This is a genomic window from Streptomyces hyaluromycini, assembly GCF_002217755.1.
Taxonomy (GTDB): domain Bacteria; phylum Actinomycetota; class Actinomycetes; order Streptomycetales; family Streptomycetaceae; genus Streptomyces; species Streptomyces hyaluromycini.
On the sequence record NZ_BCFL01000018.1, the window covers coordinates 572,332 to 627,722 of the forward strand.

The 55,391-nt window shown below is 71.6% G+C and carries 50 protein-coding genes and 1 pseudogene (2 of these 51 only partly in view); 26 read left to right on the top strand and 25 right to left on the bottom strand.

The annotated features are described in order from the left end of the window. On the bottom strand, positions 1-348 hold the start of the coding sequence (gene glnA2 / locus SSP29_RS15710) for a gamma-glutamylpolyamine synthetase GlnA2 (RefSeq protein ID WP_089101251.1). 1,014 nt of this gene lie to the left of the window's left edge; 348 of the gene's 1,362 nt are visible here — the first part of the coding sequence; the start codon lies at positions 346-348; its stop codon lies beyond the left edge, outside the window. A gap of 375 nt (positions 349-723) precedes the next feature. On the opposite strand from glnA2, the gene SSP29_RS15715 reads away from it, so the two are divergent. Beyond that, positions 724-1,893, top strand: coding sequence for a globin domain-containing protein (locus SSP29_RS15715; protein ID WP_089101252.1), 1,170 nt, complete (start codon positions 724-726; stop codon positions 1,891-1,893). 121 nt (positions 1,894-2,014) lie between these two features. Here SSP29_RS15715 and SSP29_RS15720 read toward each other — a convergent pair whose 3' ends face one another. Further along, the gene (locus tag SSP29_RS15720) at positions 2,015-2,458 is read right to left on the bottom strand and encodes an Rrf2 family transcriptional regulator (RefSeq protein ID WP_089101253.1); all 444 of its coding nucleotides are present in this window, start codon (positions 2,456-2,458) and stop codon (positions 2,015-2,017) included. Between the two features lie 170 nt (positions 2,459-2,628). Here SSP29_RS15720 and SSP29_RS15725 point away from each other — a divergent pair, with 170 nt between their 5' ends. From SSP29_RS15725 to SSP29_RS15735, 3 genes are all read left to right on the top strand, one after another. Continuing rightward, positions 2,629-3,300, top strand: a complete 672-nt coding sequence (locus SSP29_RS15725) for a thioredoxin-like domain-containing protein (protein ID WP_089101254.1) — start codon at positions 2,629-2,631, stop codon at positions 3,298-3,300. Between the two features lies 1 nt (position 3,301). Next, the gene (locus SSP29_RS15730) at positions 3,302-3,937 is read left to right on the top strand and encodes a DUF305 domain-containing protein (RefSeq protein ID WP_089101255.1); all 636 of its coding nucleotides are present in this window, start codon (positions 3,302-3,304) and stop codon (positions 3,935-3,937) included. Between the two features lie 313 nt (positions 3,938-4,250). Next, positions 4,251-6,212, top strand: coding sequence for a S53 family peptidase (locus SSP29_RS15735; RefSeq protein ID WP_089101256.1), 1,962 nt, complete (start codon positions 4,251-4,253; stop codon positions 6,210-6,212). A gap of 131 nt (positions 6,213-6,343) precedes the next feature. On the opposite strand, the gene SSP29_RS52520 is transcribed toward SSP29_RS15735, so the two are convergent. From SSP29_RS52520 to SSP29_RS15755, 4 genes are all read right to left on the bottom strand, one after another. After that, positions 6,344-7,024, bottom strand: coding sequence for a hypothetical protein (locus SSP29_RS52520; RefSeq protein ID WP_145968896.1), 681 nt, complete (start codon positions 7,022-7,024; stop codon positions 6,344-6,346). Positions 7,025-7,291: 267 nt separating this feature from the next. Continuing rightward, positions 7,292-7,951 (bottom strand): response regulator transcription factor, encoded by a 660-nt coding sequence (locus tag SSP29_RS15745; RefSeq protein ID WP_089101258.1) that lies wholly within the window; start codon positions 7,949-7,951, stop codon positions 7,292-7,294. A gap of 73 nt (positions 7,952-8,024) precedes the next feature. After that, entirely contained in the window at positions 8,025-9,206 is a 1,182-nt protein-coding gene (locus tag SSP29_RS15750; protein WP_089101259.1) for a sensor histidine kinase, read from the bottom strand. A 110-nt stretch (positions 9,207-9,316) separates the two neighbouring features. Next, positions 9,317-11,527: an MMPL family transporter gene (locus SSP29_RS15755; RefSeq protein ID WP_089101631.1), complete on the bottom strand. Its 2,211-nt coding sequence runs from the start codon at positions 11,525-11,527 to the stop codon at positions 9,317-9,319. 574 nt (positions 11,528-12,101) lie between these two features. On the opposite strand from SSP29_RS15755, the gene SSP29_RS15760 reads away from it, so the two are divergent. From SSP29_RS15760 to SSP29_RS15775, 4 genes are all read left to right on the top strand, one after another. Beyond that, a complete protein-coding gene (locus tag SSP29_RS15760) occupies positions 12,102-13,448 on the top strand; it encodes a sialidase family protein (RefSeq protein ID WP_089101260.1) in 1,347 nt (448 codons plus the stop codon). Between the two features lie 200 nt (positions 13,449-13,648). Continuing rightward, on the top strand, positions 13,649-14,299 hold the full coding sequence (locus SSP29_RS15765; protein ID WP_089101261.1) for a tetratricopeptide repeat protein: 651 nt from the start codon (positions 13,649-13,651) through the stop codon (positions 14,297-14,299). Between the two features lie 24 nt (positions 14,300-14,323). Beyond that, complete coding sequence (locus tag SSP29_RS15770; protein WP_089101262.1) at positions 14,324-14,824, top strand: GNAT family N-acetyltransferase; 501 nt, start codon at positions 14,324-14,326, stop codon at positions 14,822-14,824. 483 nt (positions 14,825-15,307) lie between these two features. Beyond that, positions 15,308-15,994: an alpha/beta hydrolase gene (locus SSP29_RS15775; RefSeq protein ID WP_089101263.1), complete on the top strand. Its 687-nt coding sequence runs from the start codon at positions 15,308-15,310 to the stop codon at positions 15,992-15,994. Between the two features lie 153 nt (positions 15,995-16,147). On the opposite strand, the gene SSP29_RS15780 is transcribed toward SSP29_RS15775, so the two are convergent. The 4 genes from SSP29_RS15780 to SSP29_RS15795 all read right to left on the bottom strand — a co-directional run bounded on the left by SSP29_RS15780 (position 16,148) and on the right by SSP29_RS15795 (position 21,150). Next, complete coding sequence (locus SSP29_RS15780; protein WP_089101264.1) at positions 16,148-17,368, bottom strand: MFS transporter; 1,221 nt, start codon at positions 17,366-17,368, stop codon at positions 16,148-16,150. 147 nt (positions 17,369-17,515) lie between these two features. After that, positions 17,516-18,568: an endonuclease/exonuclease/phosphatase family protein gene (locus SSP29_RS15785; RefSeq protein WP_089101265.1), complete on the bottom strand. Its 1,053-nt coding sequence runs from the start codon at positions 18,566-18,568 to the stop codon at positions 17,516-17,518. A 237-nt stretch (positions 18,569-18,805) separates the two neighbouring features. Continuing rightward, positions 18,806-19,435: a TetR/AcrR family transcriptional regulator gene (locus SSP29_RS15790; protein WP_089101266.1), complete on the bottom strand. Its 630-nt coding sequence runs from the start codon at positions 19,433-19,435 to the stop codon at positions 18,806-18,808. Between the two features lie 116 nt (positions 19,436-19,551). Beyond that, positions 19,552-21,150, bottom strand: coding sequence for an MFS transporter (locus SSP29_RS15795; RefSeq protein ID WP_150134251.1), 1,599 nt, complete (start codon positions 21,148-21,150; stop codon positions 19,552-19,554). Between the two features lie 210 nt (positions 21,151-21,360). On the opposite strand from SSP29_RS15795, the gene panB reads away from it, so the two are divergent. Further along, the gene (gene panB, locus SSP29_RS15800; RefSeq protein ID WP_089101268.1) at positions 21,361-22,236 is read left to right on the top strand and encodes a 3-methyl-2-oxobutanoate hydroxymethyltransferase; all 876 of its coding nucleotides are present in this window, start codon (positions 21,361-21,363) and stop codon (positions 22,234-22,236) included. Between the two features lie 384 nt (positions 22,237-22,620). Beyond that, positions 22,621-23,523, top strand: a pseudogene (locus SSP29_RS59725) (MFS transporter); the annotation flags it as partial. A gap of 157 nt (positions 23,524-23,680) precedes the next feature. Here SSP29_RS59725 and SSP29_RS59730 read toward each other — a convergent pair. Next, complete coding sequence (locus SSP29_RS59730; RefSeq protein ID WP_089101269.1) at positions 23,681-24,238, bottom strand: GNAT family N-acetyltransferase; 558 nt, start codon at positions 24,236-24,238, stop codon at positions 23,681-23,683. A 453-nt stretch (positions 24,239-24,691) separates the two neighbouring features. Here SSP29_RS59730 and SSP29_RS15815 point away from each other — a divergent pair, with 453 nt between their 5' ends. Both SSP29_RS15815 and SSP29_RS15820 read left to right on the top strand, forming a co-directional pair. After that, positions 24,692-25,699: an ATP-binding cassette domain-containing protein gene (locus SSP29_RS15815; protein WP_150134254.1), complete on the top strand. Its 1,008-nt coding sequence runs from the start codon at positions 24,692-24,694 to the stop codon at positions 25,697-25,699. Then, the gene (locus tag SSP29_RS15820; protein WP_089101271.1) at positions 25,696-26,508 is read left to right on the top strand and encodes an ABC transporter permease; all 813 of its coding nucleotides are present in this window, start codon (positions 25,696-25,698) and stop codon (positions 26,506-26,508) included. The genes SSP29_RS15815 and SSP29_RS15820 overlap by 4 nt, the downstream gene beginning before the upstream one ends. Positions 26,509-26,524: 16 nt before the next feature. Here the strand turns inward: SSP29_RS15820 and SSP29_RS15825 are convergent, their stop codons facing one another. Beyond that, positions 26,525-29,794, bottom strand: a complete 3,270-nt coding sequence (locus tag SSP29_RS15825) for an AfsR/SARP family transcriptional regulator (RefSeq protein ID WP_089101272.1) — start codon at positions 29,792-29,794, stop codon at positions 26,525-26,527. 118 nt (positions 29,795-29,912) lie between these two features. Then, on the bottom strand, positions 29,913-30,398 hold the full coding sequence (locus SSP29_RS15830) for a DUF6578 domain-containing protein (protein WP_089101273.1): 486 nt from the start codon (positions 30,396-30,398) through the stop codon (positions 29,913-29,915). 147 nt (positions 30,399-30,545) lie between these two features. On the opposite strand from SSP29_RS15830, the gene SSP29_RS15835 reads away from it, so the two are divergent. Then, complete coding sequence (locus SSP29_RS15835; RefSeq protein WP_089101274.1) at positions 30,546-31,346, top strand: site-2 protease family protein; 801 nt, start codon at positions 30,546-30,548, stop codon at positions 31,344-31,346. 9 nt (positions 31,347-31,355) lie between these two features. Here SSP29_RS15835 and SSP29_RS15840 read toward each other — a convergent pair whose 3' ends face one another. Together SSP29_RS15840 and map are read right to left on the bottom strand one after the other, a co-directional pair. Continuing rightward, positions 31,356-32,003 (bottom strand): biliverdin-producing heme oxygenase, encoded by a 648-nt coding sequence (locus SSP29_RS15840; protein ID WP_089101275.1) that lies wholly within the window; start codon positions 32,001-32,003, stop codon positions 31,356-31,358. A gap of 166 nt (positions 32,004-32,169) precedes the next feature. Beyond that, complete coding sequence (gene map, locus SSP29_RS15845; protein WP_089101276.1) at positions 32,170-33,027, bottom strand: type I methionyl aminopeptidase; 858 nt, start codon at positions 33,025-33,027, stop codon at positions 32,170-32,172. A gap of 58 nt (positions 33,028-33,085) precedes the next feature. Between map and SSP29_RS15850 the strand changes: the two genes are divergently transcribed. Next, positions 33,086-33,319, top strand: coding sequence for a hypothetical protein (locus tag SSP29_RS15850; RefSeq protein ID WP_089101277.1), 234 nt, complete (start codon positions 33,086-33,088; stop codon positions 33,317-33,319). A gap of 13 nt (positions 33,320-33,332) precedes the next feature. Here the strand turns inward: SSP29_RS15850 and SSP29_RS15855 are convergent, their stop codons facing one another. Further along, positions 33,333-34,622: an MFS transporter gene (locus SSP29_RS15855; RefSeq protein ID WP_245883105.1), complete on the bottom strand. Its 1,290-nt coding sequence runs from the start codon at positions 34,620-34,622 to the stop codon at positions 33,333-33,335. A 259-nt stretch (positions 34,623-34,881) separates the two neighbouring features. Next, entirely contained in the window at positions 34,882-35,481 is a 600-nt protein-coding gene (locus tag SSP29_RS15860; protein ID WP_089101279.1) for a hypothetical protein, read from the bottom strand. Positions 35,482-35,561: 80 nt separating this feature from the next. Here SSP29_RS15860 and SSP29_RS15865 point away from each other — a divergent pair, with 80 nt between their 5' ends. From SSP29_RS15865 to SSP29_RS15875, 3 genes are read left to right on the top strand one after another with little or no spacing between them, the layout of a single operon-like run. Next, positions 35,562-36,641, top strand: coding sequence for a sialidase family protein (locus tag SSP29_RS15865; RefSeq protein WP_089101280.1), 1,080 nt, complete (start codon positions 35,562-35,564; stop codon positions 36,639-36,641). 47 nt (positions 36,642-36,688) lie between these two features. Then, positions 36,689-37,408, top strand: coding sequence for an NADPH-dependent F420 reductase (gene npdG / locus SSP29_RS15870; protein WP_089101281.1), 720 nt, complete (start codon positions 36,689-36,691; stop codon positions 37,406-37,408). 4 nt (positions 37,409-37,412) lie between these two features. Further along, positions 37,413-37,664 carry a hypothetical protein gene (locus SSP29_RS15875; RefSeq protein WP_434094759.1) on the top strand — a complete coding sequence of 84 codons (252 nt, stop codon included), beginning with the start codon at positions 37,413-37,415 and terminating at the stop codon, positions 37,662-37,664. An 11-nt stretch (positions 37,665-37,675) separates the two neighbouring features. On the opposite strand, the gene SSP29_RS15880 is transcribed toward SSP29_RS15875, so the two are convergent. Beyond that, positions 37,676-38,350 carry a PhzF family phenazine biosynthesis protein gene (locus tag SSP29_RS15880; protein WP_089101283.1) on the bottom strand — a complete coding sequence of 225 codons (675 nt, stop codon included), beginning with the start codon at positions 38,348-38,350 and terminating at the stop codon, positions 37,676-37,678. Positions 38,351-38,605: 255 nt separating this feature from the next. Between SSP29_RS15880 and efeO the strand changes: the two genes are divergently transcribed. From efeO to SSP29_RS15900, 4 genes are read left to right on the top strand one after another with little or no spacing between them, the layout of a single operon-like run. Continuing rightward, positions 38,606-39,739: an iron uptake system protein EfeO gene (gene efeO, locus SSP29_RS15885; protein ID WP_089101284.1), complete on the top strand. Its 1,134-nt coding sequence runs from the start codon at positions 38,606-38,608 to the stop codon at positions 39,737-39,739. Between the two features lie 10 nt (positions 39,740-39,749). Next, positions 39,750-41,003, top strand: coding sequence for an iron uptake transporter deferrochelatase/peroxidase subunit (gene efeB / locus SSP29_RS15890; protein ID WP_089101285.1), 1,254 nt, complete (start codon positions 39,750-39,752; stop codon positions 41,001-41,003). Positions 41,004-41,006: 3 nt separating this feature from the next. Further along, entirely contained in the window at positions 41,007-41,915 is a 909-nt protein-coding gene (efeU, locus tag SSP29_RS15895; protein WP_089101286.1) for an iron uptake transporter permease EfeU, read from the top strand. Beyond that, complete coding sequence (locus tag SSP29_RS15900; RefSeq protein WP_089101632.1) at positions 41,854-42,864, top strand: SCO2278 family lipoprotein; 1,011 nt, start codon at positions 41,854-41,856, stop codon at positions 42,862-42,864. The genes efeU and SSP29_RS15900 overlap by 62 nt, the downstream gene beginning before the upstream one ends. A 122-nt stretch (positions 42,865-42,986) precedes the next feature. Here SSP29_RS15900 and SSP29_RS15905 read toward each other — a convergent pair whose 3' ends face one another. From SSP29_RS15905 to SSP29_RS15920, 4 genes are all read right to left on the bottom strand, one after another. Next, positions 42,987-43,730, bottom strand: coding sequence for a bifunctional DNA primase/polymerase (locus SSP29_RS15905; protein ID WP_089101287.1), 744 nt, complete (start codon positions 43,728-43,730; stop codon positions 42,987-42,989). Between the two features lie 173 nt (positions 43,731-43,903). Further along, positions 43,904-44,920 carry a small ribosomal subunit Rsm22 family protein gene (locus SSP29_RS15910; RefSeq protein ID WP_089101288.1) on the bottom strand — a complete coding sequence of 339 codons (1,017 nt, stop codon included), beginning with the start codon at positions 44,918-44,920 and terminating at the stop codon, positions 43,904-43,906. Then, positions 44,917-46,113, bottom strand: coding sequence for a serine hydrolase domain-containing protein (locus tag SSP29_RS15915; RefSeq protein ID WP_089101289.1), 1,197 nt, complete (start codon positions 46,111-46,113; stop codon positions 44,917-44,919). The genes SSP29_RS15910 and SSP29_RS15915 overlap by 4 nt, the downstream gene beginning before the upstream one ends. Continuing rightward, entirely contained in the window at positions 46,050-47,384 is a 1,335-nt protein-coding gene (locus tag SSP29_RS15920; protein ID WP_089101290.1) for a multidrug effflux MFS transporter, read from the bottom strand. The genes SSP29_RS15915 and SSP29_RS15920 overlap by 64 nt, the downstream gene beginning before the upstream one ends. A 219-nt stretch (positions 47,385-47,603) precedes the next feature. Between SSP29_RS15920 and SSP29_RS15925 the strand changes: the two genes are divergently transcribed. Together SSP29_RS15925 and SSP29_RS15930 are read left to right on the top strand one after the other, a co-directional pair. Next, positions 47,604-48,602: a Gfo/Idh/MocA family protein gene (locus SSP29_RS15925; protein ID WP_174855964.1), complete on the top strand. Its 999-nt coding sequence runs from the start codon at positions 47,604-47,606 to the stop codon at positions 48,600-48,602. A 185-nt stretch (positions 48,603-48,787) separates the two neighbouring features. Then, positions 48,788-49,546: an SDR family oxidoreductase gene (locus tag SSP29_RS15930; protein ID WP_089101291.1), complete on the top strand. Its 759-nt coding sequence runs from the start codon at positions 48,788-48,790 to the stop codon at positions 49,544-49,546. Between the two features lie 246 nt (positions 49,547-49,792). Here SSP29_RS15930 and SSP29_RS15935 read toward each other — a convergent pair whose 3' ends face one another. Next, on the bottom strand, positions 49,793-51,025 hold the full coding sequence (locus SSP29_RS15935; RefSeq protein ID WP_089101292.1) for a D-alanyl-D-alanine carboxypeptidase family protein: 1,233 nt from the start codon (positions 51,023-51,025) through the stop codon (positions 49,793-49,795). A 200-nt stretch (positions 51,026-51,225) separates the two neighbouring features. Here SSP29_RS15935 and SSP29_RS15940 point away from each other — a divergent pair, with 200 nt between their 5' ends. Both SSP29_RS15940 and SSP29_RS15945 read left to right on the top strand, forming a co-directional pair. Beyond that, positions 51,226-52,689, top strand: a complete 1,464-nt coding sequence (locus SSP29_RS15940; RefSeq protein ID WP_089101293.1) for an ABC transporter permease — start codon at positions 51,226-51,228, stop codon at positions 52,687-52,689. Between the two features lie 86 nt (positions 52,690-52,775). After that, the gene (locus tag SSP29_RS15945) at positions 52,776-53,576 is read left to right on the top strand and encodes an ABC transporter ATP-binding protein (protein WP_150134261.1); all 801 of its coding nucleotides are present in this window, start codon (positions 52,776-52,778) and stop codon (positions 53,574-53,576) included. A gap of 27 nt (positions 53,577-53,603) precedes the next feature. On the opposite strand, the gene SSP29_RS15950 is transcribed toward SSP29_RS15945, so the two are convergent. Both SSP29_RS15950 and SSP29_RS15955 read right to left on the bottom strand, forming a co-directional pair. Beyond that, complete coding sequence (locus tag SSP29_RS15950) at positions 53,604-54,590, bottom strand: aldo/keto reductase (RefSeq protein ID WP_089101294.1); 987 nt, start codon at positions 54,588-54,590, stop codon at positions 53,604-53,606. Between the two features lie 58 nt (positions 54,591-54,648). After that, on the bottom strand, positions 54,649-54,975 hold the full coding sequence (locus SSP29_RS15955) for a hypothetical protein (protein WP_089101295.1): 327 nt from the start codon (positions 54,973-54,975) through the stop codon (positions 54,649-54,651). A 124-nt stretch (positions 54,976-55,099) separates the two neighbouring features. Here SSP29_RS15955 and SSP29_RS15960 point away from each other — a divergent pair, with 124 nt between their 5' ends. Next, positions 55,100-55,391 carry the 5' portion of a DoxX family protein gene (locus SSP29_RS15960; protein WP_089101296.1) on the top strand. 254 nt of this gene lie beyond the right edge of the window, so the window shows 292 of its 546 coding nt (coding positions 1-292); its start codon is at positions 55,100-55,102; its stop codon lies off the right edge, out of view.

A 55,391-nucleotide genomic window follows, 5' to 3' on the forward strand; every position in this document is an offset into this window, starting at 1 on the left:
GGCCAGGGCACGCTTCAGCACGTACCGGGGGTCCGCGAAGGACGGGGAGCCGTCCGGCATGAGGATGTCGCAGAACATGCGGGCCGTGCCGGGGGTCTCCGCGCGCCACGGCAGGACCTGGAAGGTGGACGGATCCGGCTTGGCGATCATGTCGGACTCGTAGACCCGGGCGAAGCCCTCGATGGCGGAGCCGTCGAAGCCGATGCCCTCGTCGAAGGCCTGTTCAAGCTCGGCCGGGGCCACGGCGACGGACTTGAGGAAGCCCAGCACGTCCGTGAACCACAGGCGTACGAACCGGATGTCGCGCTCCTCCAAGGTCCGGAGCACGAACTCCTGCTGCTTGTCCATCTTCCGCTTCCCCATCCTTGCTGGTCAGGCCGCCTGTCTCCCTGTCCCGCAGGAGGCGGTCGGGCACCTGAGCATCACACCACAACAGCATTTCATGCGCGTTGCGCACCTTGATCGCCCGAGCGACCTCGGCCTGAACGGCTCTCGTACGGCAGGTGTCCTGCCCTGCCGCCCATCTTGCCTGCTCGCGCCGACATCCGTAATGGCCGGACCGGTTTCCCGGGTGTCCGTCAGGTGACGGACCCCACGGTGACAGACACCACGGTGACGGACACCACGGTGACGGACACCACGGTCCTTAAATTTGAATCTCAGATGCAAGTTTTAATAGCGTGCGGGACACCGAGCCGTTCGGCCGAGCCACAAGGAGCCCCGATGCTGTCCGAGCCGTCCGCCGCCACCGTCCGCGCCACCCTGCCCGTCGTCGGCGCGGCGATCGGCGAGATCACCGGGCGTTTCTACGCCCGGCTCTTCGCCGCCCACCCCGACCTGCTGCGCAACCTCTTCAACCGCGGCAACCAGGCCGCCGGCACCCAGCGGCAGGCCCTCGCCGGCTCCATCGCCGCGTTCGCCACGCACCTGCTGGACCACCCGGACCAGCGGCCCGACGCGATGCTCGGGCGCATCGCCCACAAGCACGCCTCGCTGGGCGTCACGCCCGAGCAGTACGCCGTCGTCCACGAGCACCTCTTCGCCGCCATCGCCGAGGTGCTCGGCGACGCCGTCACGCCCGAGGTCGCCGCCGCCTGGGACGAGGTCTACTGGCTGATGGCGAACGCGCTCGTCGCGATCGAGAAGCGGCTGTACGAGGAGAGCGGCGACCTCCAGGGGCTGCGGCCGTGGGAGGTCGTCGAGCGGGTGGCGGAGACCGCCGACGTCGTGACCTTCCGGGTGCGGCCGGTGGACGGCCGGGCGGCGGTGCGCGGCTTCCGGGCCGGGCAGTACGTCTCCGTGGGCGTCACCCTCCCCGACGGCGCCCGCCAGATACGCCAGTACAGCCTCTCCGGCGCGCCGGGCGGGCCGGTCCGCCAGTTCAGCGTCAAGCGCGACGGCGAGGTCTCCCGTCACCTGCACGCGCGCGTGCACGAAGGTGACGTCCTCGAACTGTCGGAGCCGTACGGCGACCTCGTGCTCGGCGACACCGCAGACCGCCCTCTCCTGCTCGCCTCCGCCGGTATCGGGGTGACGCCGATGGTGGCGATGCTGGCCGCCCTCGCGGCCGACGGCCACCGCGCCCCGGTGACCGTCGTACACGGCGACCGCTCCCCCGCCGACCACGCCCTGCGCGCCGACCACACGGCCTACGCGGCCAAGCTCCCGGACGCCTCCGTCCACCTCTTCTACGAGCGGGGCGGGGAACCGGGCACCCGCAGCGGCCTGGTCGACCTCGCCGACGTCCCGGTACACCCCGGCACGCGCGCGTACCTGTGCGGCCCGCTTCCCTTCATGCGCGCGGTCCGCGCCCAACTGCTGGCGAAGGGCATACCTGCGGCCGACATCCACTACGAGGTCTTCGGCCCGGACCTGTGGCTGGCACAGACCTGAGCCGCAACGCCCCGAAAGGGGCGCGGGACCCTGTCTGATATGCGGCTACCGCCGCGTGGGCGCGACCAGCCACAACGGCGCCGCAGCCGCAAACCGGCAGACCGCGGCACCCCCACAGGCGCTAAACCGCCCCCGGCCCCTTGGAAATACCGAGCAGCAGCGCCCCCGTCGGCTCCGCCACCATGTCCGCCACCGTCACCGGGTCCAGCGACGCGAAGAACGCCTCCTGGGCCCGGCGCAGGGCGCCCCGCAGCCGGCACCCGGAGTTCAGCGGGCAGGGCGTCGCCCCCTCGCAGTCCACCACGTCCCCGTCGCCCTCGAAGGTGCGCACCAGCGCGCCCACCGAGGCGGTACGGCCCCTCTCGGTCAGCGTGAGCCCGCCGCCCCGGCCGCGCCGGGCGTCGACCAGCCCCAGGTGCTGGAGTTCGGCGACCACCTTCGCAGCGTGCGTGTACGGCACGTCCATGTCCGCCGCGACCTCGCGGGTCGTCGGGCTGGACCCGTCCGCGACGGCAAGCCGCATCAGGAGACGTAGAGCCAGGTCGGTGGAGCGCAGCAGCCGCATACCGGCCAGCGTAGGTAATATGCATCCGCCATTCAAATTATCGGTTTCCTGTCGGATCGCGGGTCTTTCCGGTTCTTTCCTGTGCCCTCCCTACGACCGGCCGCATCTCCCCCATTACGATCAGCGAGCCCCACCCTTCACGCCCCTTTCCCCCAAGAAGGACACGGCCCATGGCTACCGCCAAGAAGAGCAACAACGCAGCGCGCAAGGCACGCATAGAGGAGATGCGGCGTGCCGAGCAGGCGCGTGAGCGGCGCAACCGGATCCTGGTGATCGGCGCGAGCGTCGTGGTCGTCGCCGGTCTCGTGGTCGGCGGCGTGGTGCTCGTCAACTCGCAGTCGGGAAAGAGCGACACCGCGAGCGACGCGAAGGGCAGCTCCGGGGACTCGGGGCACTTCACCACCGGCAGTGACGGCGTGCGGACCTGGACGGGCAAGCTCTCCCGCACCCATGTCACGGGGACCGTGAGCTACCCGATGCACCCGCCGGTCGGCGGCAACCACAACCCGGTGTGGCTCAACTGCAACGGCAACGTCTACACCAAGGCCGTGAAGGACGAGAACGCCGTGCACGCGCTCGAACACGGCGCGGTCTGGGTGACGTACACCGACAAGGCGAAGAAGTCCGACGTGGACACGCTGGCGGCGAAGGTGAAGCAGACGCCGTACTCGCTGATGAGCCCGTACACGAACCAGACCTCGCCGATCGAGCTGACGGCGTGGGGGCACCAGCTGAGCGTGACGAGCGCGGACGACCCGAAGGTCGGCAAGTTCTTCGAGACGTACGTGCAGGGCAAGCAGACCCCGGAGCCGGGGGCCTCCTGCACCGGCGGGACGATGTGACGTGAAGAGGCACATCGGCTGGATCGCCGGGACCGCTGCGGCGGTGCTCGTTGCCGCCGGCGCGATCACCTACGCGGTCGCCGAGGACGGCAGCGGTGGCGGTGGGGGCCTGAGCGTTCCGAGCGCGGACGGGGCGGACGCGGGGTTCGCGCGGGACATGGCGGTCCACCACCAGCAGGCCGTGGAGATGTCGTACATCATCCGCGACCGCACGCAGAACGTGGAGGTGCGGCGGCTCGCCTACGACATCGCGCAGACGCAGGCCAACCAGCGGGGCATGCTGCTGGGCTGGCTGGACCTGTGGGACCTGCCGAAGGTGTCGGCGAAGCCGCCGATGTCCTGGATGGGCATGGGCGACATGCCCGAGCGCGGGGACGGTTCGCTGATGCCGGGCATGGCGACCGACACCGAGCTGAAGAAGCTGGGGACCCTGAACGGCAAGCAGGCGGAGATCTTCTACCTCCAGCTGATGACGGACCACCACAAGGGCGGCATCCACATGGCCGAGGGGTGTGTGGCCAAGTGCACCGTCACGGTGGAGAAGAGCCTCGCCCAGGGCATGGTGGACGCGCAGCAGTCGGAGCTGACGACGATGAAGCAGATGCTGAAGGAGCGGGGCGCGAAGCCGCGCGACTGACCAGTCGCGGCCGAACTGCCGCGACTGAACTGCCGTACAAGACGGGGGACTTGTCGACTTAACGGCACCGCAAGCTTTCAACAACAATCGCAACCGATCTGTAATGTTCTGCGCGCCGCCGAAAGTGGACCAAAAGCCCCTAATCAACGCCCACTTGGGACTTCCTTGGGTTTCTCATTCCCCTGGCATGAACAGTTCACCGAAAGAGTGACGTCCACCGTGTGATCCATTCACGGGCCGTTCCGCCGCAGGCCTCCTGGTGATCACGGACGACCGACCACTCCATGCGACGAACCGCATAGCAGGGGGCAGTATGAGATCCAACCGTGCCAAGGTGCGGGCCAGCGTGAGTATGGCAGCGACACTGCCGATGATCGTCGGCGCGCTCGCACTCGGCATACCCGCGGCGCACGCTGCGGACAGCCCGGCCCGTGACAGCCTGAAGGGCACCAAGCCCACCTGGGCCACGGCGAAGGCGGACAAGGGCGCCACCTCGAACAGCGCGCAGGTCAAGGCCCGCGTCTACCTGGCCGGCCAGGACGCCAAGGGCCTCGCGGCCTACGCGAAGGCGGTGTCCGACCCGAGCTCGCCGCTGTACGGCAAGTACCTCAGCGCCAAGCAGGTGCAGGCCCGCTACGGCGCCACCAAGGCCCAGGTGAAGGCCGTCAAGTCCTGGCTGACCGCGGCCGGCCTGACGGTCACCGAGGTCACGCAGCACTACGTCGCCGTCTCCGGCGACGTGGCCGCCGCCGAGAAGGCGTTCGGCACGCAGCTGCACAACTACGCCAAGGGCTCGAAGACCTACCGCGCCCCGGCGACGACGGCGACCGTGCCGTCTTCCGTCGGCAACGCCGTCCTGACCGTCACCGGCCTGGACAACGCGCCGCACAAGGCGACCCACGACGACACGCTGCCGCCCCCGGCCACCGTGTTCAAGAACTCCGGGCCGTTCTCCTCGTACTACGGCTCGAACGTCGCGACCACGCTGCCGGACGCGTACGGCACCAAGATCCCGTACGCCGTCGAGGGCTACACCGGCAAGCAGCTGCGGGCCGCCTACGGCGCCGGCAAGTACACCGGCAAGCACGTGCGCGTCGCGATCACCGACGCGTTCGCCTCGCCGACCATCGCCTACGACGCCGGCACCTACGCCAAGGCGCACGGCGACGCCTCGTGGAAGACGAGCCAGCTGCACCAGGTGCTGCCCCCGAACTACACGAACACCGGCGCCGACGAGTGCGACGCCTCGGGCTGGTACGGCGAGGAGACCCTCGACGTCGAGGCCGTGCACGCGGTCGCGCCGGACGCCGACGTCACGTACGTGGGCGCCGCGTCCTGCCAGGACAGCGACCTGCTGGACGCGCTCAGCAAGATCGTCGACAACCACCTCGCCGACATCGTCTCCAACTCCTGGGGCGACATCGAGGGCAACGAGACCCCGGACGTCCAGGCCGCCTACGACCAGGTCTTCCAGCTGGGCGCGGTGCAGGGCATCGGCTTCTACTTCTCCTCCGGTGACAACGGCGACGAGGTCGCCAACACCACGGTGAAGCAGGTCGACACCCCGGCCAACTCCGCCTGGGTGACCGCGGTCGGCGGTACCTCCCTCGCCGTCGGCAAGGACGACAAGTACCTGTGGGAGACCGGCTGGGGCACCGAGAAGGCTCTGCTGGCGGCCGACGGCAAGAGCTGGACCAACTTCCCCGGCGCGTTCACCTCGGGCGCGGGCGGCGGCACCAGCAAGACGGTCGGCGAGCCGTACTACCAGAAGGGCGTCGTCCCGGACTCCCTCGCGAAGGCCAACAGCGCCACCGGCAACCGCGTGGTCCCGGACATCTCCGCGATCGCCGACCCCAACACCGGTTTCAAGGTCGGCCAGACGCAGACCCAGGCGGACGGCACCGAGGCGTACAGCGAGTACCGCATCGGCGGCACCTCGCTGGCCGCGCCGGTCATCGCGGCGGTCCAGGCTCTCGCCCAGGAGGCGGGCGGCGGCAAGGCGATCGGCTTCGCCAACCCGCTGATCTACTCCAAGTACGGCACGAAGGCCTACCACGACGTCACCGACAAGCCGACCGGCAAGGACCTCGCGGTCGCCCGCGTCGACTTCGCCAACGGCTTCGACGCCACCAACGGCCTGCTGACCTCGGTCCGCAGCCTCGGCAAGGACAGCTCCCTGTCCGCGGTCAAGGGCTACGACGACGTCACCGGCGTCGGCAGCCCGGCGGCCGGCTACGTCGAGTCGTACCAGCCGAAGGCGCACCGCAAGCACTGATCCGCTGACGCGGTGAACCGCTGAGCAAAGGGGCGTGGGGTCCTGACGGACCTCACGCCCCTTTGCGTTGCGGCTGTTTGAGGGACGCGCTGGAGGGGACCTGGGTGGCTGACCGGCCTTCGGCGCACAGGCTAGGTCTGGGAATCCTCCCCGCACACCAGGTCATACGCTTCCCGGAAACCCGGAGAGGTTCCCGTGTCACGGCCGCACTTGATCATGCCCTGGGTCTTCCCGTACCACGTGGTGACGGTGCCGTAGACCGGGGTCTTCTCGTTGCCGGCGCACCCTTGGACGAAGCTCGCCTCGACCACCTGCACGCCGATCACGGAGAGGTAGTCGCCGGTCTTTCCTGTCATATCGGCAGTCCCGAAGCCCGCGGCGCCTGGCAACGGTACCGACTCGCCGTTGTGAGCAAGCGGCTTTCCACCGAGACTCATGTGCCGTTCCAGGGAGGAGAACACCGACGCCGCGGGCACTTTCCCACTGGCCGCAACGCCGGCTGTCACCTTGCGTACGGGAATCGCATGGAAGGTGATGTCTGCCGCGCTCTCACCCTTTTTGACGCGAACCAGCTGCGAAACAGCGACCAGTTTCCCTTCGGTCCTGATCTTTCCCCAGTGGATTCGGGCGTTCTTGCACGCCCGCTCCGCCACCGAGACGGCCGTCGACCTGGGGGACGGCGTCGCTTCGGCTTCCTTGCCCTGCGAGGACGCGGTGCACGCCGTCGCCACCAGGGCTGTTGCGGCCAGCACGGCTGCCCGCCGCAATCCGGCCGCCCTCCTGTCGGCCGCCTTTCGGCCGGGCCGTGTCATCAGCAGTACCCCTTCTTCACCGTTGCGGACAGTCCGTCCTGGGCGGGCTCGGTCATGTGCGTTCCCTCGCCGTGCATGGACAGCCGGACCTCGATCCCCAGTTCGCCGAAGAACTCGGATCCTATTCCGAACGGCGGGGTGGAGAAGTCCCCTCGATCAGCCGCTCGGGATCCGCACCGGCCGGGACTGCCATGCCCGTTGCCTCGCGTACCACTGCCCAGCTCGCCTCGGCTCCCGTCTGCGGGTCTCCACGAGGACGGGCGTCGGTCAGGGCCGGACCAGTCCGCTCTGGTAGGCGATGACGACGAGTTGGGTGCGGTCGCGGGCGTTGAGTTTGGTCATGGCGCGGTGGATGTGGGTGCGTACGGTCAGGGGGCTGAGGAAGAGCTCGCTCGCGATCTCGGCGTTGGACTTGCCCTGCGCTGCCTCGATCATGACTTCACGCTCCCGGCCGGTCAGGGCCGCGAGTTCGGGCGGCGGGGCCGTGACGGGGACCGGAGTGGTGAGGAATCGGGTGATCAGGGTCTGGGTGGCTTTCGGTGACAGGAGTGCCTCGCCGCCGGCCACGGTGCGGATTCCGTCGACGAGGGCCTGGGCGGAGACGTCCTTGCCGAGGAAGCCGCTGGCACCCGCGCGCAGGGCCTGGGCCACGTACTCGTCGGTCTCGAACGTGGTCAGGATGAGGATGCGGGTCGTGGACAGGGCGGGGTCGGCGCAGATCTCGGTGGTGGCGGCGAGGCCGTCGGTGCCCGGCATGCGGATGTCCATCAGGACGATGTCGGGACGGTGGCGGCGGGTGAGCGCGACCGCTTCGGCGCCGTCGGCCGCCTCGCCGATGACCTCCATGTCGGGGACCTCGCCGATGAGGATGCGGAAGGTCATGCGCAGGAGCTGCTGGTCGTCGGCGAGGAGGATGCGAGTCGTCATCGGGCCTGTCTTCGCGGATGAGGGGGCACGGATGAGGGGGCATGGATGAGGGGGCACGAACGAGGGGGCCGGGTCAGGGCAGGATCGGCAGGTCGGCGGTGACGCTGAAGCCCCCGTCCGGCTGGCGTCCGGCGGTGAAGCTGCCGCCGGCCGAGTGCGCGCGCTCACGCATGCCGATGAGTCCGAAGCCGTCACCGTCGGGGGTGCGGGAGGGGGCGACGGAGAGCCGTCCGGGCGTGTTGGCGACCGTGATCGTCAGCCGTTCGTGCCCGTAGCCGAGCCGGACGTGCGCGGTGCCGCCGGGGGCGTGCTTGGTGATGTTGGTGAGGGCCTCCTGCACGATGCGGTACGCGCTGAGATCCACACCGGGTGAGAGCTGCTGCTCCTTGCCCTCGGTGACGACCTGGACATCGAGGCCGGCCGATGTGAACGACTCGATCAGGTCCGGGAGTTGGGCCAGGCCGGGGGCCGGTTCGAGGAAGTCGGGGTCGTCGGGCCGGCGCAGCAGGCCGACGGTGGCCTTGAGTTCGCGCAGCGCCGAGGAGGTGGTGGCGGCGAGCTGGTTCACCATGGGGGCGACCTTGTGGGGGCTGGTCCGGGCGAGGAAGGTGAGGGTGCCGGCCTGGGCGTTGGCCAGGGCGAGGTGGTGGGCGACGACGTCGTGGAGCTCACGGGCGATGCGGACACGTTCGTCCGCCACCCGGTGCCTGGCCTCTTCCTCGCGGGTCCGTTCGGCGTACGCGGCACGGGTCTCGACCGCTTCGAGGTAGGCGTTGCGCATGCGGGCGGCGGAACCCAGGGCCACCGGCAGCAGCAGGCACAGGATCGGATTGACGGTGGCCAGCGGCCAGGGGCGGCCGCCGCGGTCACCGAAGAGGGTGGACAGCACGATCATCGCCGTCACCGGGAGGCAGAAGCGGTAGACCGTCCTGGGCGCGACACGGGCGGCGATCCCGTACAGGGCGACCAGGACGGGGGCCAGGAGCATCGGGGTGAGGAGATAGCCCACCGCGCCGGCGGCGCCGGCGCACACGGCGGTGCCGAGTACGACCCCGTACGGGTGACGGCGCCGCCACAGCACGGCGACGGAGGCCACCGCCGCGAGCGGCAGAGCGGACCACCAGCCGAGACCGTCGGCGTAGGACTTGCTGCTGTAGTACGCCACCGGCCCGGACAGGACGAACAGCACCACGACGAGCACCGTGTCGAGGAGACGGCGGTGTCGGCGGGAAAAGTGCTGCCAGCGGGTGGTCATCGACGCTTGCTCCGGCGAGGTGGGCGTGAAGCCATCCTGCCAAACGACCGCGATCGGTGAGGCGGGGCGGCCGCCGTGCCGGAGGCCGCCCCGGCCCCGTAGAGCCTGGATCAACGGGGTACCGCTTCCGCGACCGGCGCGGGTTCCGTCTCGGCGGCGGGCGTACGGCTCAGGGACTCGCCCTCGATGTCGACGCGGGGCAGCCACCGGGCGAGCCGGGCCGGAAGCCACCAGGCCCGCTCGCCCAGCAGGGCCATGACCGCGGGGACCAGCGCCATCCGCACGACGAGGGCGTCGAAGAGGACGGCGACGGCCAGGCTGAATCCGATCATCTTGATCAGGGCGAGGCCGGCGCCGACGAAGCCGGAGAACACGGCGATCATGATGAGTGCGGCGGCGACCACGACCCGCGCGCTGTGCCGGAAGCCGGTGACGACGGCCTCGGCGGGCCGCTCGCCGTGGGTGTACGCCTCGCGCATCCGGGAGACCAGGAACACCTCGTAGTCCATGGCCAGGCCGAAGACGATGCCCACCATCATGATCGGCATGGTGCTCATCACCGGGCCGGTCTGCTGCAGGCCGATCAGGTCGGCGAGCCGACCCCACTGGAAGACCGCCACCACCGCGCCGAGCGCGGACAGCACGGACAGCAGGAACCCGAAGGCGGCCTTGACCGGGACCAGCACGGACCGGAAGACGACCAGCAGCAGGAGGAAGGCCAGGCCGACCACGACCGCCAGGTAGGGCACCAGGGCGCTCTGCATCTTGTCGGCGACGTCGATGTTGATCGCCGTGGTGCCCGAGACGAGGAAGGTCGCGCCGGTCTCGGCCGTCACCGCCGGCCGTTCGGCGCGGATGGTGCGGACCAGGTCCTTGGTCTTCTCGTCGGTGGGCGCGGTGGAGGCGGTCGCCGTGAAGATCGCGGTGTTGCCCGCCGGGTTGAAGACGGGCGGAGTGACGGAGACGACGCCCTTGGTCGCGGAGATCGTCTCGGCCACGCTCTTCGCGGCGCTCCTGGGGTTCTTCGCGCCCTTGGCGTCCACCACGACGGTGAAGGGGCCGTTGAAGCCGGGGCCGAAGCCGTCGGCGAGTTCGTCATAGGCCCGTCGTTCGGTGGTCGCGGTGGACTTGGACTCGTCACCGGGCATGCCGAGCCGCAGGTCGAGGACCGGCAGCGCCACGACTCCGAGGCCGATGACCGAGGCGAGCAGCACCGGCACCGGCCGGCGCTGTACGAACCGTGCCCACCGGGTGCCCGCGTTGTCCCCGGTACGGGCGCCGCTGTCGCGGCCCTTGCGGATACGGCGGGGCAGGACCGCGTTCGGCAGGATGCCCAGCAGGGCGGGTACGAGGGTGAGGGCGACCAGGACGGCGACGACGACGGCTCCGGCGGCGGACAGGCCCATCTTGGTGAGCGTCGGCACGCCGACCACGGACAGTCCGGCCAGGGCGATGACGACGGTCAGGCCGGCGAAGACCACCGCCGAGCCGGCGGTGCCCACGGCGCGGCCGGCGGCCTCCTGCGGGCTGTGCCCGTGGCCGCGTTCCTCGCGGTAACGGGAGACGACGAACAGGGCGTAGTCGATGCCGACGGCCAGGCCCAGCATGGAGGCGAGGCTGCTGCTCGTGGTCGACAGCCCGAGCGTCGAGCCGAGCGCCATGATCGACACGGTGCTGATGCCCACCCCGAGTACGGCGGTCAGCAGCGGCAGCCCGGCCGCGGCGAGGGAACCGAAGGTCACCAGCAGGACGACGGCCGCGATGACGACGCCGATCAGCTCACCGGACCCGCCGGCGGCAGCGTCGTCGGCGAGGACCGGCCCGCCCACATCCACGGTCAGCCCGGCGTGCCGGGCTTCGTCGACCGCCTTCCGGAGGTTGTCCTTGGTGGCGTCGGTGAGGTCCTTGGACGCGGCCTTGTAGGTGACCGTCGCAAACGCCGTGGAGGCGGCCTTGTCGACCGTGCCGGCGCGGAAGGGGTCCACGGCGGCCCGGACCTGGCTGCTGTCGGCTGCCTCGCCGACCAGCTTCTCGATCACCGCCCGGTTGGCGGCGGAGGTCAGCTTCTGCCCGCTCGGTGCGACGAAGACGATGCGCGCCGTCGCCTGGTTCGGGCTCTGCGAGGCGCCCGGGAACCGCTTCTGCAGCAGGTCGTAGGCGCGCTGCGACTCGATTCCCGGCATGGAGCCGGTGTCGTCGGGGGGCGAGGCCGCCTGGGTCGAGGCGAAACCGAGGGCACCGAGCAGCACCACCCAGAGCAGGGCGACGTACCAGCGCCGCCGGAAGGCCGTACGGCCCGTGCGGTAGAGGAAAACAGCCACGGAGCGGATCTCCACATCAGAATCGGGAACGCACCCATGCTGCGAAGCCGGAGCCCCGGCCGTCGTCGTGCCGACGCCGACAGCTCCTACTGAGATCGCCGACCCCGCCTACTGAATCGGCAGTACCGCCGGACAGGCGGTAGCCGCCCGGGGGGGCGAGGGGGCTGCGCACCGGACCCGCCACCGCGCTGTCCTCAGGGAGGCCGGACGGGCCCGCGAGCCGCCAGCCGCGCGGGGGCGCAGGAGAACGCCGTCGCTCGACGGCCCACGCCGGCCATCAGCCGTCCACGGGGGGCCAAGAACACCCGCCCGCCCGGTGTGCACGACCGCGAGCCGGGCCGGCGGGCTGCTCTCATACCTGCGCAGTAGCCGCCGTCGTACGCAGGCAGTACCCGCGGGCCTGCACCCGTCCGACGCCGTGCCCTCGGGCGGGCTGCCACTCTCTGAGGGCTTCACCGCCCGGCCGGCGCAGCCACTGCGCGCGCCCCTGACCAGGTACCGGCCCGCCCCGCACCGAGGGCGCCGCCGGTGACCGGGCCCTCACCCGCCGGAACATCCGAGAGGACTGCCGAGCATGCCGCTCACCGCCTTAACGAGAGCGAGAACCGCCGCCGCACTGTCCGCGCTCATCCTGCTGGCCGGCGCCCCCGCCGCCCTCGCCGAGACGGACTCCGCCCCCGCACATCACCCGGCGAACGAAAAGATCCTGGAGACCGACGTCACCAACCTCCCCGACACCCGGGAGGGACAGCCGGTCCTCGCGGTCAACCCCAGGAACCCGGACAACCTGGTCTTCACCTCGACCGTCTTCCCCGACAGTCCCGGCCTTGAGCCCGTGGGCGCCTGCTTCGTGGCCTTCTCCTTCGACCGGGGCAGGACCTGGCACCGGTCGTCCTGGCCGATGGGCGACCGCCCCCAGTGCGGTGAGCCGGAAGTCACGACCGACGCCGACGGGGTCTTCTACATCTCGAACAACCAGATCGGCCCCGACCGCTACACGACGTACACCAACCACAACGTCGTCTCCAAGTCCGTCGACGGCGGCCGGACGTGGACGGGCCCGGTGCAGACACCGCTGGTCCTGGGCGGTGCACCCAAGCTCCGCGTGGACCGGGCGACCGGCAAGGTGTACGCGGTCGCCTCCCACACGGCGTTCGAGTACCCCAGCGCCATCTCGGTCAGCGGCGACCAGGGCGGGACCTGGTCGGACCCGTCGACGATCCCCGGTCCCCAGCCCTGTGTCGAGATCACCCCCGACCTGCCCCCGTCCTGCGGCTACCCCGGCCGTGAGATCGCCGTGTACGGCGGGATCCTGGCCTCCGCGAGCCAGGGCGACGACGGCAGGGTCGCCTTCTACACCACCCGCGACGACGGAAAGAGCTGGCGGACCCTCCCGGTCACCGACAGCGACGGCACCCCCGTCCTCAACGGCACCGGCTCCCTCGTACCGGTGCCGGCCCTGGGCGCCGCCGCCGACCCCGTCCCCTGGGTGTCCGCCGACCCCACCCGCAAGGGCCGGTTCGCCGTCATGGTCCCCCGCGACTCGAACCTGGAGGTGTACGTCACCGACAACGCCGGCAAGTCCTGGACCGGCCCGGCCACCATCGCCGCACCCGACGCACAGCGCCCCTGGTTCGACTTCGGCCCCGACGGACAGCTCGGCGTCATGTGGCGCACCACCGAACTCAACGTCTACTCGGTGGTCTCCTTCGACCACGGCCGCACCTTCAGCGACCGCCTCCAGGTCAACAGGACCACCGAACCCGCCGGCGTCAACGGCCCGCCCGGAGACCGCTGGTCGACCATCACCCTCGACAAGAAGTACGCCTACGTCAGTTGGGCCGACGGCCGCAACGGCGAACTCGACGCCATCCTGGGCCGCGTCCCGCTGAGCGCCTACCACGGCGGACAGCGCCCCTGACACTCCGACACTCCGGCCTCTTCCAGCCGCCGGAGACGAGTCGGGCGGGGCCCGCAAGCCCCGCCCGACTCGCGCAGGGCCGGCCGCTCGGCCTGCGTGAACTCATCCGGGGCGCGGGCCGCAGGACGGTCCCCTGCGAGACCAGCCGTCCTCGGAGATAGCCTCGGTGCTGTCATCGTCCGACGGGGAGGGGCTGACGTATGCAAGGGCAGGACTGGATCGAACGTGCGGGTGAGCTGTTCGAGGCGGCGATGTTCGGCGGGGACGTGTCCGCGCTGGAGCGGTCCGATGACGTGCTGGACGCGGTCGAGGCACCGCTTTCCATGGCGCGGGGCAAGGTACTGCACGTCCGTTTCCTGAACGACCGCGAGGAGGACGGCCGGGAACTGGTGCTGTTCGAACGCGCGGCCGAGTTGTACGGGCGTCTGGGGGACGCGTCGGGTGAGGCGGACGCGTTGTTCTGGGTCGGCTGCTGGCATCAGGTGGTCAAGGGCGACGGCGCCACCGGCAGACCGTACTTCGAGCGGTCGTACGCGCTGGCGAAATCCGTCGACGACCGGATGACGATGTCCTATGCGATCCGCCACCTGGGCTTCGCCGACAAGGACGAAGGCCGCTTCGAGGAGGCCCGCAGGCGGCTGACCGAATCGGTGACACTGCGCCACGAGATCGGTTTCCGGCCCGGGGAGGCCGCCGGCCTGGTGGCGCTGGCCTACCTCGCGGCCGAGACCGGCGATCCGGCGGCGGCGTTCCGCCACCTCGACGAGGCCCGGTCGGTCGCCGAGAGCTGCGGTGCCAAGGCCGTGTCGGGGTGGATCGAGCAGGCCCGCACACACATCCGCTCCGCGTAGCGGACGGCGACCCGGAGGACCGTGATGCCCGTACTACGTCAGGCCGGTGTTTCCGACCACGGCACGCTCGTCGGGTGTGTGCAGCGATGGTGGGGGGACTCACGCACCCCCGAACGGGCCCGGGAGCTGTCCCTGTTGCTGCCCAGGCTGTTCCTGCAGTTCTTCTCCGGCACCAGCCTGGTCCTGGAGGAAGGCGCGGAGATCCGTGCCTTCCTCATCGGCTTCCACGCCGCCGACAACGGCACCGAGGCGTACATCCACTTCGTGGGAGTGGACCCGCAGGTGCGTGGACAGGGCGTGGCCCGGCGCCTCTACACGGAGTTCTCCCGGCGCGCCGCCGAGGCGGGCCGCACGGAGGTCCGTGCGATCACCTCGCCGGGTAACGCGGGGTCCATCGCGTTCCACCGTGCGATGGGGTTCTCCGTGGAGAGCGGGGACAGGGAGATCGACGGGCTGTCCGTCCACACCGACTACGACGGTCCCGGGCAGGACCGGGTGTGTTTCCGGAAAGGGATCGCTCCCTGAACCGTGCTGTCGGTCCCGCATGCACCACACTCGCGACGCCAAAGCCCAGGACGGCCAGGGCCGCGGCCTGGCCGTGGGTCTGGCCGTGGGTCTGGCCGTGGGTCTGGCCGTCCTCAACGCGCTGACCGACAGGTGAGGTATGGGCGGTGCCCGGACCGCAAGACAGTCTGGTGCGAGCTGCGGAACTGAGCCGCGCCGAAGTCATCCGGGGGCGGTTCATGTGAGCGAACGCCGACAGGTTGCCGCGGGGAAGCGAGCGGCCCGACGGCAACTTCGCGGCTCGGGCCGGCGCATCTCCCTCGATCAACTCCGGCAAGGACGAACTGCCTACGGCGTCCCTCCGCCGAGACGGACGACGACCCCGACCTCGTAGGCCCAACGATATCGGGGTGGGGCGACATGCTTGATTATCGCGGATAACAGGCACTAAACATGCAGAATAACGCAATGTTGGATATTTGATCTCCCTTCAGGAGGAAATTCATGGCGGGCAAACCCAGCATTGTCTTCGCCCACGGACTCTGGGCGGATGGGTCGTGCTTCAACAAGCTCATCCCCACACTCCAGGCCGAAGGGCACGAGGTTTTCGCCTCACAGCACGGCCTCGACTCGCTCGAAAGCGACGTCGCATGCGTCAACTTCACGCTCAACCACGTCCCCGGCCCGATCGTGCTGGTCGGTCACTCCTACGGCGGGACCCTGATCACCAAAGCGGGCACCCACGACCGTGTCGGCGCTCTGGTGTACATCGCCGCGCTCGCCCCGGACGAGGACGAGACGTCCCAGGAACAGCAGGACAAGTTCCCCCGCACGCCCATCTTCGAGCACGTGGAGGTCGCTGACGGCCGCGTGTGGCTCAAGCCCTCAGGCGTCCCGCACTTCTGCGGCGACCTCCCGGAAGCGGAGCAGAAGCTCGTCCTGGCGACGGGCGCCGTGCCGGTGGCGGACCTGTTCAACCAGCAGGTTCCCGGCACCGCCTGGCGGACGAAGCCAAGCTGGTACATCGTCGCCAACGACGACCACACCGTGCACCCCGACCTGGAGCGGTCCGCCGCCGAGCGCATGGGCGCCAAAACCCGTGCCGTGGACAGCAGTCACGTTCCCATGCTCTCGCATCCCGACTTCGTCCTGGATGTGATCCGTGAGGCCGCGAAGTCCCTCGACGCCTAGGGCCAGGCCGACGACGACCGGCCGCAGCGCGACACGCGAGGAGGCGGCCCCGGACCGGCCGGGCCGCCTTCTGTGCAACGGCATCACGCTTTCGAGCTCAGCAAGTCGCCCCGACGAAACTCCGGGCGCCGGCCGACCGGGGTGGGCGGTGCGTCAGGAGCGCACGGTTTCGGCAGGCTTCGGGACGTGCGAGGCGACCACCCGCTCGTGGACGGTCGCCGGAACCGCCCGCCGCCGGTCCACCGCGTACGCCACGCTCGCCACGCCCAGGCCCAGGACGGCCAGGGCCGCGCCCGCCAGCGCCGGGGAGGTGACGCCGAAGCCCGCGGCCAGGGCCACGCCGCCGATCCAGGCGCCGCCGGCGTTGGCGAGGTTGAAGGCCGCCTGGTTGGCGGAGGAGGCGAGGGAGGGGCCCGCGGACGCCCGCTCCATGACCATCAGCTGGAGGGGCGAGCCGGTGATGAATGCCGCGATGCCGAGCAGCACCACCGCCAGCGCCGCGCTCCACTCCGTGCGCATCAGGACCGGGAAGAGGAGCAGCACCGCGACCATGGACACCAGGCCACCGAAGAGCGTGCCGCGCATCGCGTGGTCGGCGAGGCGGCCGCCGACCAGGTTGCCGATCGTGGCGCCGACGCCGAAGAGGGCAAGGAGCAGGGTGACGTTCGCATCAGCGTAACCGGCGGCGTCCGTCAGCATCGGCGTGATGTAGCTGTACGCGGAGAAGAGGGCACCGAAGCCGACGACCGTCGTGGCGAGGGCCAGCCAGACGGGGAGGGAGCGCAGGGCGGAGAGTTCGCCGCGCAGGCCGGAGGCCGGGGCCGGGGCGTGGGCGGGGTGGATGAGGAGGAGGACGGCGGCCATCGCGGCGACGCCGATGAGGCTCACGCCCAGGAAGGCCGCCCGCCAGCCGAGGTGCTGGCCCACGAGGGTGGCGACCGGGACGCCCGCGATGTTGGCGACGGTCAGGCCCATGAACATCAGGGAGACGGAGCGGGCCCTGCGCTCCGGTGCCACCAGGTTGGTGGCGACGACCGCGCCGACGCCGAAGAAGGCGCCGTGCGGGAGGCCGCTGAGGAAGCGGGCGGCCAGCAACGAGTCGTAGCCGGGGGCCAGCGCCGAGAGCGCGTTGCCCGCGACGAACAGGGCCATCAGGGAGACGAGGACCGTGCGGCGGGGCAGGCGCGCGGTGAGCGCGGCCAGGAGCGGGGCGCCGATGACGACGCCCAGCGCGTACGCCGAGACCAGATGGCCGGCGGCGGGGATCGAGATGTGCAGGTCGTCGGCGACGTCGGGCAGCAGCCCCATCATGACGAATTCGGTGGTGCCGAGACCAAAAGCGCCGACGGCCAGGGCGAGCAGGGCCAGAGGCATGAGGGGCTTTGCCTTTCGGGGAGCAGGTTCCGTACGTTCTAAGTTCAGCTACGGAACAAAGTCTCGCAGGCCAAGTATTCCGCCAGGTTACGGCGCAGTGTCCGGTTGTCCTGACAAAAGAAACAACGCTGTGCTGACCAGCGCTTTTTACGAACCCGATGTGGTCAGGTTCACACGGGCGGCGACCGGGAGGTGATCGCTTCCGGTCCTCGGCAGGGTCCAGGAGCTCTCCGGCTCCACGCCCTTCACCATGATCTGGTCGATGCGGGCCATCGGGAACGAGGCCGGCCAGCTGAACCCGAACCCGCTGCCCGCCGCGCCCTGCGTGGAGCGCATCTGCGAGGTGACGCCGTTCAGGGAGCGGTCGTTCATCGTGCCGTTGAGGTCACCGAGGAGGACGACCCGCGACAGGCTCTCGTCGGCGATGGCCTCGCCCAGCGCGTCCGCGCTCTTGTCGCGCTGCCGGGCGGTGAACCCGGCGTTCATCTTGACGCGTACGGAGGGGAGATGGGCGACGTAGACGGCGAGGGGGCCGTGCGGGGTGGCGACCGTGGCCCGCATCGCGCGCGTCCAGCCCAGTTTGATGTCGACGGCCTTGACCCCGGTGAGGCGGTACTTGCTCCACAGCCCGACGGTGCCCTCGACCGCGTGGTACTTGTACGTCGACGCCAGCGCCTTCTCGTAGGTCGGGACGGCCGTCGCCGTCAGCTCCTCCAGGGCCAGCACGTCGGCGCCGGAGGAGGCCAGCCGGGTGGCCGTGCCGGTCGGGTCGGGGTTGTCGGCGTTCACGTTGTGGGTGGCGACCATGAAGTCGCCGCCGGAGCCCTGCTTGTCGGTGAGCAGTCCGCCGAACAGGTTCAGCCAGACGATCGCCGGGAGCAGCACGGCGATCAGCGCCGTCGCCGACCTGCGCAGGATGCCGATCAGCAGCAGGACCGGGATCAGCAGGCCCAGCCAGGGCAGGAAGGTCTCGGTGAGACTGCCGAGGTTGCCGACGGCGTTGGGGATGCGGGAGTGCAGCAGCATCACACCGGCGAGGAGCAGCGCCACCACGGCGGTGACGATGCCCCGGCGCCAGATCCGCGGATCGTCGCGCCAGCCGGAAAGCAAACGGTTCACCAGGCGCCGGAACCGGTCTCCCCGACGCTCGGGTCCCGAGCCGCCGTTGTCCGTCTCCGTCATGTACGCCTGCTGCGCCATACCGTCTGCCTCACAACCTGCCGTGCACACCGTCGTCCCCCGGATACGACCCTAGGGGATGATCGGCTTCTCTCCCGCCGTCACATGACGGCCGTACGGAAGACGAGGACGAACAAGCCGATGGAAGGGGTTCCGGTTACCGCCGGGTCCGCCGGGACTGTGACGAAACGCGAACACTCGGGTCATCTCCGCGGCGGCCGCCCGGCCCTGACTACGGCTCCGGACTACGGCTCCGGACTACGGCTCCGGTGTGCCGACCGGTCCGAGACCCGCCAGCACGGTGTCGACCATCTGTTCGGCCAGTCCCTCGGGAAGTTCCGCCTCCGGGCGCAGTATGGCCCTGAGCAGCATCGGGCCGGTGAACATGTCGTTGGCCAGTTCGAGGTCGACGTCGGCGCGGAGTTCGCCGTTCCGCTGGCCCCGGCGCAGCACTTCCTTGCCGAGTTCCCGCCGGGGGTTGATGACGTTGGCGTGGTACGCGTCCCAGATGCGGGGGCTGCTCTTCATCTGGGCGTAGACGTTGTGCAGGATGGCCGACGAACGGTTCACCAGGCCGCGCTGCCGCAACGCTTCCAGCAGCACGATGAGGTCGTCGCGCATGGAGGTTCCGGGGAGTTCGGGGTCGGGGGGCTCGGCGGCGCGCATGACGTCGACGAAGAGCTCCTCCTTGCCGTTCCAGCGGCGGTAGATGGTGGCCTTGCCGACGCCGGCGGTCCGGGCGATCCGCTCGATGGACAGCTCGGCGAGCGGAACGCCTTCCTCCAGGAGCTTCATCACGCCCTCCAGGATGGCGATCTCCACCGCCTCGCTGCGCGGGCGGCCCCGGGCCGGGCCGATGGACCGCGGTCCGCTGTCGGCAAGCGTCACGTCATACCGTCCTCTCACTGGCTGGGGGAATTCTCCCGCAGCCGAAGCCTCCCCCCGTGGTCGCCCACGAGGTTTCCCCCGTGGCTCCTGCCCGTGCTGCCGGTCCGTTCAGTCGTTCACTCCGCTGCTACGACCAACTCCTGCTCCCGGTCGCCCTGCTGACCGGCCGGCGGCTTGCCCGGCAGGAAGAGGGTCACGACCACGGCGCCGATCAGCGCGACGCCCGCGCCGCACAGGGCGGTGGTGTGCATGGCGTGCAGGAAGGCGTCGTTGGCGGGGGTGACCAGGGCCCTGCCCTGCGCCCCGAGCTTGGCGGCGACGCCGAGCGTGGCCTCGATGGACTCGCCGGCGGTATCGCGCAGCCCGGGCGGCAGCGCGCCGAGCTTGCCCTCGATGCCGTCGCGGTACGACGTGGAGAGCACCGAGCCGAGCACGGCGATGCCGAGGGCGCCGCCGACCTGGCGGAAGGTGTTGCTGAGCGCGGAGGCGGAACCGGCCTTCTCGCGGGGCAGGGCCTGCATGATGACGACCGAGGTGGGCGTCATGATGTGCGCCATGCCGGTGCCCATCAGGAAGAAGACGACCTCGAGGATCCAGATGGGCGTGTCGGCCTCGAAGGTGGCGAAGGCGCCCAGGGTGAGGGCGATCAGCACCAGACCGCCCGCGGTGGTGGCCTTGTTGCCGATCCGGTCCACCACCAGGCGGGCCCGCGGCGCGAAGATCATCTGCGCGGCGGCCAGCGGGAGCAGCAGCAGACCGGACTGCAGGGGCGAGTAGCCGCGCACGCTCTGGGTGTAGAAGACGGAGAAGAAGGTCACGCCCATCAGCGCGAAGAAGACCAGCGCGATGGCGGCCATGGCGGCCGAGAAGACCTTGTTCTTGAAGTAGGTGACGTCCAGGGACGGGTGGTCGCTGCGCTTCTCGTAGATCACGAAGCCGGCGAGGACCGCGATGCCGGCGAAGATGGTCGCGAGGACCTTGGCGTCGGTGAAGTCGGCGAGTTCGCCGCCCTTGATGATGCCGTAGACCAGCAGGACGAGACCGACGACGGACAGGACCACGCCGACGGGGTCGAGGCGGCCCGGGCGCGGGTCGCGCGAGTCGGGCACCAGCCAGAACATCAGGGCGAGCGCGATGATCACGATCGGTACGTTGATGAGGAAGACCGAGCCCCACCAGAAGTGGTCGAGCAGCACACCGCCGGTGATCGGGCCGATGGCGATGGCGAGGCCGACGCCGCCGGCCCAGATGCCGATCGCCTTCGGCTGCTCCTGACGCTCGAAGACGTTCATCAGGACGGCGAGGGTGGCGGGCATCACGAAGGCGGCGCCGAGGGCCATCAGGGCGCGGAAGGCGATCAGCGAGTCCGCGGAGCCGGACTCGGCGGCGAGGGCCGAGCCGATGCCGAACACCACGAGGCCGCCGATCAGCACCTTCTTGCGACCGAGGCGGTCGCCGACGAGGCCGGCGGTGAAGAGCAGGCCGGCGAAGACGAGGGTGTAGGCGTTGATCGCCCACTCCAGCTGGCTCTGGGTGGCACCGAGGCCGACCGGGGCCGGGGTGGAGATGGTCTTGACGGCGACGTTGAGGATCGAGTTGTCGAGCACCACGATCAGCAGGCTCAGCATCAGCACGCCGAGAATCGCCCAGCGACGCCGGTACACCGCCTCGGATATGCGGGGGCCGGGCGGAGCGTGGTCGGCAGGAGTTGTCATGACGACGAGCCTAAGGGCATTTCAATACGGCACCGTCTCGTATCTGAATACCTTTACCCGGGCTTTATAAAACGCGACAGGGTGGGGCGGTGGCCGGTGGCCGATGGATCACATGGGGGTGGTCTGGCCGAGGGCGGCACGAAGTGCCACCATGGGAGGGATCCGGGGACGCCGTCAGGGTGCCTCGAGATGACTGAAGGAGCCGTTGCCATGACGCAGCTTTCGGCTGCCCAGACTGTGCAGAACAGCCCCTCCGACGGCAGCAGGGCGCTGTACGGGGGGAAGGGCACTCGCCGCATCACGGTCCGCGACATCGCCCTCGCCAAGGAACGCGGCGAGAAGTGGCCCATGCTCACCGCCTACGACGCGATGACCGCGTCCGTCTTCGACGAGGCCGGCATCCCCGTGCTCCTGGTCGGCGACTCGGCAGGCAACTGTCACCTCGGCTACGAGTCGACGGTGCCCGTCACTCTGGACGAGATGACGATGCTGTCGGCGGCCGTGGTCCGCGGCACCCAGCGCGCCCTCATCGTCGGCGACCTCCCCTTCGGCTCCTACCAGGAGGGCCCGGTGCAGGCGCTGCGCTCGGCGACCCGGCTGGTGAAGGAGGCGGGCGTCGGCGCGGTCAAGCTGGAGGGCGGCGAGCGGTCGCACGAGCAGATCCGGCTCCTCGTCGAGTCCGGCATCCCGGTGATGGCGCACATCGGCCTGACCCCGCAGTCCGTCAACGCGATGGGCTACCGCGTGCAGGGCCGCGGCGAGGAGGCGGCCCAGCAGCTGCTGCGGGACGCCAAGTCGGTCCAGGACGCGGGCGCGTTCGCGGTCGTACTCGAACTGGTCCCGGCGGAGCTCGCGGCCGAGGTGACCCGGGTGCTGCACATCCCGACGGTCGGCATCGGCGCCGGTCCCGAGACCGACGCGCAGGTCCTGGTCTGGACGGACATGCTCGGCCTGACCTCGGGCCGGGTCCCGAAGTTCGTGAAGAAGTACGCGGATCTGCGCGAGGTCATGGGCAACGCGGCCCGCGCCTACGCCGAGGACGTCGTCGGCGGAACGTTCCCGCTGGAGGAGCACTCCGTCCACTGAGCACACCGCGCACAAGGGCACACCCCAGAGCCACTGCGGAAACACCAAGGACAGCCCGCCGATCTTCCCCCGTCGGCGGGCTGTCCCGCGTCGTGATGGACATGGCCGGCCCCGGCGACGAGACTGGCCGCCCACCACACGTCAAGACTTCTGCCGGGTGACGGAGTCGGTGCGGGGCGCGTGTCCCCTCCCCGCGCCAGCACTGGACGGTTCCAGACGGAGACCACGGGTCGGCACATCCGGGCACCGACGACCCACGTGGACCGTCCCGCCGGGCGGCGAACAGGACTCGCCGTGCCCTCGGCGAACTACCGTGCCCTGCTGCGTACCCCCGGGGCCGCGGCCTTCTTCCTGCCGGCGTCGCTCGGACGCGTCGGCGTCGCGATGACCGGCCTGAGCATCGTCTGGCTCGTACACGCCCGCACCGGCACCTTCACCGCGGCCGGCCTGGTCGGCGGGTGCTTCGCGCTGGCCGAAGCGCTCGGAGCGCCGCAAGCGGCCCGGCTCGTCGACCGGTTCGGGCAGACCAGGGTCCTGCCGCCCGTACTGCTCGCGCACGCCCTCGCGGTGGCCCTCCTGGTGTCGCTCGTCGCCGCCGGCGCCCCCGACGCCCTGCTGGCCCTGGGCGGTGCGCTGGCCGGCGCCGGCGTTCCCCAGCTCGGCGCGCTGTCCGCGGCCCGCTGGTCGGCGCTGCTGCGCACCGGCCGGGCGGCGGAGCTGCCCACCGCCTTCGCGCTGGAGTCCGTCGCCAACGAGGCGGGCTACCTCCTGGGCCCGGTGCTGGTCAGCGCCCTCGCCGCGGCCGGACATCCGGTGGCCGGCACGATGCTGGCCACCTCCCTGTCGGTGGCCGGAGGGCTGGTCCTCGCGGCACAGCGCGGCAGCGCACCCCCGCCTGCGGCCGGCGGCCCCGCACCCGCCCGCGAGGACCGGTCGCTGCTGCGCGGCGAGGTCCTCCTGCTGATGGGGCTCAATCTCGCCATCGGGGTGTTCTTCGGCGCCATGCAGGTGGCGGTGCCCGCCTTCGTCGTGGCGCACGGCGCGCCGGGCGCCGCGACCCCGGTCTTCGCCGTCACCGGCTGCAGCGGACTGCTGGCCGGATGGCTGTACGGGCTGCGCCGGTGGCGTGCCGCACCCCGGATACAGCTGACGACGGCGAGCGGTGTGCTGACCCTCGGCACCCTGCTGATGCTCATGGTCGGCTCGCCGTTCGGGCTCGGACTGGTCGTGGTACTGACCGGTGCCACGGTCCCGGTCCTCCTGGTGCTCTTCTCCGTGCTCGCCCAGTCGACCGTGCACCGGTCCGTCCTGACCCAGGCGTTCTCCTGGCTGGGCTCCGCGAGCGCGGCGGGCTCGGCCGCGGCTGCGGCGGTCTCCGGCCGGGCGGTCGACGCACTCGGGCCGCACGGCGGCTTCGCGGTCACCGCCGCGGCCGCCGCCGCACTCACCCTCCAGAGCCTCGTCGGGCTGCGTCTGCTGCACCCGGCGAAGGGGCGGTCGGGGCGGCAGGGAGGTGCCAGCGGACCTCGCCGTCGTGCCGTATGCCGGTGGGGACCAGGCCGGCGGCCCTGGCGACCGCGGCGGAGGCGTGGTGGTCGGGGTGGATGTGGGCGATGACGGTGGCCGCGGGGCCGCGGGTGAGCCGGTCGACCAGGCCGCGGGCGGCCTCGGTGGCGATGCCCCGGCCCTGCCAGGGGGTGCCCACCACCCAGGCGATCTCGGCGACCGGGCCCCGGACCGTCGCCTGGACGTAACCCGTCAGGCAGGACTCCGCGCGCAGCCGGATCACCCAGTTCAGCCAGGTGACGGCCGGGTCGCCGGAGCCCGCGGTGATGCGCCGGTAGCGCGAGCGCAGGGTCTCGGCGGGGTCCGGGGTGCCGCCGGTGAAGGTGTGCAGGGCCGGGTCGGACAGCACCGCGGCCATCTCCTCGGCGTGCTCGACGCGCAGCGGCAGCAGGTCGAGCCGCCCGGTGCGGATGGCCTGCGCCGCGAACGGGCTCATGCCCCGCACGGTACGCCCCTCGTGCCGCCGAGCAGTCGGCGGGCCGGGCGCGCCGCCGGTAGTCCGGCAAAGCCGCCGATGGGCCAGGCATGCCGACGGTTCTCCGGCAAAGCCGCCGGTAGGCCGGGGGGCCGCCGGTGGGCCGGGGGGGGCCGCCGGTGGGCCGGGGGGGCCGCCGGTGGGCCGGGGGGGGCCGCCGGTAGGCCGGGGGGCCGCCGGTAGGCCGGGGGGCCGCCGGTAGGCCGGGGGGCCGCCGGTAGGCCGGGGGGCCGCCGGTAGGCCAGGCATGCCGACGGTTGTCCGGCAAAGCCGCCGGTAGGCCGGGCGGGCCGCCGATGGGCCGGGCGAGCCGCCGATGGGCCGGGCGAGCCGACGGTGGGATGTCGGTGGGCTGTCGGCGGGTGTCGGTGGGCTGTCGGTGGTTTGTCGGTGGGGCCTGGCACGGTTCTTCCCATGACGCGAATCGACAACAACGCCGTGTCCGTACGGGGGCTGGTGAAGCACTACGGCGACACCAAGGCACTCGACGGAGTTGATCTGGACGTCCGCCAGGGCACCGTGATGGGCGTGCTCGGTCCGAACGGGGCCGGCAAGACCACCCTGGTGCGGATCCTGTCCACCCTGCTGAAGCCCGATGCGGGAGAGGCGACCGTCGCCGGGTACGACGTGCTGCGCCAGCCCCGCCAGCTGCGCCGGGTGATCGGACTGACCGGGCAGTACGCCTCCGTGGACGAGAAGCTGCCGGGCTGGGAGAACCTGTACATGATCGGGCGGCTGCTCGACCTGCCGCGGAAGGACGCGCGGGCCCGGGCCGACGAACTGCTGGAGCGGTTCTCGCTCACCGAGGCCGCGAAGCGGCCGGCGAGCACGTACTCCGGCGGCATGCGGCGCCGGCTGGACCTGGCCGCCTCGATGATCGGGCGCCCCCAGGTGCTGTTCCTGGACGAGCCGACCACCGGTCTCGACCCGCGCACCCGCAACGAGGTGTGGGCCGAGGTCAAGGCCATGGTCGGCGACGGGGTGACCGTGCTGCTGACCACCCAGTACATGGAGGAGGCCGAGCAGCTCGCCTCCGAGCTGACCGTCGTGGACCGCGGGAAGGTCATCGCGAACGGCAGGGTGGAGGAGCTGAAGGCGAAGGTCGGCGGACGGACGCTGCGGGTGCGGCCCGTGGATCCGCTGCAGGTCCGGCCGCTCGCCGACATGATCGACGAACTCGGGATCACCGGGCTCGCCGGTACCACCGTGGACGGCGAGAACGGCACGCTGCTGGTGCCGATCCTCAGCGACGAGCAGCTGACCGCCGTGGTCGGCGCCGTCACCGCCCGCGGTATCACCATCAGCTCCATCAGCACCGAACTGCCCAGCCTGGACGAGGTGTTCCTGTCCCTCACCGGCCACCGCGCCAGTGCCCCGCAGGACGCCCGGTCCGCCGACGACCGTCAGGAGGTCGCCGTATGAGCGCCGCCACCACCACCCCGGCCGCCGACGCCCGTATCCCGCTGCGCGGGCACCTGCGGCACACCGGAGCCCTGGTCCGCCGCAACCTGCTGTGGATCCGGCAGGACCCGGAGTCGATGTTCGACGCGCTGCTGATGCCGGTCGTCTTCACGCTGCTGTTCGTGTACGTCTTCGGCGGCTCGATCGGGCAGGCGCTCGGCGGCGGTCAGGACGGGTACGTCCAGTACGTCATCCCGGGCATGATCGCGATGATGAGCATGACGCTCTCGCAGGGCGTCGGCACCGGGTTCAGCCAGGACTTCAACTCCGGTGTGATGGACCGGTTCCGGTCGCTGCCGATCGGGCGCGGCTCGGTGCTGTTCGCGAAGATCTCGGTGGAGCTGGTGCGGATGCTGTTCGCGACCGCCGTGCTGATGATCGTCGCCGTGCTCGTCGGGTTCCACATCAACCACTGGGGCGGGCTGTTCGCCGCCGTGGGCCTGTCCGCGGTGTTCGCCTCCTCGATCATGTGGGTGTTCCTCACCCTGGGCGTGATCCTGAAGAACGCCCAGTCCGTGCAGGCCATGGGGTTCCTGGTGCTGTTCCCGCTGCAGTTCGGCTCGTCGATCTTCGCGCCGACGAAGTCGATGCCGGGCTGGCTGCAGGCCTTCACCGACTACAACCCGCTGTCCACGCTCGCCGACGCCGCGCGCGGCCTGATGGTCGGCGGCCCGGTCGCCCACGACCTGTGGATCACGCTGGGCTGGTCGGTGGGGATCACGGCGATCGCGGCACCGTACGCGATCCACAAGTTCCGTACGAAGAGCTGACGTTCACCGGGACACGTCAGATCAGGGCGGTGGCCTCCGCGCGGGAGAGGCCACCGCCCTCGGCGTACGCCGACTCGTAGGCCCGGTCGTCGTCGAGGGCGGCCCGCACCCGGGCCTCGGACCGGTCGCGTGCCGTGCGCTCCAGGCCGACCTGGACGTGGCCGGGCGGCACCAGGGCGTCGGCGGCGCCCAGGCAGCGGGCGGCGTCCCCGGCGCGCACGCCCCCGTCCAGGCCGGCCAGGGCGACCGCGGCGACGGTCAGGCAGACGGACGGCAGATGCGGGGTGATGGCCTCGCTCAGCGGGTCGGCGGCGAGCCGCAGCGCGTCCCGCAGCCTGGCCAGGGCCTCCGCGTGGAGGCCGTCGAGGGCGTCCACCCAGGCCTCCTGGGTGAGGATCAGGGCGTCGAAGACGACGAAGTGGGAGATCTTGAACTCGCTGCGCAGCAGCCGGACCTGCTCGCGGGCCTCCGGGATGCGGCCGCTGACCAGGAGCCAGGTGGTGAGGAAGAGCCGGGCTGCGGGCATCGCCTCGTTGCTCAGGCTCTCGTTCTCGGCGACGACCTGGCGCAGCAGCCGTTCCCCGCGCTCAGTGTCGCCCGACTCGATCAGCACGCTGCCGAGGCGGGCGTTGAGCACGGCGGTCTGGGCGCGGGCGCCGAGCCGGCCGACCCGCTCGATGGCGGCCTCGTAGTCGACGGCCGCCGCCAGGTAGTCGCCCCTGCGCTCCCGGGACTCGGCGCGCCCGGAGAACGCCTCGGCGGTGCCCCAGTCGTCCCCGAGGCGCCGGAAGATCTCCAGGGCCTCGTCGGCGTCCCGGGTGGCGTCGCCCGCCCAGGCCGCGCGGTTGGCGAGCAGGTTGGCGCGCATGGCGAGGCTCCCGGCCAGCTCCCACTCGTAGCCGGGCGTCTCGCGGCAGGTGCGGACACCGGCGTCGAGGATCTCGCGCAGCCGGTCCATGCCGCCGGTCAGCATCACGGCGAAGAACCAGAACATGCCAGGAGCCCGGCAGGTCTGCGGCATGCCGGGCTCGTAGACCTCGGTGACCGCGCGCAGCTTCGCCTGGGCCTCGGGCGTCTGCCAGACGTCCAGCTCGGTGTCCATACAGGCCAGATGGGCCAGGTGCACGCCGCGCCGGGCCTCGGTGAGGAGCTCTCCGGTGTACGGCGGCGGGGTGTCGGTGCAGCGCTGCCACACCGGTTCGGCCCGGCGCAGCGGCGGGGCGAACGGGTCGGGGCCGAGGGCTATGACGTCGGCGCACCAGGCGCGGGTCTCGATGCGCTGGTCGTGCATCTGCCAGTACCAGAACAGGGAGTGGAGCAGGCAGAGCGCCTCGTGCTCGTCCCGTACCGCGACGGCGTGCCGCAGCGCGGTACGCAGGTTCTCGTACTCCAGCCGGAGCCGTGCGATGGCGGCCCGCTGGCCGGGGCCGCGCAGCAACGGATCGGTGGTGCGGGCGAGTTCGCGGTAGTACGTCAGATGGGCGCGCTCGGCCGCGGCGCGCTCGCCGCTCTCGTCGAGGCGCTCGGCGGCGTACTCGGCGACGGTCTCCAGGAGCCGGTAGCGCATCCCGCCGTCCTCGGCCTCGCCCGAAGGGGCCGCCACGACCAGGGACTTGTCGACCAGGGAGCCGAGCGCGTCGAGGGCGGCGGGGCCGCAGACGGCCTCGGCGGCGGCCAGGTCGCAGCCGCCCGCGAAGAGGGAGAGACGGCCGAGGACGTCGCGTTCGCCGGCGTCGAGCAGGTCCCAGGACCAGTCGACGACCGCGCGCAGGGTCTGCTGGCGGGGCAGCACGGTACGGCTGCCGGAGGTGAGGAGGCGGAAGCGGTCGTCGAGCCGGTCGGCTATCTGGCGCGGGGTCAGCACCCGCAGCCGGGCCGCGGCCAGTTCGATGGCGAGGGGCAGGCCGTCCAGGCGGCGGCAGATCTCGGCGCACGCGGCCGCGGTCTCGTCGTCGACCGTGAAGCCGGGGCGGGCCGCTGCGCCCCGGTCGGCGAGCAGCCGCAGCGCCACCGGCTCGGGCAGCGGCTCCACCGGGCGCAGCAACTCCCCCGGTACGCCGAGGGGTTCGCGGCTGGTGGCGAGGATCGTCAGGTCCGGGCAGCGCTCCAGGAGCCGGGCCGCCAGGTCGGCCGCCGCGTCGACGACGTGCTCGCAGTTGTCGAGGACGAGCACCATCCGGCGCCGGGCGCAGTGCTCGACGAGCCGCTCGACCGGGTCGTCGTGCCGGTCGGCGGCGGCCCGCATGGCCTCGGCGCCGCCGCCGTACAGCACGGCCTGGCGGGCGCCGAGCGCGCTGAGCACGGCTTCGGGGACGTCGGCCGGGTCGTCGACGGGGGCCAGCTCGGCCAGCCAGACGCCGTCCCGGGCGGCGTACCGCACTGTTTCGGCGGCCTCCTGCGACAGCCGGGTCTTGCCGGCCCCGCCGGGCCCGAGCAGGGTGACCAGCCGGGCGGCGGCGAGGTCGCCCCGGATGGTCTCGATGTCGGCCTCGCGCCCGACGAAGGAGGTGAGCCGGGCGCGCAGGTTGCCGGGCCGGGACGGTGCGTCCGCCGTGGGCGCCGGGTCGAGGAGCTCGGCGTGCAGGGCGCGCAGTTCGGGCCCGGGGTCGGAGCCGAGGCGGTCGGCGAGGAGGTGCCGTACGTCGTCGTAGGCGGCGAGTGCCTCGGCGGTGCGGCCGGTGCTGTGCAGGGCGCGCAGGCGCAGGGTCTGGAGGGGCTCGTCGAGGGGGTGGGCGTCGCACAGGGCGGTGAGCTCGGGCAGGGACTGCTCGGCCTGGCCGAGGGCGAGGGCGGCGGTGTGCCGGGCGCGCAGGGCGTCCAGGCGGCGGACGTCGACGCGGGCCGCCTCGGCGGTGCGGTCGGGCAGGTCGGCCAGGGCCGGGCCGTGCCACAGGGCGAGGGCGTCGTCGAGGGCGGTGGCCGCCTTGGCGGGGTCGCTGTCGGCGAGGGCGCGCAGGCCCTCGCCGGTGAGCCGCTCGAAGCGGTGCAGGTCGACGTCGTCGGGGGCGGCGGCGAGCCGGTAGCCGCCGTCGGCGGACTCGATCGCGGCCGCGCCGAGCGCCCTGCGCAGCCGGCCGACCAGGGCCTGGAGCGCGCCGGTGGCGTCGGCGGGCGGTTCGTCGCCCCACACCTCGTCGACGAGCAGTCCGGCGGGCACCCCGCGTCCGGCCCGCAGCGCGAGCACGGTCAGCAGGGCACGCAGCCGAGAACCGCCCACGGGGACGGCCGTGCCGTCGGGGCGGAGTACCTGGGTGGTGCCGAGGATCGTGTAGCGCACGGGGTCCATTGTCCCTGGGGACGTCAGGAGCGGTCACGGGGTTTCGAAGGCGGGGTGTCGAGGCGAGGTTTCGAAGGCGGGGTGTCGGGGCCCGTGCGGGGACGTCGGGCGGGCCCGCCCGGTGCCGTCAGGGGCGCAGGACGTGCACGGTGTCCGGGGCGTCCAGTGTGACGAGGGCACCGCAGGTGCGGCGGACCCGCCGCAGGCCGTCCACCGTGCCGAGGTCCACCTCCCCGAACCACCGGGGGCAGTTGTCGACGGGCTCCAGCGTGACGCTTCCGGGCACCGCTTCCAGGCCGCGTCCCGTGCCCCGGAGCACGACTCCCGCCCCCTCCCCGTCACCCTCTCCCTCCCCTGGCACCACCGGCACCGGGTCGGTCCGGTGAAAGCGGTACTCCTCGTGGACCAGGACGACGGCATGGACACGGCCGGCGGTCGGGCGGTCGGGTCCGCCGTGGTTCTCCACCCAGGTCTCGGCGCCGTACCCGGTGTTCTCCCGCCGGGCCTCGGCCCCGTAGGCGACCAGGTTCCAGGCCACCTCGTCGCCGACCGAGAACGGTGTGCCGCAGCACTCCATCTGCCAGTCCTCGTAGAACACCTTCAGCAGTCGCATGTCCCCACCCTCCAGGAACCGGACGGCGGTCGCGAGACGTTTTCCTCTGTGCCGAGAGGTATTTCCCCTGCACCCGAGGCGTTTTCGCCTCCCGCCAGGTACGGTCGGACCCGCGCCGACCACCCCAGTCCTCCAGGAGCCCCGCAGATGACCGCCACCACCACCCGCCCCAGTGACCGGCGGATCAGTCCCGTGTTCGTCGGGATCCTCGCCGTCACCGCGGTCACCGGGTGGGCCACCTGGTCCGGGTTCGCCGAGCAGCCCGGGGTCGCCGTGTTCCTGTTCGTGACGGCGGCCTGGATCGTCTCCCTGTGCCTGCACGAGTACGCGCACGCGCGCACCGCCCTGCACGGCGGGGACATCACGGTGGGCGAGAAGGGCTACCTGACCCTGAACCCGCTGAAGTACACGCACGCGCTGCTGAGCATCGTGCTCCCGGTGCTGTTCGTGATCATGGGCGGTATCGGTCTGCCGGGCGGCGCGGTCTTCATCGAGCGCAGCCGGATCCGGGGCCGCTGGCGGCACAGCCTGATCTCCGCCGCCGGTCCGCTGACGAACGTCCTGTTCGCCGCCGTCTGCACCGCCCCCTTCTGGCTGGACGCCCTGGACGGCGTCCCGCGCGACTTCCGTTTCGCGCTCGCCTTCCTCGCCCTGCTCCAGGTCACGGCCGCGATCCTGAACTTTCTGCCGGTGCCGGGCCTGGACGGCTACGGCGTGATCGAGCCCTGGCTGTCGTACAACATCAAGCGCCAGGTGGAGCCGTTCGCCCCGTTCGGTCTGCTCTTCGTGTTCGCGCTGCTGTGGGTGCCGTCGATCAACAGCGCGTTCTTCGACGTGATCGACGCGCTGCTGCGCCACCTGGGCGTCGGAGACCTGGACCAGTACTGCGGTCAGCAGCTCTACCGCTTCTGGCAGGGGTCGGACGGGTTCTGCTCGATCAGCCAGTAGCGGCGGGGGTCAGGCCGACAGCGGGAACTCCTCGCCCAGTGCCCGGAACACCGCCGTGTTGAGGGCGAACGCCCGCTTGCACTCGGTCACGATGCGCTGCTTCTCCAGGTCGTCGGCGTTCACCGCGTCCAGCTGTTCGCGGTAACCGCGCTTGAAGGCGGCCGGGTTGGCGATCTCCTCGAAGACGTAGAAGCGGACGCCGTCGCCCTTGCGCTCGAAACCCCAGGTCCGCTCCGCCCGGTCGCGGATGATCTGGCCGCCGGAGAGGTCGCCGAGGTAGCGGGTGTAGTGGTGGGCGAGGTAGCCGCCCGGCCATCCCTCGGCGCACTCCCGCACCCGCGCCGCGTACTCCTCGGTCGCCGGCAGCGCCGTGCACCCTGTCCGCCACCCGGGCCCGCGCAGGTGCGCCAGGTCCCGCTCCAGCGCCGCCAGCCGGAACAGCTCGGGCCGCACGAACGGCCCGGCCACCGGGTCCGACGCCAGCCGCCCGGCCGCGCCCTCCAGCGCCTCGTACACGAACCACAGCTGCTCGGTGTAGCGGGCGTACGCCTCCACACCGAGCCGGCCGCCCAGCAGGTCGCTCATGAACGTCGAGGTCTCCGCCGCCACGTGCTGCTCGTGGGACGCGGTGCGGATGAGTGTCGAGAAGGAGTTCATGGGCAACATCCTCCAAGGTAAGGCTTACCTAAGTCAATGCTCTTGCCGACGCTTCGTCGGTAAAGTTACCGACACTCTGTCGGCAAAAGCGTACCGGAAAAAAGGCCCGCCCTCCGAGGGGAGGACGGGCCCGGTCGACCAGGGGTCAGTGGTCAGTGGTCAGTGGTCAGGGAAGCGTGAGGATGTCCGCGCCGATGTCGGTCACCACCAGCGTGTGCTCGAACTGCGCGGTCCGCCTGCGGTCCTTGGTGACGACGGTCCAGCCGTCGTCCCACATGTCGTACTCGTACGTCCCGAGCGTGAGCATCGGCTCGATCGTGAAGGTCATCCCCGGGTGCATCACGGTCGTCGCGTGCGGGCTGTCGTAGTGCGGGATGATCAGGCCGGAGTGGAACGACGAGCTGATGCCGTGTCCGGTGAAGTCCCGGACCACCCCGTAGCCGAAGCGCTTGGCGTACGACTCGATGACCCGTCCGATGATGTTGATCTGCCGGCCCGGCCGGACCGCCCTGATCGCCCGGTCGAGGGACTCCCGGGTCCGCTCGACAAGGAGCTGGCTCTCGTCATCGACCTCTCCGACCAGGTAGGTCGCGTTGTTGTCGCCGTGCACCCCGCCGATGTACGCCGTCACGTCCAGGTTGACGATGTCTCCGTCCTGGAGCACCGTCGAGTCCGGAATGCCGTGGCAGATGACCTCGTTGACGCTTGTGCACAGGGACTTGGGGAAGCCGCGGTAGCCGAGGGTGGACGGGTAGGCCCCGTGGTCGCACATGTACGTGTGCGCCACCTTGTCGAGCTCGTCCGTCGTCACACCCGGCGCGATGATCTTCGCGGCCTCCTCCATCGCCTGGGCGGCGATACGGCCGGCGATGCGCATCGCCTCGATGGTCTCCGGGGTCTGCACCTCCGGCCCGGTGTACGGCGTCGGCGCGGGTTTGCCGACGTACTCGGGGCGGCGGATGTTTCCGGGTACCGAACGGGTGGGAGAGAGCTCCCCTGGTACGAGCAGCGACTGGCCAGACATGCCAGCGAGTCTAACCAGCGGGCATGGGGGAACATGTGGAAGGTGAAAGGAGCCGGTCATGGCCCTGTTCAAGAAGCGGACCGTCGCAAAGGCGGGCGAGTGGTACTACTGCCTGCAGCACCAGAAGGTCGAGGAGGGCCCGGAGTGCCCCGCCAAAGACCGGTTCGGCCCTTACGCCACCCGTGAGGAGGCGGAGCACGCGATGGAGATCGCGCGGGAGCGCAACCTCCAGTGGGAGAACGATCCGCGCTGGCACGACGCACCGGCGGGTGACTCCTCCGACGAGGGCTGACGACGGGGGCTGATCAGAGCTGGGTGGGGGCGGCGGCCTCGGTCGCGCCCCGAGTGCGTCGGGCGCGCAGCCGTACGGCGTGTTCGTCGGTCTGCGCGTCGTACGACATCAGGGCGGGCAGGCACAGGGCCAGCAGGCCCACCGCGCCGGTGCACAGCAGGCCGCCCGCGCCGACGGACGCCCGCACGCCGAGCCATCCGGCCATGCCGCCGGCCCGGACCTGACCGAGGGTCGGACCCACGGAGTAGGAGAGCAGTTCGATCCCGGCGAGGCGGCCGCGCAGCTCGTCGGGGATCGTCTGGTTCCACATCGCGGACCGGAAGATCCCGCTGACCATGTCGCAGCCGCCGGCGACCGCGAGGAAGAACAGCACCAGCCACACGTTCGCCACGGCACCGGCGGCGGCGATCGCCAGGCCCCACAGGGCGGCCGCCAGCACCACCATCCGCCCGTGCCGGCGCACCCGCGAGGTCCAGCCGCTGACCAGACTCACGAGGAGCGACCCGGCCGGGATGCTCGCGTACATCAGGCCGAGCGACCAGTCCGCGTCCAACTCGTCCGCCAGGAACGGGAGTACGGCGAGCGGCATCGCCAGGAACATCGCGGCGAGGTCGACGGCGTAGGTGCCGAGGAGTTCCTTGCGGTTCCAGGCGTAGCGGGCGCCCTCGGCGACGGAGCGGAGGGAGGGCCCGGCGGCCTCGTGGGACGCGGGCGACGGGGCGATGGGGAGGATGAGGACGACGGAGACGACGAAGGTGACGAGGTCGGCGCCGTACGCCCAGCCGAGGCCCGCGTAGGCCACGACCAGGCCGGCGACGGCGGGGCCCGCGACGCCGCCGACCGTCCAGCGGAAGGAGTTGAGGGCCGCCGCGGCCGGGAGGTCGTCGTGGGCGACGATCCGCGGCCAGAGGGAGTCGAGGGCGGGGCGCTGCACCGACACCAGGGCGGAGGAGAGCGCGGCGACGGCGTACAGCGGCCATACGGCCGGGTGCGGCAGCAGCGCGTTGACGAGCAGCCCCGCGCTGAGCAGCCCCAGACCGGCCTCGGTCCGGACGATCAGCGCACGCTTGTCGAGGGCGTCGGCGAGGGCACCGCCGTACAGCCCGAACAGGACGAGCGGAAGCAGTTCGACGGCGCCGACGGCTCCTACGGCGGCCGCGGAACCGGTGAGGTCCTTGATCTGCACCGGGAGCGCGACGAACGTCAGGAAACTCCCGAAGTTGCTGATCAGACCGGAGAACCACAGCCGCCGGAAGTCGACGGAGGCCTTCCAGGGGGCGAGGTCGGGCAGGAGGCGGCTCACGCTGGGCCATGCTGAACGCTGCGCTCGGCGGCAGCAAACACTTTTCGCCCGGGTGCGGGCAGGTGGGGGCTGGTCGCGCAGTTCCCCGCGCCCCTTCAGGGCGCGTTGGTGCAGCGCCCCTTCAGGGGCGCGGGGAACTGCGCGAGCAACCATTACGCGCCCGCAGCCGACATCCGTGGCCGCGGGCCCGAGGCTCCCTGCCCTTCCGCGGTGCTGCCGAAGGCAGTTGGCTGAGCGAGTCGGGTGGGTGGGTGGGCAATCACCAGGGGGTCGGGGGCGGGGCCATCACTGTTTCCGCCAGCCTTGCGAGGCGGTCGCGGAAGCGGCGGCGCCCCCGTGGGGAGGGACCGTTCTCGCCCGTCGCCGCGCTGACCAGGTGCTGGACCGTGTCCAGGTCCAGTTCCGCGGCCTCGGGGACGGTGAGGGTCTCGTGGGCCATGGCGGTGAGCGCGTCGTCGGCGGAGGAGGAGAGGGCCAGGACCGTCACGCCGGCGCGGCGGGCCGTGTGGATCCGCTCCAGCAGGGCGTCCGAGTCCCCTGGCGCCACCACCAGCAGCGTCTCGCCGCGGCGGGCCGTCTCGATGCGGCCGGGGCCGACCGCGAGGTGCGCCGGGTCGGTGGGGCGGGCGTCGTGCCGTACCAGGGTCGGCGCCAGTTCCGGCGTACCGGACCACGCCGCCTCGTCCACCAGGTGCGCGGCGAGGTGCCAGGGCTCGTAGTCCGGGGTGCCGAGGAGGAGCAGTCCGCCGCCGTGGGTCACCACCGACCCCCGAAGGGCCCCCGCGAATCTCCGCGTCGCGTTCAACCACTCGGTCCCGGCGAGCACTTCGCGCAACAACGCGACCCGTACGGCGTCCATGCCCCCGCATACTGCCGTAATCGGACACTCGTGACGCGGAGTTCACTCCGAATTCGCCCGAACCGGGGAGAAGGCGGCCCATGAGCGACGTAGAAGCAAGCATTCCCTTTCGCGCGGGCAAAGAGGGTTACGCCAGTTTCCGGATCCCGGCGGTGGTGGTCTCCGGGGCGGGCACCGTGCTCGCCTTCTGCGAGGGGAGAGTCGACTCCGCCGCCGACCACGGACACATCGACGTCGTGGTGAAGAGGTCCGGGGACGGGGGGCGTACCTGGGGAGCGCTCCAGGTCGCCGCGAGCAACGGCACCGACCTCGCCGGGAACCCCGCCCCCGTCGTCCTCGACACCGGCCGCATCCTGCTCGTGCACGTCCGCAGCGCCGCCTCCGCCACCGAGGACGCCATCCTGCGCGGCCAGGTGCCGGACGCCGACGGGCGCCGGGTGTGGGTGCAGCACAGTGACGACGACGGGGTGACGTGGTCAGCGCCCAAGGAGATCACCAAGTCGGTGAAGAAGGCCGGGTGGCGGTGGTACGCCACCACGCCCGGGCACGCCCTCCAGCTGCGCTCGGGCCGGGTCGTCGTGGCCGCCAACCACACCCTGCCGCCGACCGGGACGGACAACGGCACCGAGGGCAAGTACAACAGCGGGCACTGCCTGCTCAGCGACGACCACGGGGAGACCTGGTACCTCGGCTACCTCGACGAGAACACCAACGGGTACATCAACGTCAACGAGACCACCGCCGCCGAACTGCCCGACGGGCGCGTCTACTTCAACACGCGCAACGACTCGCCGGCGCCCGGCAGCCGGGCCGACGCCCACTCGGCGGACGGCGGGCGCACGCTCGTGAAGCCCTTCCGGCCGCAGGCCGGGCTCACCGCCCCCGTCTGCGAGGCCAGCGTGCTCCAACTCCGCGATCCGGACCTGCTGCTGTACTCCGGGCCGGGCGATCCGGCGGCCCGGGCCCTGATGACGATCCGCGCCTCCGTCGACGGCGGTACCACCTGGCGGCCGGCGTACACGGTCGACGGACTGCCCGCCGCCTACTCCGACCTGACCCGGATCGACGCGGCCACCGTCGGACTCCTGTACGAGACCGGGGACTTCAGCGCCTATTCGACGATCACCTTCCGCCGGGTGCCCGTGAACCGGCTCACCTGACCGAACCTGGCCGGGTACGGCCGTCGGCCCGGACGTAGAGTCGGCCCATGACCTCTACCGACAGTGCACAGCAGCCGACGGCCGAGAAGGCCCCCGCCAAGGATCCCTGGGACCTGCCCGACGTCTCCGGTCTGGTCGTGGGGGTGCTCGGCGGCACCGGCCCGCAGGGCAAGGGCCTCGCCTACCGGCTGGCCCGGGCCGGCCAGAAGGTGATCATCGGCTCCCGGGCCGCCGAGCGCGCGCAGGCCGCCGCCGACGAGCTCGGTCACGGTGTCGAGGGCGCCGACAACGCCGAGTGCGCGCGCCGCAGCGACCTCGTGATCGTCGCCGTACCGTGGGACGGGCACGGCAAGACGCTGGAGTCACTGCGCGAGGAACTGGCCGGCAAGCTGGTCGTGGACTGCGTCAATCCGCTCGGCTTCGACAAGCAGGGCGCCTACGCGCTCAAGCCGGAGGAGGGCAGTGCGGCGGAGCAGGCCGCGGCGCTGCTGCCGGACTCACGGGTCACGGCCGCCTTCCACCACCTCTCCGCCGTGCTCCTCCAGGACCCGGAGATCGAGGAGATCGACACCGATGTGATGGTGCTCGGCGAGGTGCGGGCCGACGTGGAGACCGTGCAGGCGCTGGCCGGGCGCATCCCCGGGATGCGCGGCGTCTTCGCGGGGCGGCTGCGCAACGCCCACCAGGTGGAGTCCCTGGTCGCGAACCTGATCTCGGTCAACCGCCGCTACAAGGCACACGCCGGGCTCCGCGTCACGGACGTCTGAGCGGATGGGGGACACTGGTGGGCGGCCACGAGTGTCCCCGACCGCCCCGACCGATCCGAAAGCGACTGCCCCTATGCCCCGCCTCGCCGTGTACGCCCTCGTCGTCTGCGTCCTCGCCGTCGCCGCCGCCGTCGTCTCCTTCGTCCAGGGCAGCTGGGCGATCGGCGTCGTCTGGGTGCTGCTGACAGGCCTGTCGTCGAACATGACCTGGTACTACGTGCGGCGCGGCCGCCAGGAGAAGTCGGTCATCGGCTGATCAGCAACTGATCACCAGCGGTCGGCCCGCGGCTGCTTCTCCTCGCCCTCCAGGAGGACCCGCCCGCCGATCTCCACCCAGCCGTACGGCTGGGGTGCGGTCAGGATCTGCGAGCCCCTGCCCTGGGTGATGTTCAGGGCCCGGCCCAGCTCCGCGGTGAGCAGCAGCGCCGCCGCACCGGTCGCCTCGTCCTCGTCGATGCCGTCGTCGCGGCCGGGGAAGGCGCGGGCGCGGACCCGCCCGGCCGACTCGTCCTCCCACGCCCAGGCGTAGACCCACTCCCCCGGCGGCGGCACCGGCAGCGCGTCGACCTCGGCGGCCTTGGCGTACTGGCGCAGGGTGCGCGGCGGGGCCCACTCGGGGAGCGCCTCGATCCAGCTGAACTCCCCGTCCAGCCGGGCGCCCACCACACCGGCCGGGGTGACCAGTTCGGGCACGTCCAGCAGCCAGGCCGTGCCGACGCAGGGGTGGCCGGCGAACGGCAGGCGCAGGGTGGGGGTGTAGATGTCGATGGCCCCGCGCTCGGGGTCGTCCACGAACACGGTCTCGCTGAACCCGAGTTTCGCCGCCAGCGCCTGCCGGTCCTCCCGGTCGGGCAGTACGGAGCCGTCGCGGACGACCCCGAGTTCGTTGCCGTACCCGCCGTTCGCCGCGCAGAAGACACGCAGCACGTCGTAATCAGTCACTCCGGCATTGAAGCATTCGCGGGGACGGCCGGTGCGTCCCGCCGGGGAGGGGCCATGAGCACGGCCCGCTCGCACACACAGCACACCACTTGACTTTCCCTTTACCATCCCTTGGTGTTTGTTTTTGGTCGTCGATATCAAGCCGTGTCTGTGATCTTTCTGTGGCCGGTGAATCACCACCCGGACGGGTATGAGTGAGGTAAGCCTCGGGTAAGTTAGGGCAGCCTCACCACACCATCCTCGCTTGGAGCCTGCATGCGTGCCGTCCGACTCACCGTCACCGCCGCCGCCACCGTGGCCGCCTTGACCGCCCTCTCGGCCTGCACGGCGAAGAGCGACGCCAAGGGCGACGACGCGATCCAGGTCACCGCCGCCGACTCCAAGTGCGAGACGTCGACGAAGTCGGTCCCGGCGGGACACGTCACGCTCGCCATCGAGAACAAGGGCTCCAAGGCCACCGAGGTCGAGATCCTCTTCCCGGACGACCGGATCGTCTCGGAGAAGGAGAACATCGGCCCGGGGACGAAGTACACGCTGACCGCCGAGGTGAAGGCGGGGTCGTACGAAATAGCCTGCCGGCCCGGGATGAAGGGGCACGGCGTGCGGCAGAAGCTGACCGTCACCGGCGGAACGGTCGCCAAGCGCGACCCGAAGCTGGACGCAGCCGTCGCCGCCTACCGCGAGTACGCGCAGGAGCAGGCCGACGCGACGATCCCGAAGGTCGAGACGTTCGTCAACGCCGTCAAGGCGGGGAACATCGACGCCGCCAAGGACGCCTACGCCCCCTCCCGGGTCGGCTGGGAGACCACCGAGCCGATCGCCGAGTCGTTCGGGGACATCGACCCCAAGACCGACACCCGCGTCAACGACCTGGAGAAGGGCCAGAAGTGGACCGGCTGGCACGCGCTGGAGAAGGCGCTGTGGGTGGACAAGAAGGCCGGCGCCGAGCAGCAGGCCCTCGCCGATGAGCTGCTCGCCGATCTGAAGGACTGGCAGAAGCGGGTGGGCAAGGCCGAGATCACCCCGACCTCCATGGCCAACGGCGCCAAGGAACTCCTCGACGAGGTGGCCACCGGCAAGGTCACCGGCGAGGAGGACCGCTACTCGCACACCGACCTGAGCGACTTCAAGGCCAACGTCGACGGCGCGCAGAAGGCGTACGAGCTGCTCAAGCCGGTCGCCCAGAAGAACGACGCGGCGCTCACCGGCGAACTCGACAAGCAGTTCGCCGCGTTGGACGCGCTCCTCGACAAGTACCGCACGGACAAGACGTCCGACGGCTTCGTCTCGTACGACACGGTCACCGAGACGCAGCGCAAGGAGCTGTCGGACGCGGTCAACGCCCTCGCGGAGCCGCTGTCCAAGCTCGCCGCGGCCGTGGTCAAGTAGGGGGCGGGGAATGAGCGAGAAAGTCAATCCGTCGCGTCGGGCGCTGATCGGGTGGGGCGGGGCCGGGCTGGCGCTCGGGGCCGCCGTGGCCGGGGGCGCGGTGGCGATGGCCGAGGCCGGCGACGACGTCGACCCGGTCGCCGCCGACACCGGTGCCGCCGTGCCGTTCCACGGCGCCCACCAGGCCGGGATCGCCACGCCCGTCCAGGACCGGCTGCACTTCGCCGCGTTCGACGTGAAGACCGGCGACCGGGCCGAGTTCGTACAGCTGCTGAAGGACTGGACGGCCGCGGCCCGGCGGATGACCGCGGGCCAGGCGGTCGGCGAGGGCGCGTACGGCGGGCTGGCCGAGGCGCCGCCGGACGACACCGGTGAGGCCCTCGGGCTCAAGCCGTCCCGGCTGACGCTGACGATCGGCTTCGGGCCGTCGTTCTTCGAGAAGTTCGGGCTCGGCGGGCAGCGGCCGGCCGCGCTCGTCGATCTGCCCGGGTTCCCCGGCGACAACCTCGACTCGTCCCGCACCGGCGGCGATCTGTGCATCCAGGCCTGCGCCGACGATCCGCAGGTCGCCGTGCACGCCATCCGCAACCTCGCCCGGATCGGTTTCGGCAAGGTCGCCGTCCGGTGGTCCCAGCTCGGCTTCGGGAAGACCTCGTCGACGACCCCGGACGCGCAGACGCCCCGCAATCTCATGGGGTTCAAGGACGGCACCCGGAACATCGCGGGGACCGAGACCGACCGCCTGAAGAAGTTCGTGTGGGCCGGGGACGGGGACGGGTCGGACTGGATGAGCGGGGGGTCGTATCTCGTCGCGCGGCGGATCCGGATGAACATCGAGACCTGGGACCGGACTTCGCTCCAGGAGCAGGAGGACGTCTTCGGGCGGGACAAGGGCGAGGGTGCCCCGGTCGGCAAGGCCAAGGAGCGCGACGAGCCGTTCCTGAAGGCCATGAAGCCCGATGCCCATGTGCGGCTCGCGCACCCGGACTCCAACAACGGGATCACCATCCTGCGCCGGGGCTACTCCTTCACCGACGGGACGGACGGGCTCGGGCGGCTCGACGCCGGGCTGTTCTTCCTGGCCTACATGCGTGACGTCCGCAAGGGGTTCATCCCCCTCCAGCGCAAGCTGTCCGCGTCCGACGCGCTCAACGAGTACATCCAGCACGTGGGTTCGGCGGTCTTCGCCGTCCCGCCCGGCGTCCGGGACAAGGACGACTGGTGGGGCCGGACGCTGTTCTCCGAATCCTCCGAGGGGGCGTGATCCGTGTTCTCCAACTACCTGATCGGACTGCGGGAAGGCCTTGAGGCGTCGCTCGTCGTCTGCATCCTCATCGCCTATCTGGTCAAGACCGGGCGCACGGACGCCCTGAAGCCGATCTGGATCGGCATCGCGGTGGCGGTGCTGATCGCCATGGGCTTCGGGTGCGCGCTCGAATTCGGTTCCCAGGAGCTGACGTTCCAGGCGCAGGAGGCGCTCGGCGGGTCGCTGTCGATCGTCGCGGTGGGCCTGGTGACGTGGATGGTGTTCTGGATGCGGCGCACCGCCCGGCACCTGAAGGCGGAGCTGCACGGCAAGCTGGACGCGGCCCTCGCGATGGGCACGGGTGCGCTGGTCGCCACCGCCTTCCTCGCCGTGGGCCGGGAGGGCCTTGAGACCGCGCTGTTCGTGTGGGCTTCCGTGCACGCGGCCAGCGACGGCACCCCGCGTCCCCTGATCGGCGTGGCGCTCGGCCTGGCCAGCGCCGTGTTCCTCGGCTGGCTGTTCTACCGGGGTGCCCTGCGGATCAACCTGGCCAAGTTCTTCACCTGGACCGGCGGCATGCTGGTCGTGGTCGCGGCGGGCGTCCTGGCCTACGGCTTCCACGACCTCCAGGAGGCCGACTGGGTCCCGGGCCTGACCAACCAGGCCTTCGACATCAGCGGCACCATCCCGCCGGACAGCTGGTACGGGACGCTGCTGAAGGGCGTCTTCAACTTCCAGCCGGACCCGACCGTGCTCCAGGTCACGGTGTGGCTGCTGTACCTGGTCCCGACACTCGCGCTCTTCTTCGCCCCGGTAGGGTTCGGCTCCGGGAAGGGGAAGGTGAAGGCACCTGATGGCACGGCACCTGATGACGCACCTGGCGACCAGGGATCGCGGTCCGCTACGGCGCCGCAGGCTCCGCAGGCGTGATCGGAACGCGCTCATAGCGGTCTCGCTGACCGCCATGTCGCTTTCGGCGAGCGGCTGCGTGGTGGTGCACGGGGAGCGCGAGGTGCTCCCCGCCACCACCCGCGCCGAGGCCGCCAAGGCACTGCGGCAGTTCACGGACGCCTACAACAAGGCCGACAAGGACTACGACAGCTCCCTGGACGCGGACTACACGACCGGCGCCCTCGCCGACATCGACTCCGCGCGCCTGAAGGCCGGGCACGCCAACAGCCCGGACGGCAACTCCGGCCACTCGCCGCTGGAGTTCGACGACGTCACGTACACCATCCCGAAGAAGGCCGGCTGGCCGCGCTGGTTCGTCGCGAACGCGCACGGCAACAAGGGCGGCGACGAACGCTGGCTGCTGGTCTTCACCCGCAACAGCCTCTCCGAGCCGTTCCAGGTGGCGTATCTGACGCTGGTCGCGCCGGACGCGGTACCGAAGTTCACCACCGACAAGGACGGCTGGGCCGAGGCCGTACCGGCGAACAGCGCCCAACTGGCCGCCTCCCCCGGCGACTTGAGCCAGGACTACGCCACGTACCTGAAGAGCGGCGGCACCGTCTTCGCGGACGGCGCGCACACCAGCGGCTGGCGCACGGACCGCAAGAAGTCGACCAAGCCGGGGCTCGCCACCCAGTACATCGACGAGCCGCTGACCAACGGCGACTACGCGCCGCTCGCGCTGCGGACCGCCGACGGCGGGGCGATGGTGTTCTTCACCACCCGCTACTACGCCAAGCAGACCGCGGCCGCCGGCACCTCCGTGCCGACACCGAACCAGGACGTCAAGGCGCTCACCAAGGGCGAGATCAAGCAGTCGCTGACGATGCAGTTCGTCTCCAACCAGGTCGCACTGGACCCGGCGGGCACCGGAAAGGTCTCGGTCCTCGGGCGCATCCAGGGCCTGACTTCGGCACAGGGTTCCTGAACAGCGCCCCGAAGGGGCGCGGGGCCGTATCCGACATGCGGCTACCGCCGCGTGGGCGCGACCAGCCCCCACGGCGCAGCAGCCGACCGACGACCCGACCCGGCGCTTCCAGCGCGGAGCGCTCAGCGCCGGAGGGGCCAGGCGGCGCCCACCTGGTCGGCCTCTTCGCCCGCGTACCGGGCGCACGCGTCGGTGAGGATCTCCAGCAGGCTCAGCGGGTCGGGGAGCGCGTGCTCGGGGCCCCGTACCCAGTGCACCCGGCGGTCGTCGTCGCCGGGCAGCCGGGCGGGCGGTACGAGGACGTAGGAGCCCCGGCAGTGCCAGCGCAGGCCCGGGTGCTCGTCCATGGTCTCGGGGTGGCAGTCCAGTTCGCAGGGCCACCACTCGTCCTCGTCCTCGGGGGTGCCGCGGGTGAGGGTGAAGAAGAGCATGCGTCCGTCGTCGCTCTCGGCGACGGGACCGACCTCGACGCCGTTCGCGAGCAGGCGTTCCAGCGCCTGCCGGCCGGCCTCCAGGGGCACGTCCAGGACGTCGTGGGTCATGCCGGTCGCGGTGATGAAGTTGGCCTGCGGCTGGTGCCGGGCCCAGCGCTCGATCTGGGCGCGGTCGGTGGTGGACTGCGTCTGCCACGCGAACGACACCGGGTGCCGGGCCGGGGTGGGACAGCCGACGCGGTCGCAGGAGCAGCCGTAGCCGGGGGCGGGGTGTGCGGCGGGGGCCAGCGGGAGGCCCGCCGCGGCGGCGGCGAGCAGCAGGTCCGCACGGCCTGCGTCGCCGGCGGCGGCCGCCTCCTTCGGGCGTCGTCCGCGGAGCCACCGGGAGAGTCTGCCCTGCCGTCCGCTCGGGCCGCCGATCGTCGCGCTCATCTATCGCCTCGCCTCGCTGTGGTTCGGCCAGGATGCCTTATGGGGCCAACTGGGTGCGAAGGGGGGTACGAGGGGCGAGAGTGACTCACAAGGGTGAGAGGGCATTACGAAGGTTAGATGCACCCCGAAAGCGATAGGGGGTTATGGATGTTAGATGGGTTCACCCGGGGGGTTCACTCGGTTCGCTCCTGGGTGCCGAAGGGCGGCCAGGCGTCCCCCCAGTCCGCGTCCCGGGCCGCCTTGTACAGGTCGCCGTGGCGTTTGGTGACCGTCGTGCGGCGGAGCTGCTCGTCGGTCTCGCACAGGTCGAGCAGGACCTGGCCCTTGCGGATCTGGGGGCGCCGGACCACCCGGGCCGGTGCCGGGGCGGGCGGGAAGCGGGTGGCGGCCACGTAGCTGAACTTCTCGTCCTCGTAGGGCAGTGATCCGCCCTTGACCTGGCGGTGCAGGGAGGAGCGGCTGACCCGGGCGGAGAAGTGGCACCAGTCCGTGCCGGGGACGATCGGGCAGCCGGCGCTGTGCGGGCAGGGCGCGGCGATGTGGAAGCCGGCGGCGATCAGGCGGTCCCGGGCCTCGATGATCCGGGCGTAGCCGGCGGGCGTGCCGGCCTCGACGAGGACGACGGCCTGCGCGGCGGCCGCGGCGGCGTCGACGAGGGCGGTGCGGCCGGCCTCGTCGAGCTCGTTGAGGACGTACGACACCGTGACCAGATCAGTGCTCTCGATGGTGAGCGCCGCTCCGATCCGAGAGCGCTGCCACGATGCCTCCCGCAGGGCCGGGTTCGCCGCGGCGATCTCCCGGCCGAGGGCCAGCGCCGGCTCGGCCCAGTCGAGGACCGTCACCGGCCGTGCGCCCTCCCAGGTGTCGGTCACCGCCCAGGTCGCCGCGCCCGTCCCGCCGCCGACGTCCACATGGCTGCCGGGCACCCATCCCTCCGGCACCGCGTCGGCGAACGCCGCCAGCGCGGACCGTACCGCCTCGAAGGTCGCCGGCATCCGGTACGCCGCGTACGCCACCACGTCCGCCCGGTCCCGCAGGATCGGCGCGTCGGTGGGGGTGGCCCCGCGGTAGTTGGCGATCAGCCGCTCGACGGCTCCGGCGGCCTGCTTCGGGGGCAGACCGTCGAGGAGGCCGGAGAGGGTGGCGCGGAGCAGGTCGGCCGGCGGGGTGGGGTGGGTGGGGTGACTCACCCGGCGATTGTATGGACAGCCCTGGCAAGGCGGGTCGCCGCGGCCGCCCGCGGAGCGCTGTCGCCGGGGCGGCGGCGCGGATGCACCGTGTTGGCGAGCAGCACCAGGAACGTGTCCGTCGCCCGGTCCAGCACCAGGCTCGTCCCGGTGAAGCCGGTATGGCCCGCCGCGCCGTGTCCCGCCAGCTCGCCCATGAACCACGGCTGGTCCACCAGGAAGCCCAGGCCCGGCGGGGCCAGCAGCAGGTCCACGAAGTCGGGGCCGAGGATGCGTGCGGGGCCGTACGAACCGCCCGAGAGCAGCGCGCGGCAGAAGATCGCCAGGTCCCCGGCGGTGGAGAAGAGACCGGCGTGCCCCGCCACCCCGCCCAGCGCCCAGGCGTTCTCGTCGTGCACGACGCCCCGCAGCATCCCCCGGTCCGCCTTGGCCCACGGCCGCCGCTGGTCCTCGGTGGCCGCCGCCCCCGGGCACGGACCGAAGTCGGTGGCGGTCATGCCGAGCGGACGGGTGATGCCGTCGCGGACGAGGACGTCGAGGGGCCGGCCGGTGATCCGTTCCAGGACGTGCTGGAGGAGGAGCAGGTTGAGGTCCGAGTAGCGGTAGGCGCCGGGTGCGCTGCTCGGGACCTCCGCGCGCAGCAGGTCGAGGCGGGCCGCGTCGTCGGGGCAGTCGTACAGCGGGAGCTCGGGGCGCAGGCCGGAGGTGTGGGTGAGGAGCTGGCGGACGGTGATGCCGTGCGCGGCGGCCCCGTGGAAGTCGGGGAGGTAGGCGCCGACGCGGGCGTCGATGCCGAGGGTGCCGCGCTCCAGCTGCTGTACGGCGGCGACCGCGGTGAACAGCTTGGTGAGGGAGGCGAGGTCGAAGGGCGTGCCGACGGTCGCCGGGACCCGGGCGGCGGGCAGGAGTTCGACACCGGCGTCGGTCGCGGGGTCGTACGCGGAGCAGCGCACGGCCCAGCCGGCCGCCTCCTGTGCGGCGATCACGGGTCCGCGTCCGGCGACCACGACGGCCCCGGCCGCCCAGGGCCGCTCACCGGCGGTGAGGCCGCGCACCTCGCGGACGAGGTGTCTGAGTTCCGCGGGGTCGAGACCGGCCCGTTCCGGTGTGTCGACGCGCAGTCTCGGTGCGCTCAGTTCTCCTCCCCCTTTCTCGACTTCGCACGGGCGTTCCCACGTGCTGCCCAGGGACGGCACATTCCCACGAAGCAGGCCAGCGCCACCAGTGTCCCCGCCAGTTGGACGATCGCCATGGGCACGGCGGTTCTCTCCCCGGCGATCCCGACCAGCGGCGAGGCGATCGCGCCGACGAGGAACGAGGAGGTCCCGAGCAGCGCGGACGCGGACCCGGCGGCGTGCCGGGTGCGCAGCAGGGCGAGGGACTGGGCGTTGGGGAGGGTGAGGCCCATCGCGGACATCAGGACGAAGAGGGCGGCGGCGACCGGGGCGAGGCCGACCGGGCCGAAGGCCCCGGCCGACATGAGGAGCAGCGCCGTCGCGGCGAGCACGGTCACGACCAGGCCCGCGCCCAGCACCTTGTCCAGGCTGACCCGGCCGACCAGCACCTTCCCGTTCACCTGCCCGGCGATCACCAGGCCGACCGAGTTGAGGCCGAAGAGGAGGGAGAAGGTCTGCGGGGAGGCGCCATAGATTTCTTGAATTACGAAGGGCGAGGCAGCGATGTATGCGAACAGCGCGGCGAAGGCGAAGCCGCCCGCGAGCATGTAGCCGGTGAAGGGGAGGTCGGCGAGGAGGGCGCGCATGGCGCGGACGGCGCCGGCCGCTCCCCCGGCGTGCCGGGCGGCCGGCGGCAGGGTCTCCGGGAGCCGCACCCAGACCAGCGCGGCGAGCAGCGCTCCGACGACCGTGAGGACGACGAAGACGCCCCGCCAGTCCGTCACCCGCAGGATCTGCCCGCCGATCAGCGGGGCGACGACCGGGGCGACCCCGGAGACCAGCATCAGGGTGGAGAAGAAGCGGGCCATGGCGACCCCGTCGTAGAGGTCGCGTACGACGGCTCGCGCGATGACGATGCCGGCCGCGCCCGCGAGGCCCTGGGCGAGGCGGAAGGCGACCAGGGTCTCGACGTTCGGCGCGACGGCGCACAGGGCGGTGGCGACCACGTAGACGGCGAGGCCGGTCAGCAGCGGGCGGCGGCGGCCCCAGCGGTCGCTCATCGGCCCGACGACCAGCTGGCCCAGGGCCATGCCGGCGAGGCAGGCGGTGAGGGTGAGCTGGACGGTCGCGGCGGGGGCGCCGAGGGAGCGGGTGACCTCCGGCAGGGAGGGGAGGTACATGTCCATCGCCAGCGGGGGCGTCGCGGTGAGCCCGCCGAGGACCAGGACCAGCAGGAAGCCGGTACGGCGGGCGGCGGGGACGGCGCGGGCGGCCGAGGCGGCGGTGCGGCGCGGCGCGGGTACGGCGGTGTCCTGGGCGTCCGGTGTCGGCGGCGCCGGCTGCTCGGGCATGTGTCCCCCGTCTTCGTAAGGTCTCTTCGTGAGGTCTCTTCGTGAGGTCTCTTCGTGAGGTCTCTTCGTGAGGTCTCTTCGTGAGGTCTCGCGGTTCTCGCCGGGCGCTTCGTCGGTCCCGCGGTCGGGTCCGCCCTTGATGGATCCCGACGGCCCCCGCATATGCTCTCAGCTCGTACAGACTGCCGGGAAACACACGAGCGAGGGTGGGCGGCCGGGATGGGTGAGCAGAGCGTGCGGTGGGGGATCCTGGCGACGGGCGGGATCGCGGCCGCGTTCGCGGCGGACCTGGTCGATCTGCCCGACGCGGAGATCGTGGCGGTGGCCTCGCGGTCCCCGGAGTCGGCGGCGGGGTTCGCCGAGCGGTTCGGGATCGGGCGGGCGTACGGCGACTGGGAGTCGCTGGCCCGGGACGAGGACGTCGACATCGTGTACGTCGCCACTCCGCACTCGGCGCACCGGGCGGCCGCCGGGCTGTGTCTGGAGGCCGGGCGCAACGTGCTGTGCGAGAAGGCGTTCACGGTCAACGGCCGTGAGGCCGGGGAGCTCGTGGCGCTGGCGAAGGAGCACGACCGCTTCCTGATGGAGGCGATGTGGATGTACTGCAACCCGCTGGTGCGGCGGCTGACGGCGCTGGTCGCGGACGGGGCGATCGGCGAGGTGCGGACGGTGCAGGCGGACTTCGGACTGGAGGGCCCGTTCCCGCCGGCGCACCGGCTGCGGGACCCGGCGCTGGCCGGGGGCGCGCTGCTCGACCTGGGGGTGTACCCGGTGTCGTTCGCGCACCTGCTGCTCGGCGAGCCGGACGGGATGTCGGCGCGAGCGGTGCTCTCGGACGAGGGCGTCGATCTTCAGACGGGTGCACTGCTCTCCTGGGAGAGCGGCGCTCTCGCAGCGGTGCACTGCTCCATCGTGGGCGGCACCGGCACCACCGCCTCGGTCACCGGTTCGCGCGGCCGCATCGACATCCCGGACGGCTTCTTCAACCCCGAGCGCTTCGTGCTGCACCGCGACGGCCGGGACCCGGAGGAGTTCGCCCTGGACCCGGCCGACGGGCCGCGCAACACACTGCGCCACGAGGCCCGCGAGGTCATGCGCGCGCTACGGTCCGGCGAGACCGAATCCCCACTCGTACCGCTGAACGGCACCCTCGCGGTCATGCGCACCCTGGACACCCTCCGCAACCAGATCGGCGTGCACTACCCGGGCGAGCTGTAAAAACGCCCCCGAAGTAAAGGCGCCCCGAGCTCTTCTGGCGCCCCGAAGTGAAGCGCCCCGATAGGGGCGCGGGGCTGTATCTGATATGCGGCTCCGCCGCGTGGGCGCGACCAGCCACAACGGCGCGGCACCCGACCAAGCACGCAACGCGGCCCTCCCCAGCAGAGCGCCTACGCTGCGACCCCATGAACACCAAGCAACCAAAGATCGCGGTGGTCACCGGCGCCGGTTCCGGCATCGGCCGCGCCGTGGCCACGGAGCTGCTCCGGGCCGGCTGGTCGGTGGCGCTGGCCGGCCGGCGCCCGGCGACGCTGGAGGAGACCGCGGCGCTGGTGCCCGAGGGCGCCTCGCTCGCCGTACGGACCGACGTCGCGCAACCCGGCGACGTGACCGGGCTGTTCGCGGCGGCCGTGGACCGGTTCGGGCGGGTGGACCTGCTGTTCAACAACGCGGGGATCAACGGCCCCCGCGACGTGCCGGTCGAGGACCTGCCCTACGACGCGTGGCGGCACGTCGTGGACACCAACCTCAACGGGGCGTTCCTGTGCGCGCAGGCGGCGTTCCGGCAGATGAAGGAGCAGGAGCCGCAGGGCGGGCGGATCATCAACAACGGGTCCGTCTCGGCGCACACGCCCCGCCCGCGCTCCGTCGCCTACACCGCGACCAAGCACGCGCTCACGGGACTGACCAAGTCCCTGTCCCTCGACGGACGGCCGTACGGCATCGCGGTCGGGCAGATCGACATCGGCAACGCGGCGACGGACATGACGGCCCGGATGCAGACCGGCGCACTGCAGGCGAACGGGGAGATCGCCCCGGAACCCGTGATGGACGTGGCCGACGTGGCGCGGACCGTGCGGCACATGGCCGAGCTGCCGTCGGCGGCGAACGTGCAGTTCGCGACGGTGCTGGCGACGGCGATGCCGTACGTGGGCCGGGGCTGAACCGCCGTTCAGTCGGACAATCCACAACCTGCACAACCGGAATTCAGACGTCCGCGGTATTGCGGCCGGTAACGGGCCTATGCTCGACTCTCCTCCACCAGAACTTCACAGTTGGGGCTCTGGCATTCCGCAGCCCGCCGACCACACCGAGGGGGGAGGCGGCAGCCGTTCCACCGGACCGGGTGGGGGTGGACCCGCGTGGGACCGCGGGTACGCACCGGTGGGTGGGGCGGCTGCCGCGTGACGTCAACCGGCCGGTGTGTCACCCGGGTCGGGGACAGCCGCGGTAGCGGCAGCGGCCGCCCGCCGTCGCCGGCGCAGCGCCCACGTCCCCGCACCCAGCAGCGCGAGCGCTCCCGCCGCGCCGCCCGCGAGCGGCCACGGCGACGTCCCGGAGGACGCCGAACCGGCCGCCGCCGTCCCCGAACCGGCCGCCCCCGCGGCCCCCTTGCCCTTCGACGGCGACGCGCTCGCGCTCGCCCCGCCCTCGCTCAGCGGATCGACCAGCGTGCCCACCGGCCGCGCCGAACCCCCCTTCCCGAAACCCCAGTCGAGCAGCGCGGCGGTCTGCTCGTACACGGCGTTGGTGCCGGGGTCCGGGTGCATCACGGTGACCAGCAGGGTGCGGCCGTCCCGGGTGGCACCGCCGGTGAAGGTGTTGCCGGCGTGGCTGGTGTAGCCGTTCTTCACGCCGAACAGGCCCTTGTAGACGTCGAGCCCCCAGGCACCGGTGAGCAGGCGGTCGGTGTTCTGGATCTGGAAGGTCTTCTTGCCGCCGGCCGGGAAGTTCGCGGTCCGCGTGCCGCAGTAGCCGCGGAAGTCGTCGTCCTTCAGCCCGTGCCGGGCGAAGAGGGTCAGGTCGTACGCCGACGAGAGCTGGCCGGGGTGGTCGAAGCCGTCGGGGCTGACCACATGGGTGTCGAGGGCCTGCAGGTCGGCCGCCTTGGCCTGCATCTCGGCGACGGTCTTCGCGATCCCGCCGTTCATGTGGGAGAGCACGTGCACGGCATCGTTGCCGGAGCGCAGGAAGACGCCCTGCCACAGCTGCTCGACGGTGTAGGTGAGGCCGGGCTTGATGCCGACCAGGCTGGAGCCGGCCGGGACGTCGGAGATGTCGGAGTCCTTGACCTGGTAGCGCTCGGTCCGCTCGAACTTCTTCAGCACGGTGTCCGCGAAGAGCATCTTCAGGGTGGAGGCGGGCGCCAGCCGCCGGTGCGCGTTGTACGAGGCGAGCACCTCACCGCTGTCGCAGTCGGCGAGCAGCCAGGCGCGGGCGGTGATCTTCTTCGGCAGGCCGGTGGCACCGCGCACCTGTATGCCGCCGCGGGCCAGCCGCTCGCCGCCTATGACGGCGGCGGCCGTGGCAGTGGCGGCGGCCGTGGCGGTGGCGGCCGAGGCGGGAGCCGCCGCGGACAGGGGAAGAGCGGCGGCCGTCAGTCCAAGGGCGGCACGCCGTGTCAGCCGAGAGGAATCGCGCATCCCGGGACCGTACACCGCAGGCCACCGGGGCTACCTGGCAGTACCCCCTCGCCCGCCCAGGAATTTCCTGTCTTATGAAAGTTTGCTAAGACCTCCCCGTTTCTCAGCTCTGACACATCCTTTACCCAGGGCTGCTCAAAGGTTTCTCCCTAGCTTGAGCTCGCGTCCACAGCGGGCGCCAAGAACCTTCGAGGAACGGGATGTTTGGCATCTATCTCAAGCGCGAGCTGGGCCGCAGAAAGAAGGCGGCCCTGGTCATCGCTCTGGGTCTGGCGCTCGGTATCGCGCTGGTCATCACGGTCAACTCGGTGTCGGCCGGCATGACCCAGGCGCAGGACAAGGTCCTCAAGTCGCTGTACGGCCTCGGGACCGACATGACGGTCACCAAGGCCCGTACCGCGCCGACCTCGGGCAGCTCCGGCGGTCCGAACTTCAAGTTCGACGCCAAGTCCAGCAGCAGCTCCACCCAGAGTTCGGACCGGGTGCAGACCCAGGGCGGTCAGGCCCTGAAGTCGTCCCTGGTCACCAAGGTCGCCGACCAGACGGGCGTGGAGAGCGCGGTCGGAGCGCTCTCCCTCAACGTCACCAAGGTCGACGGCTCCTTCACCCAGGGCAAGGCGAAGTCCTCCACCAGCGGGAGCAGCAGCACCAGCGGCGGCGGCCAGGGCCAGCCGGGCGGCGGCACCGCCACCGGTCAGCCGCAGGTCCAGGGCGGCGGCGCCAACTTCAACGTCAACAGCTACTCCGTGGCCGGCGTCGACGTGGCCCACCAGGGCCTCGGCCCGCTGTCCACCATGAAGATCACCACGGGCAAGACCTTCACCTCCGCGCAGACCAGCGCCAAGGTCGCGGTGGTCAGCAAGTCGTACGCCAAGGAGAAGAAGTACAAGGTCGGCTCGACCTTCAAGATCTCCAGCACCAAGTTCACGGTCATCGGCATCGCGACCCCGGACAGCAGCGAGTCCGACACCGACGTGTTCGTGCCGCTGAAGGTCGCGCAGACCCTCGGCGACGCCAAGAACCAGGTCACCACGATCTACGTCAAGGCGACCGACTCCAAGCAGATCTCCGCCGTGAAGAAGGAGATCACCGCCAACATCTCCGGTACGACGGTCACCACCTCCGCCGACCTGGCGTCCACCGTCTCCGGTTCCCTCTCCACCGCCTCCAGCCTGGCGACCAGCGTCGGCAAGTGGCTGTCCATCGCGGTGCTGGTCGCGGCCTTCCTGGTGGCGGCCCTGCTGACCTCCTCCGCAGTGTCCCGCCGGGTGCGTGAGTTCGGCACCCTGAAGGCGCTCGGCTGGCCCTCGCGCAACGTGACCCGCCAGGTCGTCGGCGAGTCCATGGTCAACGGCCTGATCGGCGGCGCCCTCGGCATCGCCCTCGGGCTGGGCGCGGCCTACGCGGTCACCGCGATCAGCCCGAAGCTGACCGCCCAGGTGGGCAGCACCGGCGGTGGCGCGGGCGGCGGCCCGGGCGGCGGCGGTCCCGGCCAGCAGGCCTCCCAGAACACCCTGGAGATCGCGCTGTCCGCGCCCGTCTCCCTGACCACCATCGCGCTCGCGGTCGGCCTCGCGGTCACCGGCGGTCTGATCGCCGGCGCGATGGGCGGCTGGCGCGCCTCCCGGATGCGCCCGGCCGACGCCCTGCGCAGCGTCTCGTAACTCCCCGCCCCCCTCGAAGCCGGGGCGCCGCTTCCACTCCCCCCGGGACGCGGCGCCCCACCCCCTTACCAGCCAGTGGAGAACCCATGTACAGACTCACCGGAGTCACCAAGCGCTACACGCGGGGCAAGGAGACGGTCGAGGCGCTGCGCGGCGTCGACCTGACCATCGAGGACGGCGACCAGCTCGTCATCCAGGGCCCGACCGGCGGCGGCAAGTCGACCCTGCTCCAGATGATCGGCGGCCTGGACCGCCCGACCGAGGGCAGCGTCGAACTGGACGGCGTCGACCTCGCCCGGATCAGCGAGACCAAGCTGACCCGGCTGCGCGCCGAGAAGATCGGCATCATCTTCCAGTCGTTCAACCTCATCCCGACGCTCACCGCCCAGGAGAACGTCGAGACGGCCCTCGTCCCGCTCGGCATCAAGCCGGCGGAGCGTCGCGAGCGGGCGGCGGAGGCCCTGCGCTCGGTGGGCCTGGGCGAGCGCCTCACGCACGCCCCCTCCGAGCTGTCCGGCGGCCAGCAGCAGCGCGTCGCGATCGCCCGCGCGCTGGTGAAGAAGCCGAAGGTGCTGCTCGCCGACGAGCCGACCGGCAACCTCGACGAGGGCACCCGCGACGACATCATGGCCCTGCTGGAGGGCCTGTGGCACGAGTACGGGCTGACGTTCATCATGGTCACCCACGACTCCTCCATCGCCCGCCGCGCCCCGCGCCTGGCCACCATCAAGGCCGGCGAGATCGCCCTCACCGAGCAGGGCGGCGGACAGCGGTACGCGCAGCAGGCGGCGGCCGGTCACGGCCAGCAGCAGGCGGCGGCGTACGGCGGTCCGCAGGGCCAGCAGCCGTACGTGCAGCAGCAGTACGGCGGCGGTCAGGGCTACTGACCGCGGTCAGTGGGCGGCCGGGGCCGCTCACCGCCCGAGGAGACGGTCGATCTCGGCCATCTGCTCGGCGGTGAGCGGCCCCTTCGCGATCGCGCCGGCGTTCTGCTCGGCCTGCGCGACGGACCGGAAGCCGGGGATCGGGACCGTGCGCGGGCTGCGGGCCCAGATCCAGCCGAGGGCGCCCTGGGCGAGGGTGCGGCCGTCGCTAGTGAGGAGATCGCGCAGGGCCTCGATCCGCTCGACCCACGCGGGATCGGCGCCGTCGCCGTCCCCGAACCCGGGCAGCCAGGCCGGGGGCCTGCTGCGGATGTCGCCGGCCGCGGCGCCCGCCCGCCGCCCGCCCAGCAACCCCATGGCGAGCGGGCTGCGGTTGACGGCGGCGAGGTCCGACTTCTCGGCCAGCGCGATGAGTTGCGGAGCATCCTGGAGCACGTTGAGGGTGTGCTGCACGGCCGCGCAGTGCGGTCCCTCGGCGAAGACGGCGGCGCGGGCGGGGTCGTCGGTGCTCCAGCCGTAGGCCCGGATCAGCCCCTCGCCGACCAACTCCTCGCAGACGTCGCGGAGTTCGGCGGCTCGGGCCGGGTCGGCGTCGGAGAGGTGGAGCTGGTAGAGGTCCACGTGGTCGGCGCCCAGGCGGCGCAGGGAGGCGGTGAGGGCGCGGCGGACGTGGGCCGGGGAGTCGTCGCTGCCGGTGAGCGTACGGCTCCCCTCGTCGAAGACGTTGCCCCACTTGGTGGCGACGACCACGTCGTCCCGGCGCTTGCCGAGGGCTCGGCCGAGGACGCGCTCGCTGTGGCCGGCGCCGTAGGTGTCGGCGGTGTCGAAGAACGTCACGCCGAGGTCGAGGGCGCGCTGGACCGCCCGTACGGACTCCTCGTCGTCGACCTTGCCCCAGCCGAGCGGCTGGCCGGTGGCGTCCTGCCACTCGCCTCCGATCGCCCAGCAGCCGAAGCCGAGCGCGCTGACGCGGATGCCGGAACGTCCCAGGGTCCTGGTGGTGCTGTCGGTTTCCATGACCGAGACGCTAGGAGTTGAAGTGCACGCCAAGGCAAGGGAATTACCGGGCGGGCTGCTACGCCTCCCCGGTCTCGAAGCGGGAGATGCGGCCGTCGTCCTCGACCGTGAAGTCCCAGCGGGTGACCATCTCGCCCCAGGTGTCGTTGCGGTAGTGGGCGAGCAGGGAGCGGCCGCCGTTGGACTCGTTGTCGACGTCGAGGTGGCCGTTGGAGGAGAAGATCTCCCGGTCGATCCAGTCGTCGAGGTTCCGGTCGGAGCCGTCGTCCGCCATGGTCGCGTCCTCGGTGAGGAGCCTGCGGAAGCTGTCACGGTCGCTGGCGTTGACGGCGGTGACGAAGGCCCGGACGGCGGGGTCGCTGAGCTTGGCAGTCTTGATCGTCATGTCAGTCAGCCTCACATCGGCACCGGGGGCCCGCCACCCGAACGGCGGCGAGGAGGGGCCGACCGGGTGTGCCGGGTGCGACGGTGGAGACCTTCGTGATCCGCTGTCGCCGACGGGAGCCCTCGTGACCTGCTACGACCGACGTGACATGGGCCTGCTGCTGCTCCGGCTGGGGACCGGCGGGGTGCTGGCGGCGCACGGCGCGCAGAAGCTGTTCGGCTGGTTCGGCGGGGGCGGGATCGAGGGGACGGGCAAGTTCATGGAGTCGGTCGGGTACGCGCCCGGGACGCAGAGCGCGCTGGCGGCGGGGCTGGCGGAGGCGGGCGGCGGGACGCTGCTGGCGCTGGGCCTGGCGACCCCGGCGGCGGGGGCCGCGGCGGCCGGGGCGATGGCGGGCGCGACCGCCCTGCACATGC

What these genes read in the sequence shown, in the direction of transcription:
- SSP29_RS15715 (WP_089101252.1), top strand. Translation starts at nt 724, where the DNA reads ATGCTGTCCGAGCCGTCCGCCGCCACCGTCCGCGCCACCCTGCCCGTC.
- SSP29_RS15720 (WP_089101253.1), bottom strand. Translation starts at nt 2,458, where the DNA reads ATGCGGCTGCTGCGCTCCACCGACCTGGCTCTACGTCTCCTGATGCGG.
- SSP29_RS15725 (WP_089101254.1), top strand. Translation starts at nt 2,629, where the DNA reads ATGGCTACCGCCAAGAAGAGCAACAACGCAGCGCGCAAGGCACGCATA.
- SSP29_RS15735 (WP_089101256.1), top strand. Translation starts at nt 4,251, where the DNA reads ATGAGATCCAACCGTGCCAAGGTGCGGGCCAGCGTGAGTATGGCAGCG.
- SSP29_RS52520 (WP_145968896.1), bottom strand. Translation starts at nt 7,024, where the DNA reads ATGACACGGCCCGGCCGAAAGGCGGCCGACAGGAGGGCGGCCGGATTG.
- SSP29_RS15745 (WP_089101258.1), bottom strand. Translation starts at nt 7,951, where the DNA reads ATGACGACTCGCATCCTCCTCGCCGACGACCAGCAGCTCCTGCGCATG.
- SSP29_RS15750 (WP_089101259.1), bottom strand. Translation starts at nt 9,206, where the DNA reads ATGACCACCCGCTGGCAGCACTTTTCCCGCCGACACCGCCGTCTCCTC.
- SSP29_RS15760 (WP_089101260.1), top strand. Translation starts at nt 12,102, where the DNA reads ATGCCGCTCACCGCCTTAACGAGAGCGAGAACCGCCGCCGCACTGTCC.
- SSP29_RS15765 (WP_089101261.1), top strand. Translation starts at nt 13,649, where the DNA reads ATGCAAGGGCAGGACTGGATCGAACGTGCGGGTGAGCTGTTCGAGGCG.
- SSP29_RS15770 (WP_089101262.1), top strand. Translation starts at nt 14,324, where the DNA reads ATGCCCGTACTACGTCAGGCCGGTGTTTCCGACCACGGCACGCTCGTC.
- SSP29_RS15775 (WP_089101263.1), top strand. Translation starts at nt 15,308, where the DNA reads ATGGCGGGCAAACCCAGCATTGTCTTCGCCCACGGACTCTGGGCGGAT.
- SSP29_RS15780 (WP_089101264.1), bottom strand. Translation starts at nt 17,368, where the DNA reads ATGCCTCTGGCCCTGCTCGCCCTGGCCGTCGGCGCTTTTGGTCTCGGC.
- SSP29_RS15785 (WP_089101265.1), bottom strand. Translation starts at nt 18,568, where the DNA reads ATGGCGCAGCAGGCGTACATGACGGAGACGGACAACGGCGGCTCGGGA.
- SSP29_RS15795 (WP_150134251.1), bottom strand. Translation starts at nt 21,150, where the DNA reads ATGACAACTCCTGCCGACCACGCTCCGCCCGGCCCCCGCATATCCGAG.
- panB (WP_089101268.1), top strand. Translation starts at nt 21,361, where the DNA reads ATGACGCAGCTTTCGGCTGCCCAGACTGTGCAGAACAGCCCCTCCGAC.
- SSP29_RS59730 (WP_089101269.1), bottom strand. Translation starts at nt 24,238, where the DNA reads ATGAGCCCGTTCGCGGCGCAGGCCATCCGCACCGGGCGGCTCGACCTG.
- SSP29_RS15815 (WP_150134254.1), top strand. Translation starts at nt 24,692, where the DNA reads ATGACGCGAATCGACAACAACGCCGTGTCCGTACGGGGGCTGGTGAAG.
- SSP29_RS15820 (WP_089101271.1), top strand. Translation starts at nt 25,696, where the DNA reads ATGAGCGCCGCCACCACCACCCCGGCCGCCGACGCCCGTATCCCGCTG.
- SSP29_RS15825 (WP_089101272.1), bottom strand. Translation starts at nt 29,794, where the DNA reads ATGGACCCCGTGCGCTACACGATCCTCGGCACCACCCAGGTACTCCGC.
- SSP29_RS15830 (WP_089101273.1), bottom strand. Translation starts at nt 30,398, where the DNA reads ATGCGACTGCTGAAGGTGTTCTACGAGGACTGGCAGATGGAGTGCTGC.
- SSP29_RS15835 (WP_089101274.1), top strand. Translation starts at nt 30,546, where the DNA reads ATGACCGCCACCACCACCCGCCCCAGTGACCGGCGGATCAGTCCCGTG.
- SSP29_RS15840 (WP_089101275.1), bottom strand. Translation starts at nt 32,003, where the DNA reads ATGAACTCCTTCTCGACACTCATCCGCACCGCGTCCCACGAGCAGCAC.
- map (WP_089101276.1), bottom strand. Translation starts at nt 33,027, where the DNA reads ATGTCTGGCCAGTCGCTGCTCGTACCAGGGGAGCTCTCTCCCACCCGT.
- SSP29_RS15850 (WP_089101277.1), top strand. Translation starts at nt 33,086, where the DNA reads ATGGCCCTGTTCAAGAAGCGGACCGTCGCAAAGGCGGGCGAGTGGTAC.
- SSP29_RS15860 (WP_089101279.1), bottom strand. Translation starts at nt 35,481, where the DNA reads ATGGACGCCGTACGGGTCGCGTTGTTGCGCGAAGTGCTCGCCGGGACC.
- SSP29_RS15865 (WP_089101280.1), top strand. Translation starts at nt 35,562, where the DNA reads ATGAGCGACGTAGAAGCAAGCATTCCCTTTCGCGCGGGCAAAGAGGGT.
- npdG (WP_089101281.1), top strand. Translation starts at nt 36,689, where the DNA reads ATGACCTCTACCGACAGTGCACAGCAGCCGACGGCCGAGAAGGCCCCC.
- SSP29_RS15875 (WP_434094759.1), top strand. Translation starts at nt 37,413, where the DNA reads ATGGGGGACACTGGTGGGCGGCCACGAGTGTCCCCGACCGCCCCGACC.
- efeO (WP_089101284.1), top strand. Translation starts at nt 38,606, where the DNA reads ATGCGTGCCGTCCGACTCACCGTCACCGCCGCCGCCACCGTGGCCGCC.
- efeB (WP_089101285.1), top strand. Translation starts at nt 39,750, where the DNA reads ATGAGCGAGAAAGTCAATCCGTCGCGTCGGGCGCTGATCGGGTGGGGC.
- SSP29_RS15900 (WP_089101632.1), top strand. Translation starts at nt 41,854, where the DNA reads ATGACGCACCTGGCGACCAGGGATCGCGGTCCGCTACGGCGCCGCAGG.
- SSP29_RS15905 (WP_089101287.1), bottom strand. Translation starts at nt 43,730, where the DNA reads ATGAGCGCGACGATCGGCGGCCCGAGCGGACGGCAGGGCAGACTCTCC.
- SSP29_RS15920 (WP_089101290.1), bottom strand. Translation starts at nt 47,384, where the DNA reads ATGCCCGAGCAGCCGGCGCCGCCGACACCGGACGCCCAGGACACCGCC.
- SSP29_RS15925 (WP_174855964.1), top strand. Translation starts at nt 47,604, where the DNA reads ATGGGTGAGCAGAGCGTGCGGTGGGGGATCCTGGCGACGGGCGGGATC.
- SSP29_RS15930 (WP_089101291.1), top strand. Translation starts at nt 48,788, where the DNA reads ATGAACACCAAGCAACCAAAGATCGCGGTGGTCACCGGCGCCGGTTCC.
- SSP29_RS15935 (WP_089101292.1), bottom strand. Translation starts at nt 51,025, where the DNA reads ATGCGCGATTCCTCTCGGCTGACACGGCGTGCCGCCCTTGGACTGACG.
- SSP29_RS15940 (WP_089101293.1), top strand. Translation starts at nt 51,226, where the DNA reads ATGTTTGGCATCTATCTCAAGCGCGAGCTGGGCCGCAGAAAGAAGGCG.
- SSP29_RS15945 (WP_150134261.1), top strand. Translation starts at nt 52,776, where the DNA reads ATGTACAGACTCACCGGAGTCACCAAGCGCTACACGCGGGGCAAGGAG.
- SSP29_RS15950 (WP_089101294.1), bottom strand. Translation starts at nt 54,590, where the DNA reads ATGGAAACCGACAGCACCACCAGGACCCTGGGACGTTCCGGCATCCGC.
- SSP29_RS15955 (WP_089101295.1), bottom strand. Translation starts at nt 54,975, where the DNA reads ATGACGATCAAGACTGCCAAGCTCAGCGACCCCGCCGTCCGGGCCTTC.